The sequence below is a fragment of the Aquimarina celericrescens genome (genome assembly GCF_042682765.1).
GTDB lineage: Bacteria > Bacteroidota > Bacteroidia > Flavobacteriales > Flavobacteriaceae > Aquimarina > Aquimarina celericrescens.
Genome location: NZ_JBHUHY010000017.1, coordinates 115,343 through 173,013, shown reverse-complemented (window position 1 = coordinate 173,013; position 57,671 = coordinate 115,343). Strand labels below are relative to the sequence as shown.

Here is a 57,671-nt window from a genome sequence, read left to right as displayed (position 1 = left end):
CTTGACAAGCATGAGATAAGGTATGGTTTCGCGAATACTACAAAAGTTTCCGGATTTAATTTTAGAGAAAATAAATCGGGTAGCATTAATGCAAATGGTGCTTTGGTAGTAAGTACAAATCAACCTAAAGGCAAGATGGTTAAAGTCCTTTTCGAACCCGATGCCAAATTAAGTAATCCATTAACCTATGATATTACCGCATGGAGCATCCCCCATGCCTATGGTTTGGAAGCTATAGCCTCTACTTCGTTAGTACCTGCAAATGGAAGCAAAGCACAAAATACTTTAAGTAATAGCGCCAACGCTACGGGAGCTGGATATATCACCAAATGGAATAGTCTTGATGATGCAGCCTTTATGGCAGAGTTGCTTAAAAATAATATCAGAGTACGTTTTACTGAAAAAGATTTTTCTAACAACGGTGACAACTTCAAAAAAGGAAGTTTGATTATTACCAAAAGTGATAATGTCAAAAATAAGAAGTATGATTCCCTTGTGATTGATATTGCAAACAAACATAAACGTAAACTCTATGCTGCGCCTTCCAGTTTTGCTTCAAAAGGTGTTGATTTTGGTTCGCCCGATGTAAAATTGATCAATAATCAACGTATCGCTGTACTCAAAGGAGATTATGTATCTTCTCTAAGCTATGGTGAAATTTGGCATTTTTTTGAACAACAACTTCACTATCCTATCACCTCTATAGATACCGATTACTTTAAAGGAGTTGATCTTAGTAAATATGACGTGCTTATTATGCCAAATGGCTATTATAATGGTTTAATCGACGAAAATATTCTTAAAAAGCTAAAAAAGTGGGTTCGTGATGGTGGTAAACTAATAGCAGTAGCCAGGGCTGTAGGCGTTTTTGCCGATAAGGAAGGTTTTGATCTTAAAAAGAATACACCCGATGAAAAGAAAAAAGATACTATTGGTAATTTAATACCGTATGATCAAAGAGAACGCGAAAGTGTTAAAGATTTTATTACCGGCAGTATTTTCAAAACCAAAGTAGATGCCTCGCATCCTATGGCATTTGGATACGAAGACACCTATTTTAGTTTAAAATTAGGAAGCAGCTCCTATCAATTATTAAAAGACGGTTACAACATCGCCTATATGCAGAGTCCCACAAACGTATCTGGATTTTCGGGTACTGAAGCTTTAGAAAACCTGAATAACTCTTTGGTGTTTGGAGAGGCACGAATGGGTAGCGGAAGTATACTATATATGGTAGATAACCCTATGTTTAGATCCTTCTGGGAAAACGGAAAGCTTTTCTTTGTGAATGCCATATTTTTTGCAAACAATAACAAATTTAGACTATAAAAATTGAATTGTCATGACTAATACTCACATCTCTACAACCTTAACAGCTATCGCTTTGTCTGGCGTAGTATTTTTAAGTAGTTGTAACCAAAAGAAAGAAACTGTGGAAACATCAACAGAAACAGAAAGTACAGAAAACGTGCTATTAGCAGAATGGACGGGCCCTTACGGAGGCACTCCGGCATTCGACAAAATGAATCTGGAAGACCTGAAACCTGCCCTCGAAAAAGGAATGGAATTAAGCCTTAAAGAGATCGATGACATTGCAAATAGTACAGAAGCTCCTACTTTTGAAAATACCATTGTTCCGTTAGAAAAATCAGGATCAGCATTGGATAGAGTATTTACCTACTACGGCATTTTAAGTAGCAATATGTCATCCCCAGAATTCAGAGAAATTCAACAAGAAATGGCTCCAAAACTGTCTGAGTTTCGTTCTAAAATTTCACAAAATGAAAAATTATTCCAAAGAGTTAAAACCGTTTATGAAAACTCTTTAAAAAATCCGCTCGAAGATGATCAACAACGCGTGGTTCAATTAACATACGAAGGTTTTGCCATGAACGGGGCAGAATTAGATGAAGAGAAAAAGAAACGTTATGCCGAAATTAACAAAGAACTTTCAGAGCTATACACTAATTTTTCTAATAATATTCTTGAAGACGAAGAAGGGTATGTGACCTATCTCACCAAAGATCAATTAAGCGGTTTATCAGAACCTTTAATCAAAGCCTATGCAAAAGCTGCTGCCGATCGCGGACAAGAAGGTAAATATGCCGTGACCAATACAAGATCTTCTATGGATCCTTTTCTTACCTACTCTGATGAAAGAGAACTACGCAAAAAAGTATGGGAGAATTACTACTCCAGAGGAGATAATGGTGATGACAAGGATAATAATGAGAACATCGCCAAAATCTTAAAACTAAGGAAAGAACGTGTAGGATTATTAGGATATGATAATTATGCAGAATGGAGGTTACAAAACCGAATGGCAAAAACTCCAGAAAATGCCATGAAATTGATGAATGCCGTATGGCCGGCTGCCATTGCGCGGGTAAAAGAAGAAGTAGCCGATATGCAGGCAGTAGCCAATGCCAACGGAGATAACATCACGATCGAACCCTGGGACTATCGCTATTATGCAGAAAAAGTTAGAAAAAAGAAATACGACCTGGACTCAGACGAAGTAAAACAATATTTACAACTAGACAAACTACGAGAAGCTATGTTTTTTGTAGCGGGTGAGTTATTCAATTATAAATTTACTCCGGTATCAGAGGGCAAAGTTCCTGTGTTTCATGAGGATGTAAAGGTGTGGGAAGTAACCGATAAAACCTCTGGAGAACATATCGGTTTATGGTATCTCGATCCCTTTGCACGACCAGGTAAACGATCAGGAGCCTGGGCAACCACCTATAGAAGTCATACCACTTTTGACGGAAAAGAGAACGTTTTGGGATCGAACAACTCTAATTTTGTAAAGCCTGCACCGGGAGAGCCCGTATTGGTATCCTGGGACGATGCCACTACGTTTTTCCACGAATTTGGTCATGCGCTGCATTTCTTTTCTTCAGAAGTTCGATATCCAACGTTGAATGGAGGGGTACGTGATTATACCGAGTTTCAGTCACAATTGTTAGAGCGCTGGCTGTCTACAGACGAGGTGATCAACAATTATCTGGTACATTATGAAACAGGAGAACCCATGCCCAAAGCATTGGTCGACAAGATTAAAAAAGCATCTACTTTTAATCAGGGGTTTGCTACCACAGAATATTTGGCATCTGCTTTAATGGATATGAAATTTCATTTGGCCGATCCCGAAAATATAGATCCAGACAAATTTGAAAAAGTGACCCTAGCAGAATTAAACATGCCAAAAGAAGTAGTGATGCGTCATCGCACACCGCATTTTGGTCATGTATTCTCTGGTGAAGGGTATGCAACCGCCTATTATGGGTATATGTGGGCCGATGTATTAACCTCTGATGCTGCCGAGGCCTTTGCCGAGGCTCCGGGTGGTTTCTATGATAAAGAGGTAGCCGCCAAATTGGTAAAATACCTATTTGCACCACGTAACGCAATGGATCCCGCAGAAGCCTATAAAAAATTTAGAGGACGCGAAGCCAAGATTGAAGCCTTGATGAAAGACAGAGGGTTTCCGGTAACTAAATCATAACTGACTTTTTGATCCAATTAAAACATTGTAAAAGGAACAAACGCTTATAGTTTGTTCCTTTTTTCGTTTCAAATAGTAGTTCTTTGCATAAGGCGAATCACAATGACCAACACCCCGTCACTACGAGGAGGTACGACGAAGTAGTCTGCCCACTATGAAACTACACTCCTAATCATAACAAAAAGATTACTTCTTCGCATAAGGCGAAACGCAATGACAAACCCCGTCACTACGAGGAGGAACGACGAAGTAAGACAAATACACCGTCACTACGAGGACGACAGGACGAAGTAGTCTGCCTACGTGAAACTACACTCCTACTCCTAGTAAAAAGATTGCTTCGTCCCTCGCAATGACCAAAACACGCGAATAGGCACGACAAACCCCTTCACTACGAAGAGGTACGATGAAGTAGTCTTTCTCTACACGCCTTAAACACTCATAATACCAAAAAATATAAACCCTATGTGGATATCCACAAAGAACTATAAAAGTTATTGTCGAATTTTATAGAAAGAGGTATTTGTAAGTATTTATAAACATTTTTACAACGGAAATAATAGCAATTGCTATAATTAAAATATGTTTACTTTTATGCATATACAATTGTTATAGGATATTCATGAACTATAATACTCACATTCAAAATTTAAAAACTAACTTTTCTAATTTAGATTTACTTAAAGAACTAGATTTTGAATATTTTTTTAACAATGAAGACTTTGCAAAATCCTGTATAAATATATGTGTCGATTTATGTAATAAGGCATCCGAGAAACTAAAAATCAACTTGAATTTCGGCGTTTTATTAAACTATAAATTTAATGCCTCAGTAGGTGTCAAAGAAAAAAAATCGTACATAATATTCAATTTAGGCTTTATTAACAGATGGGAAACAATCATCTCAGATTCTGTCGAACTGTTCTGTAGGGAAAATATTGCCAAATTAACGATATCGGACAACGAAAAAAACAAATTAAAGAGCATATTAAACGAATGCTGCATTTCATATCTTTTCTATCATGAATTAGCTCACATTCTGCAATTGTCAGATACAAAGACAAACAATACATATGATTTTCAAGAACAAAGTTCAACCAATAATTTATTTGATATTAAGAAACATATCTATGAGATTGATGCTGATCATTTTGGTTCGATCATGAGTACAGTTAGATTGTTGGAAAAATTAATGGATAGTAATAATCAATTAAATCCAATTTCTTTGTTTAATTATTTAACAGCCTTATTGTTCACTACTTCTAACATGATAATCGAATTTTCTCAAAAATCATTTCAAGAAATCTATTACAAAAAAAATAGTCATCCACATCCATTAATTCGGATTATGGGGTGTAAGGAACAGATTTTGGAGATTGTTTCAAAAAACCTTCAAATTCAACATCCATTACTTTTATCAATTTTAGAAAGAACTGGAACAATGTTAAGCCAAATTCAATATAGCAATGGTCGAATTGTAGATTATCCAAAACTTCACCAAGAACACTTTAAAGAAATTGAAACTTATAATGATGAAATAGAAGAAGAAAATAAACTTTATAAAGAACTTGTAAGGTTTAAATCCCAAGATTTTTTTAATAATTTATACAAATAAAAACATCCTATAACAATTTGTATATTGCATATGACGCCTTCGGGATGCAAACGCACCATACAAGAGAAGTTATATACTATGTATCTTAACGAACAGCTGAAAATTAACCTGAATGCAACAAAAGTTTAAAGATTACCTCACATCCTATTTTAATTTATTCCCTGACTTGAACACAGAGGAATTAATCTTTCTTAAATCATACGTAACTATAGAAAATTATGCCAGAAAGGATTTTTTGTTTGAAAGTGGGAAAGTCCAAAAAGAAGTAGGGTTTGTATGCAAGGGCTTATTAAGACGATATTACATTAATGACAAGGGAAACAAAATTACAACTGGTTTTATTCCCGAAAATAATTATGCCACTGACTACCCTGCTTTTATAAGCCAAAAAGCATCCAAATATTATATTGAATGCCTTGAACCATCCGTAATTATTAAATTGCCATATGATAAAATTCAAGAGGGGTATCGCAAATTCAAAACAAGTGAAAAGTATGGTAGATTGATAGCCGAATATGTTTTAACCGTGCAAACCGACAGAGTAGAGAGCTTTTTGTTCGAGACTGCTGAAGAGCGTTATTTGAAATTTATAGACCAGAACCCAGGTCTCTTAAATAGAATAAGTTTGACGCAATTAGCATCATATTTGGGAATTGAAAGACAATCATTGAGTAGAATACGGAGTAAAATCGTCAAAAGATGATTTTGTCACAAATGTGTCAGGTAAATCATTCCATACTACCCCATTTTTGCAATAAGAAATCAAAAAAATGTAAAAATGACTTCAAAGTATATTATATTAAAATTCGTTTTATCCATCCAATTTCTTTTTTTCGATATCGTTTTATATGGCCAAAGTCTGAATAATACGACTTCCATTCATACAAAAGTTCAAGAGCGCACTGACATAATTTTCGATAGTCTAGTAAAAATTCGAAGAGACTTCCACATCAATCCCGAAGTGTCAGGCAGCGAAAAGAGGACTTCTACAAAGATTGCGGACTATTTATTATCATTAGGTTTGGAAGTTAAGACCAATATTGGTGGTTACGGTGTTGTGGGAATCCTAAACACTGGAAAAAAAGGTAAACGAATAGCTTGGAGAGCCGATATAGACGCTATGCCTTCAGATAATCCAGATGTTGTGGATTTTCCGTCAATAAATGAAGGTGTCAGGCATGTTTGTGGACACGATGTTAATACTACGATTGCACTTGGAATAGCAAACGTACTTTCAAGCCAAAAAGAAGAATTGACCGGAACTGTCTACTTTATTTTCCAACCTGCCGAAGAACCTTATACAGGCGCAAAAGCAATGATAAACGATGGCTTATTTGAGATGATTAGTCCTAGCGAAATCTATGGTTCACATATTATCCCAAGCCAAGAAGGATTGGTCTCTACTAAAGCCAATTGGTTATTTGCAGACCAAAAGGTAGTAGAAGTTTCTTACAAGTCTTCCAATAAGGATGAAGAAATAATCCGTTTCACAAAAGAAATCATTTCAAATCTGCAGAATATAGAGCCAGACAGCAAGTTTTGGGATATGAGCACCTTAGCAGACCCTGAAGTTGGTCTAGACCAACCAAATACCATATTTAAAGATTATATTACAATCTATAAAAATTTTAAAGTGGAGAATCAAAATGGGAATATAAGCATAAGCACTTATGTATATCCAAGTAACGAAATTAAGGCAGTATCTATTATACCTTCACTAAAAAAAGCTATTGCATTATCACCTTACGCTAAAGAATTAGCCCACGTAGAATTTTCATTTGAAAGGGCAATTCTTAATAATGATGAATTACTTACTGAAAGTGCTGCAAAAAGTATTTCTTCCATTTATGGAAAAGAAAATGTAGTTATCCTTTATGGTGAAATACCTTTTGGGCGAGGAGATGACTTTGCTTATTTTCAAGAACAGGTATCTGGAGTTTATTTCTTACTTGGGGGTTCAAACCTTGAAAAAGGAATCATATCAATGCCACACTCACCTAATTTCCAAGTTGATGAAAATTGTATCAGAACAGGAGTAAATTATTTTTCTTCATTGATAATTGAAAGACTATTCAATTAAAGCCAGTTGCCAACAAAGACGGGTATAGTACATTCCTTACGAGATACGCACCATACCCAAACCGTTACACACTATCAACACAAACCCCAAACTTAAATCCAAGTAATCACCCCCCCCCTCCCACCAGGAGCTAATCTCCTACACTCAAAAGAAATCTCCTCCTACCGGGAGCTAATGTCTTACATCTAAAAGAAACCTCCTCCCACCAGGAGCTAACCTCTTTCACCCAAAAAAAACCTCCTCCCACCGGGAGCTAACCTCTTGAATTCAAAAAAGAGCTCCTCCCGGTGAGAACTGATTGTTTTTTATGCGATGTATGGATTTCCGTAAAAAAACGATAGAAAAACCATCTACTTTTGGCTGCGATAAAAAATAAAATAATACTTATTAAAAATCATAATTTATGGTAACACCTAGCACATTAGGGAAATTATTTAAAGAAGAATTTACAGAACTACTACGTAGCACTACAGACATCTGTTTGAATAATCATCCAGAAAAACTTAATATCCAGCCACAAGTAGGAGCGCTCGCTACCATTGTAGAAAAACTGGATGACACCTTGTTATACGAGCGCGAAAGTGATTTTACCAAAATGTTGGAGCAACTGGATCTGGATCGTGATCATGCCATTACCGGGATCAAGTACGGTTTCTTAATGAATAGCTATCACCACGACCCTGCAAGAAAATCAGCGAGTCAAGTATTACTAGATCATCTCGAGGGATACGGCCCTAGAATCATCAAACTCAATTATGAAGCGCAAAGTACCGTGTTGATTAATCTGATCGAGGATTATGAAATCAAAAACAATCTAAAAGAGGCGCTAGAACTCTTAGAGCTTACCAATTGGGTTGCTAGTATTAAAGAAACCAATCAAAAATTTAGAACTAAATATCAAGAACGTATAACTGCAACAAGCGCTACAGAAAGGATATCTTTTTCGGCTATTAAACCTGCAGCCATCAAAGCCTACGAAAAATTGGTAAACAGACTTAATGCTTATATCGAGCTTGATGATACAGGTACGTACAATACCTTAAAAAGCGAGTTATATACACTGGGAGAGCGTTACCAGCAAATCGTGAAGAGACGTAAAAGTACTACTAATGAAGGAGTTGAATTAGAAAATATTGAGACCACTGTTTAAGGTGCAGTGCATTCATACACCGTCACTACGAGGAGGTACAATAAACATACCGTCACTACGAGGACGACAGGACGAAGTAGTCTGCTCACTATGAAACGATACTCCTACTCATAGTGAAAAGATTGCTTCTTCGCTTAGGCGAATCGCAATGACAAACACTCCCGTCACTACGAGGAGGTACGACGAAGTAATCTGCCTACTATGAAACTGTATTTCTGCTTATAGTGAAAAGATTGCTTCGTCCCTCGCAATGACCAAAACACGCGAACAGGCAAGACGAACACCCCGTCACTACTAGGAGGTACGACGAAGTAGTCTCTCTATATGTCCTAAGAAATTTATTTTATATTTGAAACCGAAATAGTGATAGTTCGTCGATGAAAAAATCATATGTTTACTTTATGACCAATAAAAATAATACGGTTATTTATATCGGAGTAACTAGTGATTTATTAAAACGTGTTTGTCAACACAAAACGAAAACTTATAAGGGATTTACCAGTAAGTATAATTGTAATAAACTCGTATACTTCGAAGAGTTTAGTGATATTAATGAAGCCATCATAAGAGAAAAACAATTAAAATCAGGTAATAGGAAAAGGAAAGAGAATTTAATCAATTCAGAAAATAGTGAATGGAAAGACCTTTCTGATGGTTGGTTGTTTAATTTTTCATAGCGAAAAGATTGCTTCGTCCCTCGCAATGACGAAAACACCGTCACTACGAGGAGGTACGACGAAGTAGTCTGCCCACTATAAAACCATATTTCTGCTCATAACAAAAAGATTGCTTCTTCGCTTGAGACGCATCACAATACGATGTAATACGATCATAATCAACACACAAAATGAGTACATCAACTACTCGTGAATACCAGAAAGGCAGAAATATATGTATTTTTACATTCATTTAATGGATTCACGTTTGATCACAGAAACAACATTTAGCATAATACCATGAAATTAAACACGTATTTGGTTAATCGTCTCAAAGAAGTCTTTACAGAAGGTAAATGGGTTACAGGGACTAACTTTAAAGAACAAATATTTGATTTGAATTGGAGTGATGCGGCAAAAAAAGTAGATGATTTGAATAGTATTGCTGACATAACGTTTCATATCAATTATTATGTTGCCGGAGTAATAAAAGTTTTTGAAGGAGGGCCTCTTGAGATTCGCGATAAATTTAGTTTTGATGCGCCTCCAATGAAGTCGGAGAAAGCATGGAGAAATTTGGTAGAGAAGTTTATCTCTGATTCAGAAAAATTCATACACTTCGTTGAACGGATGACCGAAGAAGAACTATTGAGCAATTTTGTAGATGAAAAGTATGGGAATTATTATAGAAATATTGATCTCATGATCGAACATGCGTACTATCATCTCGGACAAATATTACTTATCAAAAAACTCATTAGAAACGGAAATTAGGATAAAAAATAGTTTATATAGATCAAAAAAGGCATTAGTAATGGAGTTTTATATCCAGAAAATACGACCACCTTTTTTTGGGAAAAATCCTTAGAGGAATCAATCAAATTTATTGAAGAAGTTTCCGGAGGATACCATATTTTAATGAATTTTAAAGGCGCACATGAAAGTGGGTAAAATTAAAGAATAGTTTTATTCACTTGATTTTTTACAAAATTGATAATGATAAGACTCTATTGCTATGAAGAAATACAACAAAGCCCACCTACCGATTTTGTTAGGTAGCCTTTTTCTTAATAAATATGATTCTGCTCTTGGTAAAAAGATTGCTTCGTCCCCCGTAATAACGATTAGTGACGATCGTACTTAGCAAATTTTCTTTAATTCAATTACTTAAAAATATTTGCAAACTAAAAATATACGTATCTTAATATTTAACTGTTTTCAAAAAGTAAAAAAAACATCCACATGAGCAATAAAGCAATAACCTTTTTCTTTTTCACTACATTACTTTGTATGATTAGCTGTAATGACATAACAAAAGAAAAAATAAAAATCGAAGCTGATCAAAGTATTAACTTAGAGGTAGAAAAAAAAGCTATCCTGGAAACATTGAATAATGAAACCAAAGCCGCTTTTCAACGAGATTATGAAAGCTGGAAAGATAAATGGGTGCACCGTTCAACCATTACCAAAACATATATAAACTTTGTAGACAACAGTTTTTCGGAGTCTGTTGGATGGGAGGAGATCAATAATTTTGTAAAAACATTTTTTGAAGAACACCCCGAGCCAGAGCCGGTACCAGCATTACTCAAAGATATTAATGTTCGCCTTTATGAGAATGGAGCTTGGGTGAGTTATGAACAACAAGATTCGTTACGCGGACTGAAGCGGGAAACGAGGCTTATGGAGAAACTAAACGGCCAATGGAAAATCGCGGGTATGCACACTACTATTTATGGATTTCAGAAAGATGAATAAAAGATGCAGAGACAAGACAGCCTTTTCTTTTTATAATCACTATTAAAAACCTTCTTTTTTAATATCTTTAATGTATCAATCTGTACATTGTGAGTATAACTGAGTATCTAGACAATATAAAAGATCCACAACGCAAACAAGACTGCTTACTCCTGGTCGATATGATGAAACGTATTTCTAACTCGTCACCGGTGATCTGGAGAAATAGTATTGTAGGCTTTGGCAGTTATCATTATACATATGAAAGTGGTACAGAAGGCGATTGGTTAATCACTGGATTTTCGTCCAGAGCACAAAATATATCAATTTATATCATTGCAGGTTTTGATCAATACGAAGCACTATTATCAAAATTAGGCAAGCACAAAACAGGAAAATCCTGTTTGTATATAAAAAGCCTTGCTGATGTAGACATAGATATTTTGGAAACCTTGATTACAAAATCCTATCAATATGTCTTAGAAAAATATGTATAGTAAGATGTGGTAGTAAACTACCTCAGGGCAAGCCCATGAGGCATTGGATTGAAAAAAAACAATTTAGATTTCGAGGCAAGCATCGGAGCATTTAAATCTCGATTATCGAGTAAAATCAAACTTAAATCTCTACATTACGCAACTGTTTTTATTATTGATCATCTTCTTATGAAAGACAAAATAACAGTATCATGAAAAAACTACTATTAGGACTATTTTCAATTTGCATTTTATTTTCATGTTCAAAAGATAAAGAATCCTCAACCCAAGCAGAAACTCCATTTAAAACAGATCAATACCCCCAGAAATGGCAGTTGGTAAAAATGACAGGAATGGTTGCTGGTGTACCCCCATCAACAGGAGCAGACATGGCTTGGCAAGAGTATTACCTCTTGCAATCCAACGGAAAGTTTATTAAATCCCGAGAACAAGAAAATACTACCACAACTGTAAAAGGAAGCTTTAAGGTTGTTGAACTTTCTGATGGAACGTATTTGGAGCTTGTTCATGAATCTGAGAATACCCTTATTTGCAATTGTTCTGCAGATCTTAAAGAATATCTTAAAATTAATTCTGAAAAAGAGTTGATAGCAACTTGCTGGGCTTGCGACGGACCGGGTCAGTTCTACGAAAGAATAGAATAAAAAAATTCAAAAAATTCATATTCTTGATAAAGATCAAAAGACTTTTTTTAAACTAAATACCTTTCATAATAGCTTTTTTACTAAGCACTCTTCTGCATTATTTCTCTACTATACCTTCGGTAAAACTGTCAAGGGAAACACATAATCGCTTCGATTAATTTGCGCTAAAAAATAATCAAATATCAAATGAGCATGGGTTGAATTTTAAACCCTGTTTTCTTGAATTAATTCGACAAGAAAAACTCAAATTCAATCTTGGTTAAGCTATTAAATTATTAGATCAATTTTATAAAGTGAATATTGTTGATAAGGCAACACCTACAGTAGGGGTAAAATTGCAAAATTACGAGCTAAAATTATTTTTTAATGAAAGAATCATAAAAATACATCATTAAATACTTCTAATGTTATCAAATCGTTAACTATTTGCCTTTTTTTAACAAAAATTAGATTATCAATTTCACAACAAATTATTCTAAAAATTGAATAAACTCATTTACATTCTTTAATCTACTATCTAATTCAAAATAGTTCTCTTGATTACATTGTTGACTCTTCAAGTAACCTTTTTTTAAACTCCTAATCCATCTACTTTTTGTTAAAGAAACTTTATGATTTCACATGATTTTTTTAGATACATTTGCCGCCGTTAAACAAACAATAAACTAACAAATCTAAACTTTATTACAATGAAAAAATTAACTTTCCTACTTATTATGTCTACAGTGCTTTTCTCTTGCGAAGCAGAATCTTTTGACGAAAAAAGCTTTACTCCAGAAAATGATCCTATTGAAAATCCATCAACAGAGGAGCCCGTTGAAATAATAGACGAATTAGTTGAGACAGATAGTAACAGAATTGTTACCAGCAAATAATAATAACACTTTTTATTCGAGTTAGCCCAAAAAATAAAAAAATCTGTTATCATAAAAGAAGCCTATGAGGCTTCTTTTTATATTTGGTACATTACCATGTAGGTGTTGTATTTTTATCAAAAAGGTTGTTCAGGCCTAAACGGGCTCACCATACAAATCAAAATCTTCGGCTTCATATATTTTTACAGAAGTAAATTCTCCGGTTTTTAGATAGAATTTTGAGGCATCAATTAATACCTCATTATCGACATCAGGTGAATCAAACTCTGTGCGACCTACAAAATAATTCCCTTCTTTACGATCGATCACAACTTTAAATTCCTGTCCTATTTTTTCCTGGTTCAATTCCCATGAAATTTGAGATTGAATTTCCATAATATCGTTTGCACGTTGCATTTTTACTTCCTCTGGTAAATCATCTTCCAAATTAAAGGCATGCGTATTCTCTTCATGCGAGTAGGTAAAACACCCTAAACGTTCGAAACGCATTTCTTTTACCCAATCCCTTAAAGTTTCAAAGTCTTCTTGTGTTTCTCCGGGATATCCAACGATCAACGTAGTACGAATTGCCATTTCAGGAACAGCTTCTCTAAACGCTTCTAAAAGTTTGGTGGTTTTAGCCTTGGTGGTACCACGACGCATTGATTTCAATATTGAATCAGATATATGCTGCAATGGAATATCAATGTAATTGCAAATCTTTGGTTCTTGTTTCATAACTTCTAGCACATCCATAGGAAATCCGGTAGGGAATGCATAATGCAGTCGTATCCATTCAATTCCATCAACCTTTACTAAAGCCTTTAATAAATCTGCAAGTTTTCTTTCTTTATACAGATCTAATCCATAATAGGTAAGATCCTGAGCTATTAAAATAAGTTCTTTAACGCCATCTGCGGCGAGTTTCTCTGCTTCGATCACCAATTCTTCAATAGGTGTAGATTTATGTTTTCCTCGCATTAATGGTATTGCGCAAAAAGAACAAGGGCGATCACACCCTTCGGCAATTTTTAGGTATGCATAATTTTTGGGTGTTGTTGTAAGACGTTCACCAATTAACTCATGCTTATAATCTGCTCCCAGGGCTTTTAGTAAACCGGGCAGCTCTGTGGTACCAAAATATTGATCCACATCAGGGATTTCTTCTTCTAAATCCGGTTTATAACGCTCTGATAAACAACCTGTAACAAAAACTTTATCTACAGCACCTTCCTCCTTTTTTTGAACATACTCTAGAATAGTATTTACAGATTCTTCTTTGGCATTGGCAATAAAACCACAAGTATTAATGACAACAATATTCCCTTCTTCTTCATGAACAACTTCATTATTATTCGCACGTAGCTGTCCCATTAATACCTCACTGTCATATACATTCTTACTGCAGCCAAGGGTTACCACATTAATTTTATTCTTTTTTAGGGTCTTTGTTCTCATATCTTTTGAATAAAGGTGTGCAAAGATACAATGATTAAATAAAGTGAGGTGTAAATAATCCTTATTTGTACTACGACATTATCAAAACGACACCCTGAAAGTAGCATTAGGAGTTATCCCCAGAGAAAATTCTACCTCTTCTTGGGGTATATTTTCTGGATTATTTCTGTAATAATTATTAATGATATTTTCGTTATTAGTAAGATTCCATATTGATACTCCGGTGTGTGCGACAATTTCATTACTAATTTTAAAATTATAGGTGGCAGATAGATCTAATCTAAAATATTCATCGAGTCTGCTGCTATTTGCAGCTTCATAGTTAATTCTATTGTCGATTACAGGATTAGATAAATTTGGCCTGGTGGTAGGTAGTCCAGAATTCCAGTTTACTCCTGCAGAAACTTGTAGATCTTTAAAAGAATATGATGAACCTAAGGTAACAGAATGTATGATCTCAACGTTATTTGGAAATTTTTGTTCTTCGAAAGTATCAAATGTATATTGATTATCAACAAAAGAATAACTTAACCAGCTACTTAAATTTTTAGATCTTTTATTCAACAAAAACTCTATTCCTGTGACATCATAATCTCCAGTTGCCCTATCAAATTCATATTGGTTCTGAAAACCTTGACTTCTGGCTGTGATTCCCTTTACCTTTTTAAAATATCCCTCGGCATTTATTAACCAACCCAATCGATTATATTGGATTCCTGCAGAAACCTGTCTACCTTTTATTACTGGAATATCCTCTTCATTGGCCAAAATCCATCTACGTTTTTCTATGCCTAAAAAATCATTTTGAAAATTAATTATTTGTGAAGTATTTTGGTGTTTAAACTCTGCAAGTATTTCTAAATTAAAATATTTAAGGAACTTTTGATTATAAGTAAATCTTGGTTCGATAATGTGAGAATTGAATTTATCATTGTAATTATACCGCAAACCAATATCTATTGCGGTTGATTTCCCGGATTTGTAATGTAACTGGGAAAATAAACCGTGAGTTCGAATTACCCTTTCGGTTTTTTCTCTAAAAACCGGAAAATCAACATCATTTAAATTAGATACACCAGTCTCTATAAATTGATAGCCATTAAGTAATGTAATATTTTCATTTAAATCGTAATATCCTTTTAATTTAATTCCTGTTTCTGAAACTTTGTTTTCTTGTAAAAAACGCTGTTGCTCCTCTAGGTTAGAATTAATAGATTTTAATCGATAGTCTGTATTATATGCCTGTAAAATTGACCTTAGTTTACTATTCCAGTTTCTTTGATACCAAACTCCACCTGCAATACTATTTTGCATAAGACTACTTTGTCGTGATTGTTGCGCCGTATTTATAGTTGCATTTTCAGTGAAGACTAATTCATTACTTATTCCTAAAAAATTTACTCTTAATTTATCTTTATCAGAAATATCATAATTCCATCGTAGATTAAGATCGTAGAAATCAAACTCGATATCAGAGGTCAGTTCTCTTTGATCGTCTATCTCACTATCTTGAGAAATTCTATCAAAATACGCTGAATATGTTGGTGTTTTTACAATATCACTTATTGATTTTCTAGCGGTGACTTGCAGTGACGAATTTCCAAAAGGAATATCTAAAAAAGCATCTGTATTAATCATATTGACACCGGCACTAATCTCAAGTTCTTCATTTACTTTGGTATCGGTATTCATAATGATGGTACCCGAAATACCATCTGTATACTCAGGATTGGTTCCATTCTTGGTTAATATTGCTTTTCTTGTAATTAAGGGATTAATGGCAGATATCAGGCCAAAAAAATGACCGGATTGATACATTCTTATTCCGTCCCAGAGAATTAAATTCTGATCATGCGTTCCTCCTCTTATATTAATATTTGATACTGTTTCATCTGCACTTTGAATTCCAGGAAAAGCTTGTATAGTCTGTAATACATCCGTTTCTATAAGCCCCGGTAGAATACCAAAATTATTATAATCTATCTCGAAGCTTCCATCGGTAGCTTTGCCTATCCCCTTTGTTATATAATTGCTTAATATAACTTCGGCAAGCGTTTCTGTTTTAAGATCCATATTAATTTCAGAACACTCTCCTGATGTAAAAGAATCAGCTAATCGATATATGGTTTTATATCCCAAATGCCCAATAAGAATAGTTTCACTTTTATGATATACCTCTAACTCAAAAGTACCATCCTGATTGGTTATTGACGAAGAATTCTTTCCCTGAATCGTGGCTCCTTCTAAAGGAAATTGAGTATTTCTATCTTTAAGATTTCCACAGATAACAAAAAAAGTCTCTTTTTTATTGATAGAAACAAACTTGTTAGCAAGCTTACTAAAAACTAAATCTGTCTCCTGTTCTAAAAACTTCAGAATTTGTTCAAAAGTCATGTTTTTCTCAGGGAGAAGAACAAAAATATTCTCAATAGTATCGTCTGCATAAGTGAATGTATACTGAAAACGATTTTCGATATCAGAAATAACTTCTAGTAAAGGTATTTTATCCTTGGTAGTCTGACTATAACAAAGAAATGTAGAGAACACAAATAACAGCCATAACAATTTAACTTTACGCCAATTATGGTCTGTCCTTAGAAAGTGTAATACGGTTCTCTGAATCAATTTTATATTTAAGATCTAGAGGTAAAGTTATTGATTTTAATCCATCTTCCAGATTAGTATGAACAAAACCTCCAGTAAATATACGTGAAGTATCTATATTTTCTAATGAAAAAACAACGTCATATTGTCTTTCAAACTCTTCAACAACTTGATAGAACGGTACACTTTTAAAACTGCTAATATTGTTTATCCAATTGGGGGCTTTGTCAGAAACAGAATCAAATGTTGTAACTAACTCATTTACAACTTTAAAAGTACTGCCAGCCGGCAAATTCTTTACATATCCTTTATATCGCACATTTACCAGCCCATCAAAACACACTACTTCAAAATATCCCTTACGACTTTTGATATTGAATTGTGTTCCCAAAACACTTACCCTACCGTTATCTGTTAGTACATTAAATGTTGATCCGTTAGTCACTTTGAAAAATGCTTCTCCTTTTAGGGTAACTTCTCTTTTCTTGTTCCAAGTGCTTTTGTTAAAGGCTAATTCTGACATTGAATTTACAGTAACCGTAGAAGCATCTGGCAATTCCAAAGAAATTTTTTCACCAATTCGTGTTTCTACATTTTCTAAAGTACCAAGAAAAAAAAGTGATCCCACTCCCAGCAAGACAACAACCAGCGCTGCCAGCCTTAGAAAAGGTTTGTACCAAGCTTTTTTTTGATGCCTGGATTTATTTTTATTATTTACTCTAGAATAAAAAGTATCAAAATCTGCTATCTCATAAACTTCAGAAGATGTAAAGTTCTTGGCTCCCTCTAATATCTTGATATGCATATCATAATCATCTAACTGTTGAAAAGCTTTTAACTCTTCTTCAGTTAAATCACCGATTAACCACTTTTTTATTAAATCTTCTTTATTCATTTTTTATCCTTACTATAAATAAAACAACTAAGTTTCCTTTTTTCCTTTAAATTATTTAAAATCTTCTATTTCTTCTTTAAGTTTTTTGTAAGCGGTATAAATTCTATTTTCTACGGCTTTCCTTGTTACCCCAAGCATATCAGCAATTTCGGTATGTTTTTTTCCCTCAGCTTTATTTAATAAAAAAGCTACTCTCTGGTCTTCTGTTAATCTGCTTAAAGCTTCTTGATATTTTTGAAAAAATTGTTTTTCTTCCAAAATAAACTCTGGTGATTCGTTGGTATAGTCTTTAGGTTTAATTTCTTTATAGCGCAACACTACTTTTTGGTGCTTAATCTCATTTAGCATCATATTTTTAGCTACGCTAAATAAAAAACCTTTAGCCTTGGAGGGGGTTACTTTTTTACAGTTATCTAACAATTTGATAAATGCTTCTTGCATTTTATCGTTTGGCCCATAAGATTCCCCATATTTATAATAGAGATAGTTGTATAAATCCTTTGAGTACTTATTGTAGATATTAGAAAACATCTCCTCCTTACAGACATTTTCTTCTAGCTCTTTTGGCATTTTGACGAAATTTCTTGACCCTAAATTTAGAAAAAACAAAAATAAAAAAGGAGTTTTTATGGGTTAGTTGTTATATTATTGCTAGTCAACCGTAATAAATAATCTCAAATGCGTTTAAGAATTAATTTGTTTGTAATTCTTTTTTCTCTGCTAACAGCCATTGTTACTACGTCGTGTAGAAGCGAGTCTGATGAATTAATTGTAGCTCCAGAAAATGAATCACTCAAAAAAGATTCGAAAGTAGCGAATCTGATGCTTCGTACGTCTATGAATGATGGATCTACAGATGATAGCATAGACAATAACAGCTGCTTTACTCTAAAATTGCCATTTACAATTACTGCTAACGGGATAGAAATAACTTTTAGCTCTCAAGAAGATATAGATGTATATGACGATGTTTTTGATGATTCTGATGAAATCATTTTTAGCTTCCCCATTACTTTAATTTTTGATGATTTTTCTGAAGTTATTGTTAACACCATGAGTGAATTTAATGAAATTTTGGAAAACTGTGATGAAGACAATAACGAAGATGATAATGAAAGTATTGAGTGTATTGATTTTCAGTACCCTTTTTCAGCCTCTGTATTTAACTCACAAAGTGAATTAATCGAAACCGCTTCTTTTGAAAATGATAGAGACCTATATCAGTTCATAGATGATCTTGAGGATACAGATATTGCAACTATCAATTTTCCAATAGTAATTGTTCTTTTTGAAGGTACAGAAATTGAAATTGACGATCTAGATAATTTAGAAGATGCGATCGAAGATGTCATTGATGATGGTTGCTATAATGATAACAACGACGATGATGATGATGATAATGACGATAATAACGATGATGATGATAATGACGATGATGACGATGATGTTAGCTCAGAAGCATTTTCTGAAATTATAACAGAAGAAACTTGGGAGGTTCTTAAGTTTAAGGACAATCAAAGTAACGAGACTAAAAATTATACTGATTTTGAATTTGATTTTAAAAGTGATGGAACTGTTATCATAGAAAATGAAGAAACGATCGACGGAACCTGGTCGGCATCGCTTAACTCTGATGGAAAATTAGAAGCGAATTTTGATTTTGGTACAGAAGCTCCTCTAAATAAACTTAATGGAAATTGGAGCGTAAAAAAAGCTACAGAAGAGCAAATTAAATTAGAAAAAGATGATGATGGCGTAAGTAAAGATGAGCTATTTTTTAAAGAAGAATAGATCGATTGACCCTTAGATCAAATTAAAAACTATGAGATATATCCTAAAAACCATAGTAAGCTTAATATTTATAGCTATTGTTATATGCTTTGTTTATATTATGATACATATAGAAAATGGATCTTTTTCAAAAAAAACAGAGACTGTAGAAAAAACGATCATTAACACAGAAACGTATCCTCAAATCAAGGATAGTGTTAGTTTGCTTATTCCTACCATTATTATTCATTCAAAAACCGAAAAACATGCTTTTACAAGCTATCTAACCAACATCCAAAGTGAATTTCGCTTAATACACCTTTATAAAGTCAAATGCATGACAGCAATAACGTAATACAAAGTATTGCTATTACCCTAACAAACACAAAACTCATGTCAAAATTAACACAAAAACTATCAAAGTATAGAATCCTAATTAGCGGAGCTTTCTTGGTGATCTATTGTATTTTCATGACCTACTTAATATTTCGATTACATTATTGAGTAACAACCTAACCAGTACCCCTATTTCCAAAAACCTTTCATTATAAACAAGGGAATTATTTTATCAAGGTTACAAGATCTAGGGATAAAAACCTTCAAATATTTGAAGGTTTTTTTGTTTTCATCAAATCTATTGAGTATATGCAGTGGGTATTTTACGTTCTTTAGTTTTTTGTTCATAAGCATAGCCCAATTGTAATAACGTTGCTTCAGAGAAAGGTTTAGCTATAAATGTAAGCCCTTTAGGTTCTCCTTTATCTGTATAGCCCATAGGAACCGTAAAGGCAGGATATTTGGCCACAGCTGCGTATCCTGCATGATAATTATTTATGGACAGAATAGCATCAAGTTGATATGTTTTGATGTGGATATCAAAATAATCTCGTGCAATTGTCTTTAAATTTTCTTTTATTTTATTTAACTCTTGTGTAGTTGTACTATCTTTTACAATTCCCTCGAATAATTGCTGTCCATAAGGGATTCTTATTAACGAATCCTTAAGATTAAATGAGATCACATCTTTTATACTTTCAACAGTAACATTGCTACTTGAATGAGTTTTAAGATATCTTGGGAGATCGTTTTTCATATCAATATTAAGAATAGTTAAAAAGCCAGGCAATACAGTTTGTTTTGGTTCAACTTCAATAATTTCGGCTCCGGCTTTCCTAATATTCTCAATAGCCTTGTAGTAAACAGAATCCTCTAAAAACTCTTTTATGACACCTAGTCGTTTTCCTTTAAGAGTGCCTCCTTTAGCTTCTTCTACAAAATCAATCGTTATGTTTACAGAAACATTATCATTTTTATCTTCTCCAATAAGAGCATTTAATAAAATTGCATTGTCGATTACATTTTTAGTCATTGGTCCCGGAGTATCTAAGGTGCTAGAAATAGGTACTATTCCTGTTCTACTCAATACCCCTATGGTAGGTTTCAGGCCAACTACAGAGTTTTGACTAGACGGTGATAAAATAGACCCACTGGTTTCTGTTCCAACGGCAGCAACACAAAAATTAGCTGCAACTGCAACTCCACTGCCAGAACTAGAGCCTCCTGGTTCAAAAATCATTCTCCCATATGGATTTAGAGTTTGCCCCCCTATAGCGCTATATCCCACAGGGCATCCAGAACAAAGAAAATAGGCCCATTCACTTAAATTTGCCTTACCCAGAATCAAGGCATTTTTTTCTAACAACCTTTCTGTAATAAATGAATCACCTGTAGTATTATGCTGTAAAGCTATAGCTCCTGCAGTGGTAGGCATATCCTTTGTATTGATATTATCTTTGAGCAAAATTGGCATTCCAAACACTGAATAACTATTAATACTCGATTTATCGACTTTATCTAAGGCACGAGCTTGTTCCACAACATTTGGGTTTAGTGATATCACTGAATTTAATGATAACCTATTGTCACTTTCATACTTTCTTATCCTGTAAATATAGAACAGTGTCAACTCCTCATAAGTTAGCTTACCCTCCTTAATATTTTGTTGAATAGTAGGAATATTTTTCTCCAGTATAAATCCTTTCAGAGTCTCATACTTTTCTTTTGAAAAATAATCAAGCTCATGCTCTAAAGCTTTCCAAATATTATTTTTATCTAATACTTTAGAGTTCACTAACTTTAGATGCATTCTGGTTTTTTCTAGCTTTTGTGTTGCCGCAAGATCATTGGTCTCATCATAAGACTGCCAAACCACCCGAGGTTGTTTTTGTGATTGTGATTCGGTTTCTTTTTGTTTTTTACAAGAAATAAAGACAAGAATCGAAAACAGAATAAAAAATGATTTTCTCATGATTGTGAGTGTGAAAATTAATGTTAAGTAAGAGCTTTTTACTAGTGTAGTCTTTCAAAATAAAAAAACTTTGAGAATACTCGTAAGCCTTTTTTATCTATTTGGACAACAATTTATATTATTTAAAAAACGAATCTACAAATTCGTACTTGTTAAATACCTGAAGATCTTCGATACCTTCACCAACTCCAATATACTTTACCGGTATTTGAAACTGATCACTTATGCCTATAACAACACCGCCTTTGGCTGTTCCATCGAGTTTTGTAACGGCCAGAGAAGTTACCTCTGTGGCTGCCGTGAATTGTTTAGCTTGCTCAAAAGCATTCTGTCCCGTAGAACCATCGAGAACCAATAATACATCATGAGGAGCATCTCCTATCACCTTTTGCATTACACGCTTTACTTTGGTCAATTCATTCATTAAATTGACTTTATTATGTAGTCTCCCTGCTGTGTCTATAATGATAACATCTGCCTCATGTTTTACACCAGATTCTAAAGTATCAAATGCAACAGAAGCGGGATCACTACCCATAGATTGTTTTATAATTGGAACATCTACCCTATCTGCCCATACTTGTAATTGATCAATTGCAGCAGCTCTAAACGTATCTGCAGCACCTAAAACAACCTTTAAACCTTTATTTTTGAACTGGTATGCCAGTTTCCCAATTGTAGTTGTTTTTCCCACTCCGTTCACTCCCACAACCATCAATACGTAAGGTTTTTTATTCTTTGGTATTTCAAAATCTGTGGCTTCACCAATATTCGTTTCAGAAAGCAAACCAGCTATTTCTTCGCGTAAAATTTGATTTAACTCCTCAATCCCTAGGTATTTATCTTTTGCTACACGATTTTCTATTCTTTCTATGATCTTGATAGTGGTTTTAACACCAACATCACTAGTGACCAACACTTCCTCAAGATTATCCAACACATCATCGTCTACCGTAGATTTGCCGGCAACTGCTTTGCTTAATTTCGAGAAAAAAGTTGTTTTTGATTTTTCTAACCCCTTGTCTAGAGTTTCTTTTTTTTCTGAAGAAAATATATTCTTAAAAAGTCCCATCTGCGCTATTAAATATATACTAAAACCCGAAGGATATTATTAAACATCTAAATATAAAAAGAAAGAGCCATTTCAATACAATTGAAACGGCTTCTTTTAAAAATATTTTTTTGCGAGTTTACTTTTTCTTCAAGAAATCATTTACAGCTTCTGGAGCCATAATTGATTCAACAAAAGTATACGCTCCTGTCTTCGGAGATTTCACCATTTTTATGGCCTTAGTTAATCTCTTTGATCCTGTTTGTAACGATGCTACTGATTTCTTTGCCATTTCTTATTATTTTATTTCTTTATGAACGGTCATCTTCTTAAGAATAGGATTAAATTTCTTTAATTCTATTCTATCAGGAGTATTCTTTTTGTTCTTTGTAGTTATATACCTTGATGTACCCGGTTTACCTGTAGCCTTGTGCTCTGTACATTCTAAGATTACTTGTACTCTGTTACCTTTCTTTGCCATTTGTCGTATTTTTAAAAAAGGAGATTATTTAGTTAAAAAACCTTTAGCTCTTGCTTCTTTTAAAACAGCAGAGATTCCATTTTTATTTATATTTTTTAACGCCGAAGTTGACACTTTAAGTGTAATCCAACGATCTTCTTCTGGAATATAAAAACGCTTTTTAATCAAATTCGCATTGAATTTACGTTTTGTTTTATTCATTGCGTGAGAAACATTGTTTCCCACCATTGCTTTTTTACCTGTAAGCTCGCAAACTCTTGACATCTCTTCTTAATTTTGGTATTATTTCAAAACAGGGTGCAAATTAACGAATTATTTACCGAACCACCAATAATAGTTCGGTAATTTTTTCCTGCTTTTTAAAGTTTTTTTCTCCCCTTAATACTAAAACAAAAAACTACGTTTTCATCTCGTTATCCAAGAACAGTATGTGATTTAGAACACCAACTGACCCAATTTAACATTTATTATGTATTTTTGTAGTCCAATTCTCCTTGTCGTGGTTAATAGCGTTAATAAATCCTTCATTAAGAAATATGAAATTGAAATAGGGACATTCTATTTTTATAAAAACTTCGTTGTGGGTGAGGTCGACTCTGGGGCGGATCTCAATTTTGAAAGTGGAAAAAAATTATATAACTTACTGGAAATTCATTTCAAAAATACAATACCTTATGTTTATATCTCGAATAGAATAAATTCTTATTCGTTCAAACCTACCCGCCTTTATAATGTTGACAAAAATTTCCCCAATCTTAAAGGATATGGTATAGTAATCTACGACCCTACTAACAAGACGATCGCTCAACTTGAAGAAACCTTTACCGACATGCCCACCCAAATTTTTGATAATCTTGAAGACGCTATTTGCTGGGCAAAGAGAATAACATCTTCAAGTTAACATGTTCTTTAATATTTTACATATTCTTATATCATAAACACTTTCTATACCTTCAAACTTTTTCTTTTGTATTAAAAAACAAAGGCTTTCATTGATTTTTAGAAATCATTGTTTTATCTTAGATACACCAACTTTTATGCATTATGTCGGCCAAGATAAACAGAAAGCTTATCCAAAAGCACCAGATTGACATTGGTATGTTTTATTTTTATGAAAATTTTATTGTGGCCGAAATAAAAGAAAATGTCATTCTAAATTTTGAAAGTGGAAGAGAATTATTTCAACTTGCCAGTGAGTATTATAAAGGTATTTTGCCCTACATTTATATTTCGAATAGGATTAATTCATACTCTATAAACCCCACAGAGCATTATAAACTAGAAAATATTTTTTCCATACTTTAGAGGATATGCTATCGTAGCTTATGATGATATTAATCATAAAGTTCCAGAATTAGAACAATTATTCACTAATAGACCAACTCGTATTTTTGATAATCTGGATGCTGCAATGAATTGGGCAGATGATTTTATCAACTTAGATTAAAAATATAAATTTTAAAATATATTGTTAAAATTTTTCTTTAACAGAATCGAGGCGACTCTTGGACTATGGTTCATTATTCTATCTTCACCTTTCAACGTTAACGTATTATGACTTCAAAAATCAATAAAAAACTTATCAAGAAGTATATTCTTGATATTGGTACAATATATTTCTATGAAAATTTTGTAGTCACAGAAATAAAAGAAGAAATAACCCTTACTTTTGAAAAAGCAGCACCGATATTTAAACTTGGAAAGGAATATTACGGAAATAAAACTCCATTTGTATATATCTCAAACAGAATCCATCAGTATTCATTTGAGCCCACAGCCCATTATAAATCCACTAAACTATTTCCTAATCTCAAAGGATACGCCGTAGTCACATATGGCAAAATTAGTAGTGAAATTGCCAATTTAGAACAATCATTTTTAAACGTTCCAACACAGATTTTTCATAATTTGAAAGAAGCTATAGAGTGGGTCGACCAATTAATTAAATCAGATTAAGTCAGCATTCTATAATAATTCATTAAGAAGAAGTTCAAAGGCTTTACTCACTGCTTTTCCAATAGTTCTTTCTCTTAAATTACTGAATACATATTTTTTAGAGAAAACAGTCTTGGGTGTAGCTATAGCAATAAAAACTGTACCCACCTCAACATCGCCATCTCCCTTTGTAGGGCCTGCATTTCCTGTTGTACCAATAGCATAATCTGATTTAAACTTTTCTTTAGACTTCACAGCCATTGCTTCTGCTACTTCTGCGCTGGTTACTGTATGTTTTTTAATAGTTTCTGGATCCACTCCCAAAACATCTATCTTAGATTTTGTAGCATAAGTAACCACTCCACCTATAAAATATGCAGAAGCCCCTGCATTTGCCGTAAAGGATTGCGCTATTCTACCTCCTGTACAACTCTCTGCAACTGATAGTGTTTTACCAGCGTTCACTAACAAATTGCCTATTCTCGATTCAATAGTTTCATCTTCTTCAAAACCGACTATAATTTCTCCAATGATTTTTTGTAGTTCTTCTATTTTATTGTTTAATGTGTCTTCGAGAAGTGTTTTATGATTCCCCCGTGCAGAAAGGCGTAGTCTTACTCGACCCAAATTAGGTAAATAGGCTAATTTCACAAAAGGCGGGAGACTATTCTCCCAGTCTTCTATTCTTTCAGCAATAGCACTTTCGCCTAAACCATATGTAAGCACTGTTTTATGAATTATAAAAGGCCTATCAAACCTTTTTTGTAATCGAGGTAGTACTTCATTTTTCATCAATCCTTTCATTTCATAAGGAACACCAGGCATAGAGATGAAAACCTGGTTCTTATCTTCAATCCACATTCCAGGTGCAGTACCATATTGATTCATTAAGACTGTAGATTTACTTGGTACTAACGCCTGTTGTCTGTTTACATTAGAAATTGGAGTAGAAATATACTTTGCAAACAACTCTTCAATATGTTTGAGAACCTTCTTATCCTGAACTAGAGTGTCGTTAAAATATTCACAAATGGTATGCTTGGTAATATCATCCTTGGTTGGACCAAGCCCTCCTGTAATAATAACAATATCTGCTCGTTGCCTTGCTTCTTTCAGTGCATCAAGAATATGCTGTTTATCATCGCTTATAGAAGTAATTTGATAAACGTCGACACCAATTTTATTAAGTTCTTTACCAATAAAAGCAGAATTCGAATCTATAATTTGTCCAATGAGAATTTCATCACCAATAGTAATTATCTCTGCTAGCATGATTGTGATTTAATTAAAATCTGCTTTCAGATTTTCAATAGCATTATTGACAACAGTAACGATATCATTTAAAACAGGTTTTATCTGCTCTTTGGCTTTGTTCGTTTTTGACCAGGCCTCTATTTGTTTAATCTGTGGTAAAAGATCAATATCAAATAACTGAAGATTTGGCTTCATCTTATGAGCATATTGATAGGCCATCTGTGGATTATCAGAATCTACAGCCTGAACCATACTGTCAAGATCAGGTGGTATTTCTTCTAAAAAGGTCTGTACTAGTACAGCAATAAATTCGTCATCGCCTCCTGACAGTTCATTCACATTTTTTAAACTATATCCTTTGCTCATTTATTTAACTTTTATTGAAAAAAATTGTTTGTTGCCAATATAACCTGTTAAAATATCGTCTGGTTTAACAGAGCCAACCCCTGCTGGTGTTCCTGTAAATATAATATCTCCTATCTTTAAAGTAAAATATTTAGACACATATTCTATTAATTCATTGATCTTCCATAACATAAATTTGGTATTCCCTTGTTGGACTATCTGGTCATTTTTCTTTAATTGAAACTCAATATTATCAACATCGGTAAACTCTTTTTTTGAAACCCATTTCCCAACAACAGCTGCCCCATCAAAGGCTTTCGCTTTTTCCCAGGGTAATCCTTTTTCCTTTAATTCTCTTTGCAGATCTCTTGCCGTAAAATCTATACCTAATCCAATTTCGTCATAGTATTTATGGGCAAATTTTTTATCAATATACTTACCTACTTTTTTGATCTTTATTAATATCTCTACCTCATGGTGAATATCTTCAGAAAAATCAGGAATAAAAAAGGGTTGTTTTTTCAATAAAATTGCTGTATCAGGCTTCATAAAAATTACCGGATCTGTTGGCTTTTCATTTTCCAACTCTTCAATATGGTCTGTATAATTACGACCTATACAAATAAGTTTCATGGTTGTATAATAAAGGGAATGACTATAAATTTAAGCTATTATTCAATTTTCTGAGTCTTACCGCAGTAAGTACTTTCTTTGTATACAAGGGAAAATCAGCATTTTGTATCCACCCAAAATAACCAGGTTCCTCTTCCAGCACTTGTTCAACCAGTTTGTTCTTATGTTTACCAAAAGAGAAAATTTCTTTGCCATTCTCATCATATGCTATAAAACCGGCGAAATCTGCAAATTGTTTTCTCGAACTGAACTCTGCTAGAAATTTAGTGTCATTTTCTAATTCAGAATACTTATCTAATTGTGCTTTGAGCACTTCATAGGTTGCCATAGTATCTGCCTCTGCAGAGTGTGCATTATCTAAATCTTTATCGCAATAGAACTTATACGCTGCAGATAATGTTCTTTTTTCCATTTTATGATAAATAGTTTGAACATCTATTGCCACAGTATTTTTCATGTCAAAATCTAGCCCGACTCTCAATAACTCTTCGGCTAATAAAGGTATATCAAATCTATTAGAATTAAATCCACCCAGATCACACCCCTTGATCATGTCACTAACCTTACTTGCTAGTTGCTTAAAGGTGGGTTCGTTAGCCACTTTGGCATCATCAATGCCATGAACTGCAGTTGTTTCAGGAGGAATAGGCATCTCTGGGTTAACCAGCCAAGTTTTGCTTTCCTGGGTGCCATTAGGATATATTTTAAGGATAGAGATCTCAACAATTCGATCTTTAGAAATATTTACACCGGTAGTTTCAAGATCAAAAAAGCATATCGGTTTTTTTAAATTAAGCTCCATAAATTGATTGTGTGATACTCAAAGATAACAGCTATTATTTAACATTCTTGTAGCTAAACAATATTTTAACATTTACAAAAACTATACAACCTTCTTAACGAATACGTTATCAGCAAACTTTCGCGTTACCGTTTCTTCTGTGTTGTTAAATTGTATACGAATAGATTTATCAAATTCCCGAATTTCCAGAATTTTTATCTCACTACTTAGTGCCAAACCTATCTCTGATACATATTTTAAAAAATTAACAGAACCATCATTAACCGCAATTAATTTACAAACATCTCCTTCTAATAAAGAAGACAAAGTTACTTTGGGTAAGATCGAATATTCGCCATTTGCGTTAGGAATTAGCTCGCCATGCGGATCTTTTTTGGGAAAATCCATAAAACGATCTAATTCATCAATCAACTTACGAGATTTTATGTGTTCTAACTGCTCTGCCACATCATGTACTTCGTCCCATGTAAAATTGAGGTAATTGCATAGAAAAGTTTCCCATAGCCTATGCTTTCTAATTAATCGAACAGCAATAGATTTTCCTTCGTCGGTCAAATCAAGTTTTCCATATTTCTCATTTATTACATAATTCTTAGTTTTTAACTTCTTAACCATATTGTTGGTAGAAGCAGGTGAAACTTTCAAATAATCCGCTAATTGGTTATTTCCAACTTTCACAGAATCATTTTCTATAAGCAACTGAAAAAGAGCTTTCAAATAATCTTCTTCACTTTTAGTTAAATTATTCAAATAAGATTTGTTAGTCATAACTAACTTTTTTAGTTTTGCCACAATAATGTAACAAAATTACTAAACCCAATGAAATTAAAAAGAACTATCTTATTTACTTTCTGTACATCTATCAGTTTTTATAGTGTTTTTTCACAAGAAAAAACAGAACCAGGTGCATTGGTAACCGATAGACCTGACCAAACTGAATCCCCAACGGTAGTTCCAAAAGGATTTTTGCAAATTGAAACCGGAGCCTTTTATGAGGATTCGGGAGAAAAAGCTTTCAAACAAAAGACAACAACATTTAATACTACCCTTTTAAGATATGGTTTATTAGATAACTTAGAATTAAGAGTTGGATGGGATTTTACCGAGACTAAAACTGAAATTAATGGGACTGAACTAGATGACGTTGCCAGTGGACTCTCTCCATTATTGTTAGGAGCAAAAATTGGCGTCATAGAAGAAAAAGGATGGCTACCAGAAATCGGTCTAATCGGTCATTTATTTTTACCGTTTAGTGCAGGAAATGACTTCAGACCAGAAACAACGGGAGTTGATTTTAGATTTTCTTTTGCACATACATTAAGTGAAAAATCAAGTTTATCATACAACCTGGGAGCAGAGTGGGGTAACGATTCGCCAGAAGCTGCTTATATTTATACAATATCCTACGGATATAGTGTAACTGATACTTTTGGAATTTTCGCAGAGCTTTATGGGGATTTACCTGAAGACAGTAGTCCAAACCATCTTTGGGACGCGGGCCTAACCTATCTAATTAGTGATTCTATTCAGTTAGATGCTACCGTGGGATCTGGTATTACCAAAGGACAGAATCTATTACTTAGCGCAGGAGTAAGTATTCGATTACCAAATTAACGATTAAAAATATTCAAAAATCTTGTAGATAAAATGAAAAAAATAATTATAATCATTACAGCCTCTTTATTTCTATGTTCATGTAAGAAAGAAGTAAAAGATAAAAATCAAAAACTTAATGTCGTCACTACCACATCAATGATAACCGATCTGGTAAAAAACATTGGCGGTGATGCAATTGAAGTCAAAGGGCTTATGGGAAGTGGTGTCGATCCTCACCTTTACAAAGCTAGTGAGGGCGATGTAAGTAAGCTCGTAAATGCAGATATCATTTTCTACAATGGATTACATTTGGAAGGTAAGCTAGTAGAAGTCTTTGAAAAAATGGAAAGTCAAGATATTAAAACTATAGCAATTGGTGAAAGTTTAAAAAAAAATACGCTGATCGGGTCTGATTATTTTGCTTCTAACTATGACCCACATATTTGGTTTAGTGTCGATAACTGGAAAATAATTACCTCTTTTGTTATTAAAACTCTTCAAGAAATTGATCCAAAAAATGCTGAAATTTTTAAAACTAACGGAGAAGTCTATTTATCAAAACTAACAGAGTTAGAACGTAAATTAGAAGCGAAAATAGAAACCTTACCTAAGGAAAAACGTATTCTGGTTACAGCACATGACGCATTTAGTTACTTCGGAAAAGCATATGACTTCAATGTTGTAGGATTACAAGGTTTATCAACAGCTACTGAAGCTGGTGTCCAAGATGTGCAAAAATTAGCTAATTTTATCATCGAAAAGCAAGTAAAAGCCATTTTTGTAGAGAGTTCGGTTCCTAAAAGAACCATTGAGGCCTTGCAAGCAGCTGTGAAATCAAAAAATCATGAAGTTGCGATAGGCGGGACATTGTTCTCTGACGCTCTCGGAAACACAGGAACTAAAGAAGGAACCTATATTGGCATGTTTGAGTACAATGTAAATACTATTATTAATGCCTTAAAATAATGAGTGAAAAAATCGCCGTTCAAATAGATGACCTAACTGTAGCCTATAACTACAAACCTGTGTTATGGGATATAGACCTAGCTATTCCTGAGGGTGTACTTATGGCAATTGTAGGTCCTAACGGAGCAGGAAAATCTACCTTAATCAAAGCGATTCTGGATATTATCAAACCTATTGCCGGTAGTATTCAAATCTATAATAAGCCTTATAAAAAACAACGATCACTAGTTGCCTATGTTCCCCAGAAGGGAAGTGTCGACTGGGATTTCCCAACTACGGCATTGGATGTAGTGATGATGGGAACATACGGAAGCCTTGGCTGGATCAAAAGGCCTGGTCAAAAACAAAAAAAAGCTGCGTTAGAAGCTTTAGAAAAAGTTGGGATGCTTTCTTTTAAACATAGACAAATAAGTCAACTATCTGGTGGACAACAACAACGTATTTTTCTAGCAAGAGCCCTAGTACAAAATGCTTCCATTTACTTTATGGATGAACCTTTTCAGGGAGTTGACGCTACTACCGAAAAAGCGATTATCAACATTTTAAAAGAACTTCGTAAAGCAGGAAAAACAGTTGTTGTGGTACATCACGATCTACAAACTGTTCCTGAATATTTCGATTGGGTCACCTTTTTAAACGTGAAAAAGATTGCCACAGGGCCGGTTAAAGATATTTTCAATGACGATAACCTTACCAAAACATACGGAATTAATTATAAAGTAAGTATACAGCAATAGAAACAATGGATTTACAAGAATATATAGAACTTGTTTTTACTGACTACACCTTACGCACCATTACTTTGGGTACATCCATATTAGGAGCTATCTGTGGTATGCTAGGTAGTTTTGCAGTGTTACGAAAGCAAAGCCTTTTGGGAGATGCTATTTCGCATGCGGCATTACCAGGTATTGCTATTGCTTTTCTTATTATTGGCACTAAAAATAGTTCTATATTTCTACTGGGAGCGTTAATTAGCGGACTAATAGGTACTTTTTGGATTCGCGGGATCACCAATAAAACCCATCTTAAATCTGACACTGCTTTGGGACTGATACTTTCTTTATTTTTTGGATTCGGAATGTTACTACTCACCTATATTCAAAAATTACCTAACGCCAATCAAGCAGGTTTAGAAAGTTATCTCTTCGGGCAAGCCGCTACGCTTTTAGAAAGTGACGTTTGGTTAATGGCTATTGTCACAGGGATAAGTTTGATTATTTTATTGCTTTTTTGGAAAGAATTGAAAATATTACTTTTCGATGCTGATTTCACGAAAACCTTGGGTTTCAACACTAAATTCTTAGACATTTTAATTACTTCGTTTATTGTAGTTGCCATCGTTTTAGGACTACAAACCGTTGGTGTGGTGTTAATGAGCGCGATGCTTCTGGCCCCCGCTGCTGCTGCAAGGCAATGGACAAATAATCTAGCTATAATGGTTATTTTGGCTGCTATTTTTGGTGCCCTTTCAGGGGTTATAGGCACTGCTATTAGTGCCAGTCACAACAACCTCTCTACAGGACCCGTAATCGTGCTTGTAGCTGGAGCATTTGTATTATTTTCTTTCATTTTTTCACCAGGAAGAGGTTTACTATTTAGAGAAATACGGTTTAGAAAAAACAGAAATGACCTTCAACTACATAAAACCTTATCTTTTATGTATAATATAGCGAGTACACATGAGGATATTTCTCATCCACATGCGATTAAAATCTTGAATAATTTTCAAGGATTTACCCGAAAATCTTTACAGAAACTTGAAGATAAAAATTATGTAAAGATACAAGGAAATATGTGGTCAATGACTAAATCAGGCTATAATACCGCTGCTAATTTGTATGATCAATTAATAAAAGAGGAAAATGAGTAATGCACAGATCGAAATACAATTAATTGCAAGCTTAGTAGCAATTTCCTGTGCTATTCCCGGGACTTTTTTGGTGCTAAGAAAAATGGCATTAATCACTGATGCAATTAGCCACTCTATATTACCTGGTATTGTTATTGGTTTTTTTATTACTCATGATTTATCTTCTCCTTTATTAATTATCATGGCAGCTGCCAGCGGAGTTCTTACAGTTGTGCTGGTAGAGTTTATTCAGAAAACAGGTTTGGTAAAAGAAGACACTGCTATTGGACTAGTTTTTCCTGCTCTATTTAGTATCGGTATCATCCTAATTGCTCAAAACGCAAATGATGTGCACTTAGATATTGATGCAGTTTTACTGGGTGAACTTGCTTTTGCTCCTTTCGATAGACTTATGTTTGATGGAACCGATTTAGGACCAAAATCATTATGGATTATTGGGACTATTTTATTAATAACCCTAGGACTACTCTTTGCTTTCTTTAAAGAATTGAAAGTAAGCACATTCGATGCTGGCCTTGCCTCTGCTTTAGGACTCTCCCCTGTTGTAATGCATTATGGACTTATGACAGTTTCTTCAATCACGACTGTTGGCGCATTTGATGCTGTAGGTGCTATATTAGTCATTGCATTAATGATTGCTCCTGCTGCCACAGCATATCTATTGACCAATAACCTCAAAAAAATGTTGATATTGGCAGTTATTTTTGGAGTAGGAAGTGCTATTATTGGATATTGGGTTGCTCATGTTTTAGATTCTTCTATTTCAGGATCTATGACTACTGTATTAGGGTTACTGTTCTTGATGGTTTACTTGTTCGCTCCAAACAAGGGATTATTCTCGGTACTCTATCGACAAAAACAACAACGAATTGAGGTTTCTTTGCTAACCTTTCTTCTTCATTTAGCTAATCATGAGGAAAAGGAAGAACGTCATGTAAAACATCTTAATGAACATATAAATTGGCAAAAGGTACGATCTAAATCTGTTTTGAACCTAGCTCTAAAAAATAATATGATCACTATTCATAATGATATTGTCTCCTTGACCGATAAAGGACAACACTTTACAACAGAAGCGATAGATTACATTGTAACTAACAAAAATTCTGAAATTGAAAATATGAAAGATCGTTTTTTTCTTTTTAGAGGATAAGATTATTGTTTTTTCATGTATCTATATCATTGCTTTTCGCTCATATTGAATATTACTAGGACTGTTTTTTAAAATCTGCATTAAAAAAACCACAGCTACTAAACTGTGGTTTGATGTTCGATTTTATATATCTGACGTCTAAAATTCTCGATTTGCATCAAAAGCTTCAAGGTAATCTTTTACACGTTGAACAAATTGTCCGCCAAGGGCTCCGTTTACTACTCTATGATCGTAGGAATGTGATAAAAACATTTTGTATCGAATTCCAATAAAATCTCCTTCTGGCGTTTCGATTACTGCAGGTACTTTTCTGATGGCTCCCAAAGCCAGAATTGCTACCTGGGGTTGATTTATAATGGGAGTCCCCATAATACTACCAAAAGTACCTACATTGGTCACCGTGTAGGTGCCATCCTGAATATCATCAGGTTTTAAAGCATTATTTCGTGCTCGATTAGCCAGATCATTAACCGCTTTGGTCATACCCACCAGATTTAACTGATCTGCATTTTTAATCACCGGTACTATAAGATTACCATCGGGTAAAGCGGCAGCCATACCCAGATTAATATTTTTCTTTTTGATTATTGTATCTCCAGATACAGAGATATTGATCATTGGGAAGTCTTTAATTGCTTTTGCGACCGCTTCCATAAAAATTGGAGTAAATGTGAGATTCTCTCCTTCTCTCTTCATAAAATCTGCTTTCACTTTCTTTCTCCAATTCCAGATATTAGTTACATCTGCTTCGATAAAAGATTGTACATGCGCCGAAGTTTGTACAGATTCCACCATATGATGTGCAATGAGTTTCCCCATTCTTGTCATCTCAATAATCTCATCGTTACCAGAGGCAACAACTGGAGTCGCCTTTGGAGTTTCTTGCTTTTTCTGTGAAGCAGTCTGAGTCTCTTTAGCCTCTACTTTTACAGGCTGAGTAGTAACTTCTACGTTGCCATTTTTACGATCTTCTACAAATTTGAGGATATCATTCTTAGTAACACGCCCCTCTTTACCTGTTCCAGGGATTGACTCTAGTTCTGCTAATGAAACCCCCTCAGTTGCTGCTATATTTTTAACTAATGGCGAATAAAAGGTACTGCTTTCAGAGAAATCTACTGCCCCGGCAGTACTCACTACCGCTTCTGTTGTTTCTGCTATCTGTGTTTCAAGAACGGCAACTTCTTTTGGAGCTTCCTCAACTTGTGTCTTTGCTGCTGAAGGACTTGAGTCAACAACACCTTCTCCTTCGGTCTCGATTATGGCGATAGTTTGCCCTACTTCTACTACATCGTCAACAGCAAAAAGTTTTTCTAATAAAATGCCTTCTACTTCACTAGGCACTTCACTATCTACCTTGTCGGTTGCAATCTCAACAACAGCATCATCCAACTCAATAGTATCCCCAACTTCTTTTAACCAAGTGGTTATTGTTGCTTCTGCCACACTCTCTCCCATTTTTGGAAGTTTAAGCTCAAATTTTGCCATATTCTTAATTAAACGTGTTTGTTCGTTAATTTTTTTGCGAATTTACTTAAAATTAAGCTTAAAAATTAACTTTCCTTTATTAAAGTTTTTTTAAAATACTATTATTTATACTTTCCCGACTCCAAAATTACTACCAAGTATACCTGTGATTCTTGGGTCTAATTTTAAAAGTCAGATTGTCTCTTCTCAAAATCTGCATTTGTTCAATAGTCGCACCGAAACTCATAAAATTGTTATCAAAGATAATCTCGATATTTTTATATCCCAAATCTTCTTTGTTTATAGCGCTAAGAATTTCGGCATTCTCATCCAGTTTTAATGAAGTTTTATCATAAAAAACCTTGTCTTTAGCTACTAAATAACTCGTGTTAATCATTAGTTTTTATAGTTCCTTAGATGTATAGCCAATTCTAAAAAGATTTAAATGAAATACGCAATATGTTGGATATCCTTATCAAATAATCTAATTTTTCTAAAACTAAGAATGTATGATTTTTGAATTAGATCAATTAAGGGCTCTTTAAAGCATTTTCAAATGGGATTCTATTGACAATACTTCTACCCAAGGTAACTTCATCTGCATATTCAAGTTCGTCATTAACACTAATTCCTCTAGCTATAGTAGATATTTTGACCTTTAACCCTTCTATTTGTTTATAAATGTAAAAATTAGTGGTATCTCCCTCCATAGTAGCACTTAATGCAAATATCAATTCCTTTACCTGCCCTTCATTAACTTTTTCAATCAAAGAACTAATATTTAAATCTTGAGGACCAACACCATCAAGAGGGCTTATTTTACCTCCTAGTACATGATACAATCCTCGATACTGCCCTGTACTCTCTATCGCCATTACGTCTCTTATATCCTCAACCACACAAATAGTATCTTGTGATCGATTGAGATTACTACAAATATCACAAATATCTTCATCACTTATACTATGACATTTCTTACAAAACTTGATCGTGCTACGAAGTGTTCCCAATGCTGTGACCAAATGATCCGTCTGTGCCTTGGGTTGCCTCAATAAATGCAACACTAACCGCAATGCAGTACGCTTTCCTATGCCAGGCAACTGTGACATTTCGTATACTGCGTTTTCCAATAATTTTGAAGAAAATTCCATAGCGCAACAAATTTAGCATTTTTAGCGAAGATCACTTTAAAATACTCTAGTTATATTATGAAACAATTGAAAGCATTTTTCTACTTTTACTTTAAAAGTAGAAGTAATGTTTGACTCCCTTTCTGAAGAAACCCAGCTTATTTTAATGATCATAGGAATAGCAGTTCTATTTGTTGCTGTTTCCTGGAATACAAAACGAAACAAGAATAGATTATACAACCGTGGCAAACGTAACTTCAAAAAAAATTATATGGAAAAGAAAAAAAAGAATAACTAGCATAAAAGCACAAAGAACTAATGAAAATATATACAAAAACAGGTGATAAAGGCACTACGGCGCTATTTGGTGGTACCAGAGTCCCTAAACATCATATACGAATTGAAAGTTACGGAACTGTTGACGAACTGAATTCACATATCGGTTTAATAAGGGATCAGGAAATTGAAGAACAAAGCAAAAAAATACTGATCAATATACAGGATAAGCTTTTTACTGTAGGAGCAGTATTGGCTACTGATCCAGAAAAAGCGATTTTAAAAAGTGGTCAAAAACGATTAAATATAGCTACAATTTCTGTGGAAGATGTTGAATTGCTCGAAAACGAAATGGATAGAATGAATGAATCATTGGCTCCCATGACACACTTCGTATTGCCCGGCGGACATCAAACTGTGTCATTCTGTCACATAGCACGTTGTGTATGCAGAAGAGCCGAACGGCTAGCCACAGCCCTTTACGAAATAGCTCCTTTTGAAGAGACTACATTACAATATTTAAATAGACTATCTGACTATCTTTTTGTGCTGGCACGAAAGTTGTCATTCGATTTAAAGGCAGATGAAATAAAATGGATTCCAACAAAGAATTCATAAAAATTTATTCGCTTTAAAATTAGTAAGTGAACACCAGAAAAAATCACGTTCTTATAATTATTGTTTAAATAATTAATTTTTTACTTGACTTTTTAAACTAAAAAATTATTTTTGCAAAAAATAAACCAGTAAGCATATGTATTGGACTTTAGAATTAGCATCGTATTTGAGTGATGCGCCTTGGCCAGCTACAAAAGACGAATTAATAGATTACGCAATTCGTACTGGAGCACCCCTAGAGGTTGTAGAAAACCTGCAAGCGATTGAAGATGAAGGAGATTCATATGACTCTATAGAAGAAATATGGCCCGACTATCCTACAGACGAAGATTATCTTTGGAACGAGGATGAATATTAAAATATTGAAATAGTATTAAAAGTCTCGCAAGAGGCTTTTTTTTTGCGTAAATTACGCCACTTTTACGGCTGTTTATAAACGCAGAAGTATTGTATAATAATGACCACTTAGGTCATGAGAAAATCACAGATCCTATAATTGGGATTTGGCCTGAATGTTACCCAAAGAGGGATTTAACCGGTTGGTTTCAATTTGAAACTATGATCTCATTAAACACACAACCATAAATCATGGGAATTTTAGATTCTGTATTAAAAGCATTTGTTGGAGATAAATCCAAAAAAGACATAAAAGAGATTCAACCCAAGGTTGAATTAATCAAAGAAGCAGGAAAGGCCATAGAGGCACTTTCTAATGATGAGTTGCGAGCTAAAACTATCGAGTTTAAAAACGAAATAAACAAGGCACGTGCAGACATTCACAACAAAATAGAAAAACTTCAGGAAGAAGCCAATGCCGTAGAGGATATCAACAGAAAAGAAGATATCTACGGGGAAATCGACAAATTGAAAGAAGAAGCATATGAAGCTACAGAAAAAGCTTTAGATGATATTCTCCCAGAAGCATTTGCCGTTGTAAAAGAAACTGCTACGCGATTTGCTAATAATGACGAGATAGAAGTTACAGCTTCTACTTATGATCGTGAACTTTCAGGCTCCAAAGACTATATCTCACTAGATGGTGATAAAGCTATTTGGGCCACCAGCTGGGACGCAGCTGGTAAAGAAGTGAAATGGGATATGATCCATTATGACGTTCAGTTAATTGGTGGGGTTGCGATGCATGAGGGTAAAATTGCCGAAATGCAAACAGGAGAAGGTAAAACATTGGTAGCTACGCTTCCCGTATATCTAAACGCCTTATCTGGAAACGGGGTGCATTTAGTAACAGTAAACGACTATCTGGCTCGTCGTGATAGTGAGTGGATGGCTCCTATATTTCAATTTCATGGCCTTACTGTAGACTGTATAGATAATCATCGTCCAAACTCTGCAGAGCGCAGAGCAGCTTATAACGCAGATATTACATATGGAACTAACAACGAATTTGGTTTTGATTACCTGCGGGATAACATGTCTCATGCTCCAGAAGACCTAGTACAGCGTCCACATAATTATGCCATTATAGATGAGGTAGACTCGGTATTAATCGATGATGCTCGTACTCCTTTAATTATCTCTGGTCCTATTCCAAAAGGAGATGTTCATGAATTTGACGAATTAAAACCAAAAATTGCTGATATCGTTTCTGTACAGCAAAAATACCTTACCACTGTTCTGGCAGAAGCTAAAAAATTAATTAAAGAAGGAAACACCAAAGAAGGAGGTTTTAAATTGCTGCAGGTATACCGCGGAATCCCTAAAAATAAAGCACTAATCAAATTTTTAAGTGAAGAAGGCGTAAAACAGTTGCTTCAAAAAACAGAAAACTTCTATATGCAGGATAATAATCGGGAGATGCACAAGATTGATGCAGATCTGTATTATGTAATAGAAGAAAAAAATAACCAAATTGATCTCACCGATAAAGGTGTAGATTATCTTTCTGGAAAAGATGACCCGGATTTCTTCGTTTTACCACAAATTGGTATGGAAATCGCCAAAATTGAAGGACAAGAACTTTCTAAAGAAGAGGAAGCAGAGAAAAAGGAAGAACTTTTTAGAGAGTATAGTGTAAAAAGTGAGCGAATTCATACCTTAAGACAATTGCTAAAAGCCTACTCGTTGTTTGAAAAAGATGTAGAGTACGTGGTCATGGACAACAAGGTGAAGATCGTTGATGAGCAAACGGGTCGTATTATGGATGGCCGTCGATATAGCGATGGACTTCATCAAGCAATTGAAGCTAAAGAAAATGTAAAGATTGAAGACGCTACACAAACCTTTGCGACAGTAACGCTTCAGAATTACTTTAGAATGTATGGTAAACTCTCTGGTATGACTGGTACTGCTGTTACAGAAGCTGGAGAACTATGGGAAATTTACAAATTAGATGTTGTAGAAATCCCTACAAACAGACCGATTGCAAGACACGATAAGGAAGACTTGGTATACAAAACCAAACGCGAAAAATATAATGCGGTTATCGAGGAGGTAACTGAATTATCCAATGCTGGCAGACCTGTATTAATTGGAACAACTTCTGTAGAAATTTCTGAATTATTAAGTAGAATGCTTACTATTCGTAAAGTCCCTCATAATGTACTGAATGCCAAACTTCACAAAAAAGAAGCAGATATTGTTGCTGAAGCTGGTAACACTGGAATGGTAACTATTGCGACGAATATGGCGGGTCGTGGTACAGATATCAAATTATCAGACGAAGTAAAAGCAGCAGGCGGTCTTGCCATTGTAGGTACAGAACGTCATGATTCTCGTCGTGTAGACAGACAGCTACGTGGTCGTGCCGGTCGTCAAGGAGACCCTGGAAGTTCGCAGTTCTATGTGTCGCTTGAGGATAATTTAATGCGCCTTTTTGGATCGGAACGTATTGCCAAAATGATGGACAGAATGGGACTTAAAGAAGGTGAGGTAATTCAACATTCTATGATCTCGAAATCTATCGAGCGTGCTCAGAAAAAAGTAGAAGAAAACAACTTTGGAGTGCGTAAACGACTATTAGAATACGACGATGTGATGAATGCACAGCGTGAAGTAGTATACAAACGACGTTATCATGCTTTATTTGGAGAGCGTTTGCGTGTAGACATTGCCAATATGATCTACGATACCTCTGAAGTTATTGTAGAAGGGAATAAGTTGACTCAAGACTTTAAAAATTTCGAGTTTGAATTGATACGCTATTTTTCTATGAGCAGTCCTGTTACTGCGGCAGAGTTTGAAAAAATGGATGCACAGAAAATTACCAGCGAAGTTTACAAAGCGGCTTATGAGCATTATCAGGATAAAATGAAACGTAATGCAGAGACTGCTTACCCTGTGATAAAGCAAGTCTATGAAGATCCATCCAGCAAATATGAAAGAATTCTGGTTCCCTTTACAGATGGCGTGAAAAGCATCAATGTTGCCACTAATCTTGAAAAAGCGTATGAATCTGAAGGAAAACAGCTAATCACTGATTTCGAAAAAAATATAACGCTGGCCATTATTGATGATGCATGGAAAACTCATTTACGTAAAATGGATGAGTTAAAGCAGAGTGTACAGCTAGCCGTTCACGAACAAAAGGATCCTTTATTAATCTATAAATTTGAAGCTTTTGAACTATTCAAGGCTATGATTGAAGATGTGAATAAGGACGTAATCTCCTTTTTGTTTAAAGGAGAGTTACCCACTGGTAATACCCAGGACATTTCTGAAGCGCGCCAAGTACGCAGAAAAGAAAAACTAGAGACATCTAAAGAAGAAATTCCAAATATGGATGAACGTGCCGCTCAAAGTAGGGCCGTAGGACAAAGCCAGGGAAGACCTCAGGTTACTGAAACTATTGTACGTGAGCAACCCAAAATTGGTCGTAATGACAGAGTCACTATCAAGCATATAATGAGTGGAGAAAATAAAACCTTGAAATACAAACAAGCGATCCCACTAATCGAAAAAGGAGAATGGGTACTTGTGAATGAATAGATTCTTTTTTGCAAAGAGTTTTAAAACCTGAAATAAAATTAATTTCAGGTTTTTTTAATTTATTAACTTTCAAAGTTAAAATTTGATAAGGTATTTTAAGTTTTACAAGAAATATTTTAATTTAATGTAAAACTTAAGAATTATGCACAAAAAAGATAACATCAAACAGGAACAGGATAGCATAAAAGAAAATGCCATCAATATTAAACAAAAAGAAGCAGATGGAAGAGAAATTAACCATCAAGAAAAAAACAGAAGAGAAATACACCAACCAAGGGATAACGCATAAATTTTTGCTTTATCATTTAGTAATTCCCAATTTTCAACAGTAAGTTAGGATCTGGGCAGTTTAGTAAATAATATTTTAACTCTTTTTTATTAGAAACACCTGGATAATCACCTATGTTTCCTTGCATATCTTTAATAATTTGAAAATGCAAATGAGGTGCATAATCCCCATTTACAGATGCATCTCCCAAAGTAGCTATTACTTGACTTGCTTTTATTTCCTGACCTACTTCCAGATGAGAAAGTGACTTCACGCTTAAATGCCCGTATAAAGTATAAAAAGTAATATCCTTTATTGTATGCTCTAGAATAATCGTCGGACCATAATCCCCAAAATTATTATTATTTTTAAAACTATGCACTTTACCGTCTAACGGAGCCAGTATTTTGGTCTCAGCGTCGCACCAGATATCTAATCCTAAGTGAATATTTCTTTCAGTTTCAGGATTTTGTTGATTGAAATGAGTACTTCTTCTATAAATACCTCTCGTTTCATTATAACCGCCATAGGCGACTTTAGCATTATTTCTGAGTAAATATTCTGATATATATATTTCAAATGCTTTTGAAGAAGAAACATCAATAGTAGTAAGAGCTTTATTGTTTTCTGACAAATCTATGGCTACATAATCCTTTTCAGAAAAGTTTTTAGTTATAACAGGAATAAATCCTTTGGACAAACTGTTTATAAATCGAGAAAAATCAGTATTCTTCATTAGGCACTTTTTGAAAAATTTTGAGGTTTTTTTGACTTCCAGTTTTTAGGTAGCTGCTTTAATAGCGCCTTTCTGAATTTATGATAATCTACTGTAATTGTATGTCTTGGTGTGTCTATCTGTTTGTAATGTGGATCTGTTACTTCTTTTTCGCAGAGAGTTTTGATATTTGATGGCATTTTCCAATTCCCAACCAAATAATTAGCTAAAATTTTACTTTGCAACTCTGATCCCGGCCATATACATCCCAAAGGTTGAAACATGCCCACAAAGAATACATCGTGATAATTGGGATGAAACATTTTTAAATATAAAGGAACGGGGCCATCACTATAATCAATGAATTCTTTATCAAAAAAAGAATGTTTCAAGATATAACCTGTACAAGCAATAATAACATCTAAATCTTCACTGGTTCCATCTTTGAAATATACCGTATTCCCGTCTAGTTTTTCTATATCCACCTTGGGATGTACTTTACCATGTCGAATTTTATATAATAGTTCATCATTAATGGTAGGATGTGTTTCGCCAAACTTTGTTTTCACCTCTTGTAATCCATATAATTTGTTCTTTCCGAGTAAAATATTGAGTAATCGATCATTGAACCAACTCCTTATCTTTATCGGCAACCAGGATGACCGTGCACCTACTGTATCAGAGGGTAACCCAAAAAAGAATTTTGGAATAATACGATATCCTCTCCTCCAACTTATACTTGTCTTTTTACTAACTCTACTGGTTTCTACAGCGACATCACAAGCAGAATTCCCTCCGCCGATAACCAAAACTCTTTTGTCTTTAAAAGGAGTTGCCTTTTTATAACTATGAGAATGGATAAATTGACCTGTAAATTTGCCTGGATATTTAGGCATTCTGGGAACCGAGTGATGACCATTACAAACCACTAAATCTGTAAAAATCTCTATTTGCTCTTTTCTGTTTTGAATAATCGTAACCTGCCATTCGTTATTGGCTATTCTTTTACAATGTTTTACAATAGTTTTAAATTCTATATATGAATATAGATCAAAGCGTTTTGCATACGCCTGAAAATATCTTCTAAGCTCGTCATGAGACGGATAATCGGCTACGGTTTTATCAAAATCGTCAAAAGTGAAATCTTCATACTGTGATAAGGTTTTTGAACTTATGATATGCGTAGTTTCAAAAACACTAGAATGACTTTCATCATCAGAATAAATCCAGTTCCCTCCTACTTCTGTATTGCGATCATAACATACGACATCAATATCTTTATCCTTCAGGTTTTTAAGCGCCGTAATACCGCTAGGACCTGCTCCTATAATACACACTCTTTTTTGCATAAAAACTTTCCCAAAAATTATTTGTAAGGTAAAATAGAGAAAGTAAAGCAGTTTAAAAAATATTATTTCATTTGTTATATTGAAAAACTTCTGTCAATTCTTCTTTTAAGTATAGGTATTTGAATGAAAAACAAAGCCGAAAGAAACAAAATACCATATATCGCTGTTTTATGGAGAGTATATCCAGAAAATAGATTTTTGATAAAAATGCCATTCAGAAAAGAATAGTCGATAGCGTTGAAAATGGACTCTTTGGGGTCTGATAATAATAAAATACCACACATCGATAAAACTAGGGTTAAGATCATAATCAGCCAGGTTTTCTTAGAGATTAAAGGTTGATACACCCGTGATTTTTGAGTTTCGGAAAGCTCAATTTGACTCATTATATTTTTCAAAAATCCTGAAGAAGGTTGATCGGTGCCAGCTTCTTTTAGTAATTGTTCTATGTCTTTAAATTGCTCTTCCATTTTTATTACTTATTTCGGGTGAAATCTGGTGATGAAGTATTGAATATAGTTTTTTCCTGCTACGATACAATTTTATCTTTACATTATCTGCTGTCAAACCCACAATTTCAGCGATTTCTTTTATACTTTTCTCATCAAAATAATATAACGTTACTATAGCCGCTTCATCCTCTGAAAGTTTCATTATACTATCTGATATAATTTCTTTTCGTTCTTTAGCTTCTAAATAACTCAATGCATCTGTTACAAGCTCAATTTCTCCTTCATTGATCTCTTCTATAAGTTCTGATGTCATTATTCTTCTACTTGCTTTGATGGTATCTAAGCTTTTTCTATAAGCAATGGTATATAACCATGTAGAAAACTTAGCTTCTCCTCTGTATTTATTTAATGATTGGTATGCTTTGATAAAACAATCCTGGGCAACTTCTTCAGCTTGCTCTTTATTCTTCATCATTCTGTATACTACTGTATATACCAATGACTGATAGCGTTCTACAAGTACCGAGAAAGCATTTACCCGCCCTTCAAGAACTTGATTTATATAATATTGATCTGATTGATGGTTCATTTATTCATAAGACGAGACTACCAAACTTATGGTTACATAAATTCTACTAAAAATTACAAAATATATTTTTCCATAGTTTTTGTAACCGGTTTTAAAAATACCTCGTCTTAGATAGAAAACGAATAGTTATTAATCTTTTAAATCAAAAAACATCATGGGATCAGAAGTAATTATCATGCCTGCAATTTTGGGAGTAATTTTTGGGGCATATTATTTATTCATTTCTGCAAGAAATAAAGAAAGAATGGCTCTTATAGAAAAGGGAGCAGATGCATCTATCTTTTACAGTAATAAAGATAGAAGAGTGACTCCCTTTTGGAAAGTCCTTATTCTTAATGCTTCACTTTTATTAATGGGAGTAGGTATCGGAATTTTTATTGCAGGTATTTTACACCTATCCATTGGAGTCGAAGAAGATATTGCCTACCCAGGAACTATTTTCTTAATGGCAGGCGTTGGTTTATTTGTTGGTTTTAATATGACTAAAAATCTGGATAAATAATACTCCTAAAAAAGGTTGTAAAAGCAAAAACCATCTAAAAGTTTTAGATGGTTTTTTCGATTCCTTATACTTACATTCTTACATATCAGCCATAAGACTGTCATCTGATTCTGAATATTTTTCTACAACAACTGATTCTCCTTTGTTGTTCTCTAGGACATACATACCAGCAGGTAGTTGACTCAAATCAACAAAATTTGACGTTTTAGATAATATATGTACAGTGTTTTTAACTTCAAACAGCTTGATTTTATCTCCCTCTTCAAAATTTACCACAGTAATCATATCTCCTTCTCTTTCTATTGCCAGAAGATTAGTTTCAGAATTTTCGTAATAACGAATAAATTCTTGCTCAACGTTTATATCTGCAGGCACTAAAGACTTTTTACTATCTCGTTCTAAAAGAAAATCGTTATGAATAGCACTAATAGCTCCATCGACCCTAAGATCTTCTTCTAATCGATCAATTACGATCGATTTACCTTCGTTATTTTCTAACAAATAAGATCCAACAGGTAATTGACTAAGATCTATCTGAGCATGAGTCTTAGATAAAATATGATCTCCAGTCTCTATTTCAAACAATTTGATCTTATCTCCATCCTGAAAATCTAAAACCTCGACAACAAGACCATCTTTTTCTACAGTAAGAATTCCATCATTATTATTTGCATAACAATTAAAGAACAAAAACAAACTAAAAAAACATGTTATCAATTTCATCATTTTAAACTTTACTTGTAGAGGTTTATTATTCCTTTCTTACGGTTTTACCATACAATGATATCACTAAATTATAGTTATACAAACTCTAAATCAGATTTTTAGATCAAGTGTTTTTGATTTTCGATGAAAAACACAATAAATGTTAAAATTTAATCAAAAAATATTTAATCAATTGATTTTCAATGTTTTAATAATATTATTATATTAAAAAATAGATGAAAGGAAGGATTATACAGATGAAAGAACTGAAGATAGAATTATTCTTACTTTTTTGTACTAAAAATATACTAATCAAGATGTTAATAAAAGTAACTAAAAAAGCCCTGTTGTTTGACCAACAAAGCTCTTTTATAATTAACACTACATTATTACTATGAAAACTACTGTTTATTTACTTTTGAGTACAACTTCACTATACTTTGCATTAATCGTAATCATTTTATCTGTACTACGTGTATTTTGAAAACCATTAATAAACACATTTCCAAAATTCTTCCTCGAACTTATCTCCATGGTTCTAGGCAAAGAAATTATACTTTGAGCCCCGCTATATGATAGATTAAAAGCTGTCTTGGGTAATTTTAAATTAAAATCACTGTTTTGAACTGCTAAATCTAATGTAGAAAATGATTCTCCCAGGTTTTCTATTGTTATGACACCAAAACTTCCCGAAATAGCTCCGTTTTCGTTAAGTTCCTGAATGTAAATATTACTAGAATCTGCGTTAACAAGAAGGTTTTTTGCTGTTTGTATTCTACAATTCTTTACATAATTTAAAACAAGTTTCCCTTGGTTCCATTGGCGCACAAAAACAGGAGAATAAGAGGCTTTGATAAATGTTTGATCTCCATCTATTATGTTGGCAGAAAGTTTGGTGTGAGACAATGATGCTCTTACATTGTTAGACTTTTCTGCTAACTGCACGTCGCCATGACGAATATTAAGTCTTAATTTAGCCTCTCTCGGCATATGTACTTTAATAATTTTGCTTGTATTATTCGTATTAACTCTCTTTGCGCGATACTGATAAAAAGTGACATTAGCAACTCCATTTTGTTGACTTTCTACATCCTTTAATAACTGAGAAGCCCAAGCATTCATTTGTTTTCCATATTGCTCTCCCCATGAAGTCTCTAGACGGACTTCTGCCTGACCAGAGGCATTTTTTGAGTTACCATCCTTAAGCTGTGTAGCCCATTTTTGTTTTTTTTTCTCTATATCATCACTAAACTTCTCACGTATCTGATTTTCCCATTGCTGAATATACTTTTCTTCACTTTCATTATACTTATTATTACCATAATTAACCTCAGATTGATTTTCAGAAAGTGTGTTTGGCATTGGGTTTTTGGCCATGTTCTCCATAAGAGGACCAAGCATATCGGCAATCATAGGACTTAATCTTCTCAACTCCTGAAGATTTTTTTTATTTATTTCAATATTTGAAGCTGTTACGTTTTCACTCCATAAATTTCCAGCAGCAGAATTAATAGTTACTTCTTTAGTATTACCTGATACATTTATTTGCCAGCTATCAAGTATACGCTTACTATTATCATTAGTAAGGTCACCTTCTAGATAAGCTTCTACTTCGATTGTATTCTTGTTCCAGGTTTCAAAAATAATATTAGTATGACTTGTATTAAGGTTAACAGTAACATCATTATTAACCACAAGCTTTTCGCTTAGCTTATTTTGTTTATCCTGCGCCAACAAACCTGCACAACATAATACGCTTAGCGCAACAACATTAATATTAAGCTTGTACTTCATTGTAATTATCATTTTCAATTCTCTCTAATTCTTTTAGTTTATCTTTTAGCCTGCTTAAAAGTGAAAGTCTAATTGTTAGATTTTCCATCATTGCCTCAACACTTTGTACGTTTGGACCTACTTCGATAAGTTCTTTATTAAGTCTTTGATATTCTTTATCAAGATTATTTAATCTGGCTTTAAAACTTTCTACTAATTCTCTATTACTATCATCTACTTTTATACTTGACAATTGAAATTTTATACTGGTTAATATGTTATTCTCTACCTCTTCATACTCTGGAGATATTTCTGCCAAAGTCGAAGATTGTTTATTCATTAACACAGTAGAATTTTTTACCTTGGTATTATCTACAATTTGATCTGTGTTAGAATTGTTACTTTCTAATTTATTATAAGTGAACATAGAAATAGAGAAAACAACCACCACACTTGCTGCGATCTTAAGCCAATTATAGTCAAAACTATTAGTCTTTTTAGGAAGTTCTTTTTCTAATTTTGACATAAATCTTTGTTCATGTCCACTTCGTATTCTCTCGGCAGGAATCTGCTTATCCTGCTTTAAAAGCTCTCTAATATCCTGTGCCATCTCTTAAATGTTTTAATTGTTCTTGTAGCTGTTTTTTCCCTCTATGCACTAGTGTTCTCGAAGCAACCGGTGTTATATCTAGTATCTCGCTTATCTCATTATGATCATACCCCTCTATCAAAAATAACATCACGGCATATTTATATTTTTCAGGTAATCTTTCAATTGCCTTTTTAACTTCTTCTACCGTAACAGAGTCAGATACCGACCAATCGTCTTGTTCTTCAACCGTGGTCATAACCTGTTCATTAATCGCTACCATATTCATTTTCTTGGCTTTCAACATGTCGATACTTTTATTAATAACAATTCGTTTAAGCCATGCACCAAAAGTCACATCTCCTGTAAACTGATGAAGTCTAGTAAATGCTTTGATAAAAGATTCCTGCATTGCCTCTTCTGCCTCAAATGAATCTTTAAGAAATCGTAACGCTACATAATACATACCATCACAGTACTTATTATAAAGCTTCATTTGGGCTCTACGATCACCCTGCCTACATTTTTCTATTAGCTCGCTTTGTAACAAACTTCTTTAACTTTTGGTTAGTGATTAACACTTTAAAACTGTTTTAAATCTTATTCATCTATAGAGACGAAATTATGTCTTCCTTGTTGCAAAATTATACATAAAAAGCTTTCAAAAACAACAAATAACTGAATATCAAATATTTAATATAAAATTAACGATTATAAAAGCAAGAAGCTTCATAAAAAACGTATTACTCTGATCAATTTTATGAATAATACCATTTTTATACTCATGTAAAAAATAAAAAATGATTACGATTATCGTAACAATTAAAGACGTAGAAGACGTTTCGAGTCTTGTAGAAAAAAATATGTGGATGGTACCGACAAATTAATTCAACGTATTGATACGTTAATCTAGAATAACTATTTTTTAGAATCACTTCTTAAAATTTTAATCACCGTCAGAAATACTTGTGTAGTAAATGTGATGAATATCAATCGCCTTACTACATAATTTTTGATCGTTTTAAAATTTAAATGAAGTATATTTAATTCATAAAATCGAATTATGCCTAAGCTTTTAAAAAGATCAGTATTAATTCTATTAAGTTTGATATTAATAGGATTTACTGGTATGTATTTTCTAAAACAAAATACTAAGAAACACAGTCCTGAAGAAACTATCACACATAATGCAAAAGACGCTACGATTACAGTTTTTTACAATAGGCCTTATAAAAAAGATAGGGAGATTTTTGGAAACCTTGTACCATTTGGACAAGTTTGGAGAACTGGTGCAAATGAAGCTACTATGCTTACTACCAACAAAGATCTTATGATAGATGGGACTTCTCTTAAAGCAGGAATTTATACTTTATGGACTATCCCTAATCCTGAGTCCTGGAAGATTATTTTTAATAGCAAAGAATATAGTTGGGGAGTAAACATGGATGGTACCGTAAAACGTGATCCATCATATGATGCTCTCACTATTGAGGTGCCTACGATACCCTTGCTAAATACCAAAGAGCAATTTTCTATCTATTTTGAAAATGCTAATGACTTTACCATAATGTATTTAGCATGGGACAGAACAGCAGTAGCCATTCCTATAAGAGTATAAACAAAAAACTAGATTGCTTCAGTAATAATGTCTTTTCCAAAAAAGTAATTTATAACTTTGCTATAAAGCAATTTTGTGTCTAAAGATAACACCAAAAACACTAATCTGAATTCAAAAGTGTCTGTCAGTACCAGAGATCAAGCAATTGATCGATTCAAAAAATTACAACAAAAAGAAATTTCTGTTGATACTCTTTGTAATGCTATCGTTTCTAAAGATACCACTGCCCTGAGTAAAGGAATTACACTAATCGAGAGCACCCAACAGAATCATATTAGCAAAGCACAGGAACTTATTGAAAAATGCCTCCCTCATGCTAATAATTCTGTTAGAATAGGAATTACCGGGGTTCCAGGAGTAGGGAAAAGTACATTCATTGAAGCTTTAGGAAATATTTTAATACAAAAAGATAAAAAAATTGCAGTTCTAGCAGTAGATCCGAGCAGTACTGTATCACATGGAAGTATATTAGGTGATAAAACTAGGATGGAATCTCTCGTTCGCGCCGATAATGCCTTTATCAGACCCTCTCCTTCTGGCAATTCTTTGGGAGGAGTAGCACAAAAAACTCGTGAATCTATCATCTTATGTGAAGCTGCTGGATACGATGTCATCATTATTGAAACTGTTGGTGTTGGTCAAAGCGAAACTGCAGTACACAGCATGGTGGATTTCTTTTTGCTGCTTAAACTTGCAGGAGCTGGCGATGAACTGCAGGGTATTAAACGAGGAATCATTGAAATGGCTGATGCTATCGTAATCAATAAAGCAGATGGAGATAACCTTAAACGTGCCCGAGAGGCTAAAAATCAATTCAGAAAAGCATTACACTTGTATCCACTTGCAGAAAGCAGTTGGTCTCCAGAAGTACTCACTTGTAGTGCAATAGAAAATAAAGGGATCGAAGAGGTATGGAAACTTATTCAAAATTATTTCGAAATCACTTCAAAAAATGGATTCTTTGAGGAAAACAGAAGAAAACAAAACAAATTTTGGTTATTACAAACTATTGAGGAGCACCTAAAATCCTCTTTTTACAATCATCCTGAAATTAAAGCAAAGTTATGTTCACAAATAGAAGCAGTACAACAACATAAGCTTACGCCGTTTGCCGCTGCTCGATATTTATTCGAATTGTATAAAGAATAATTTCAAACTTATTTATCTTCCAGATCTCCTACTTCATCTTTGCTTACTCCCTCGGGAACATCAATACTAGAGCTATCGTCATCAAAACTTTCCATGGTATCTGCCAGACGTTTGCTTATTTTTACCAAATAGATTGTGTCTTCTGTCTTCACCTCAACAGCTTCAATCGCCTCATTATGGTGATTTTTGAAAGAAATAATATCTCTATCGGCATAGCCATCAGGAAATTTCTCGACAAGAAGGTTTAAAATATCTTTATTTAATTTTTTGTAGTCAACAATTACTCTTCTCATGGGTTTGCAGGTTTAGTTAGTTATATATTACTTATAGTAGAAAATTCAAGTCTTCATTCTATAATACAAACCTTGGGGTATACCTTTCAAATGAACCCCAAGTAATGTTCAATCCGAGTATAGAGCATAACACATAAATTATGTTATTACAAGTTTATTAAAAAAAATGAAACTTTCGATACATCAGCTTCAAAAAATAATTTATTTTTTGAAGTTTTTACTTGTTAAAAAATGAAAACTTTTCTATTGATTCTGAACAATTCTCATAACTTTTTATGACATTTATGATCAATCAAGCATAAGTTTAAAGAAAAACATCGCATTTGGAACTATTTCGGTATGAAGCTCAACCTTAAAAAAAATGGATTACTCTATGTTTCGCTGGGCATTCTACTATTTTTTTCATTTTTTTTATACGTATTTACATTAGAAACCTATAATGGAATCGAATCTTTCTCGGTATACATACGCCAACGTTTTGGAAGATTTTATTTATGGTTAGGGCTAATCTGTGTTTTGTTATTGGTTGTTTTGGCGTTTTCTAATTGGGGAAAGCGACGACTAGGAAAACCTGAAGACCGCCCACAGTTTTCTAGATTAGCATGGATATCGATGTTATATAGTGCCGGAATGGGAGCAGGTATATTGTTACGAGCTGTACAAGAGCCGGTATATATGATGAATAATCCACCTATAAATAATAAAACCGATTCAGGAACAATCGCATTAGAATACACCTTTTATCAGTGGGGATTCACAGCCTGGGCATTTTATGCCGTATTTGCCATAGCAGTAGGGTACTATCTTTTTGTGCAGTCAAAAAAAGTATTATCCAGTAGTGCTTTTTCGTCGATAGAGCGTATGGTCATTTCAGAGAAGCCGCGAACTATTATTTTTGCCAGCATAGATATCCTGGCAATTCTTACTACTGTTTTTGGACTTGTTGCTGCGATTGGCCTCGGTACCACACAAATCGAAGGTGGACTTACGCATTTATTAAAAGAAGATTTCGGACTTAAAGGAACTATCCTAGTTTTATTTGTGATTTCAATACTGGCATTTATTTCTGTTTTTAGAGGTGTCAACAAGGGTATAAAAATAATTTCTACGTGGAATATTTATATTACCATTGGTCTTTTATTTTTTGTTTTTTTGCAAGGAGATATTCTGTCTGTGACCTATCAGTTCACTACCTCATTGTTTTATTATGTAATCGACTTTATCCCTCTAAGTCTGGCGTATGGCCAATACAATCCCGGAGAAGCATTTCTAACCGATTGGACTTACTATTATTGGGCCTTTTGGCTTGCCTGGGCGCCTTTTACCGGTATTTTTATCGCTAGAATCTCAAAAGGAAGAACACTTAGAGAGGTTATTTTGGGAGTACTGCTGGTACCTTCACTAGGTACCTTTTTCTGGTTTACCACCTTTGGTCAATCAGCCTTTACCATAATTGAAAATTTTGGAGCATATCAGGGACAATTTGATAATGTGTTTAGTTCTATTTTTATATTCTTCGAAAATTATCCCTTTCAAGGATTCATAAACACATTAACTATTCTTCTTTTGATAAGTTTTTTGGTTACTTCATTAGATTCGGCAATATTTGTATTGAGTATGTTTACAGACGATGGAAAACAAGAACCTTCAAAAAAGCATCGCCTTTTATGGAGTATCATTTTATTAATCTTTTCGATAGGTATTCTTTTACTAGGAAATGCGAAAGCAGATATCAATGTCTTGGTCGCCATGCAAAAACTATTGATTATTACTTCACTTCCCTTTTCTTTATTAATGGTGGTCATGATTGTACTCTTCATAAGAGATTTTAGAAAAAAACATGAAGATAAAACAAACTAATAATTTGAAGATTTAGACGTTATCAAGTCGATATTATGAATATGATAAAGAATTTATTACAAAAAAAATGGATGAAATGGGGTGTATTTTCATTACTAGGAATTATACTTCTGTTTTTCTGTTTTTACATGAGCATATATTTGGGTTTTTATGGAAAACTACCCGGTAAAGAAGAGCTGAGTACTCTTAAGCAGTCTGAAGCTACTCAAATACTTGATAAAGATGGCCATCTCATAGGAAAATACTATATCTATGACAGACAACCTATCACCTACCAAGATTTACCTCAACATTTAATTGATGCTCTTATAGCTACCGAAGATGTTCGATTTTATGAACATGACGGGGTAGACAACACAAGTCTTCTAAGAGTATTCTTTAAAACTATTCTATTGCGTGACAAATCCTCGGGTGGCGGTAGTACCATTACGCTACAATTAGCCAAAAATCTATTCGGAAGAAAAAAATACAGCATATTTAGTACGGTGATCAATAAGTTGAAAGAATCCTTTATTGCCAAAAGGATGGAAGATATCTACTCTAAAAAGGAAATCTTAACGCTTTATTTTAACACCGTTCCGTTTCCCGACAATACGTACGGAATTGAAAGTGCTGCACAAAAATTCTTTAACAAATCTACTCATAAATTAACGCTATCTGAAGCAACAACCCTTATCGGAACACTTAAAGCGAATCATAGTTATAATCCCAGATTGTTTCCCGAAAGAAGTCAACTTCGCAGAGATGTGGTGCTCAAACAAATGGTGAAATATGGATACATAAGTACCGCTAGAGCAGACCAAACGATGAATAAACCTATCGAATTGGATTATCAATATTTTAATCATGACCTAGGGTTGGCACCTTATTTTAGAGAAGAAGTTAAAAAAGAACTGGTTAAGATTCTTGAACACTATAAAAAACCGGATGGTAGTGACTATGACGTCTATAATGATGGTTTGATTGTACACACAACGTTAGATCATAAAATGCAGTCTTTGGCTGAAGAAGCTATGAAAGAACATATGCAAACATTACAGAAAGAATATGAATCATCATATGGTAGCACCGCACCATGGAAAAACAATAAAGCACTACTCAATAATGCAGTTACAAATCTTGATAGTTATAAAAAATTAAAAGAACAAGGATTAACTGAAAATCAAATTAAAGATTCTCTTTCAATAAAAAAGAATATTGAATTATTCGAATGGGACGGGAATGAAACAAAAAAGATCTCCTCATTAGACAGCCTGCAACACTATCTCAAGTTTCTTAATGCTGGTATGATCGCTATAGAGCCTACAACTGGTGCTGTTATGGCATATCTTGGCGGGATTGATTATCGTTACTTCAAGTATGACCATGTTTCGCAGAGTAGAAGACAAGTAGGATCCACCTTCAAGCCATTTGTTTATACAACTGCCATCGAAAACGGAATGAAACCTTGTTCCTATTTTTCGACAACAGAGATTACGTACACTAACCTGGATAATTGGACCCCGAAAAATTCTGATGATGAAGAGGATCCTTATTTAAATTATACCTTAGAAAAAGCCTTAAGTAACTCTGTAAATACCATTGCAGTGAAGGTGCTTAATAAAGTAGGTATTCCTAAGGTAGCAGAACAAGTTAAAAAATTAGGCATCATTGATTCCCTTTCTCAAGAACCTGCTATGGCATTAGGTACCGATGGGATCAGAATTAAAGACTTAGCAGGAGCTTATGCCAGTTATGTTAATGAAGGTAAAGCTGTAAAACCATACTATATTTTAAGAATTGAAGATAAAAATGGTAATCGTATTGCAACTTTTGAACCTGAAGTTAAAGAAACTCCGGCCTACAGCCCATATACCAGGCAAGTAGTGTTAGAAATGCTGAAATCTACTGTTGAAAAAGGAACGGCCACAAGGCTAAGAACAACATACAAATTAAAAAATGATATCGCCGGAAAAACAGGAACCACCCAAGACAATAAAGATGGTTGGTTTGTAGGTATCACTCCCAATCTGGTCACTGTAGCCTGGGTAGGAAATGATAATTATGGTATTGGGTTTAAAACTACTACCTTGGGCCAGGGAGCAAATACTGCCCTTCCAATTTTTGCTAAGTTATATCAAAAAATGAATCAAGATCCTATTTTTGATCCCATTACAAAAAGCACGTTTGATCAACCTAGTGAAGAAGTAAAAAACGATCTTGATTGTAAACCTGAAAAGCGTGACAATTTATTAAAACGGATTTTTGGTAAAAAGAAGAAAAATAAGAAGTTTGGAAAAGAGTAGAGGTATTTTTTGATAAATTTAAAAACCTGCTTTAACAGTATTTTATTCGCTTTATAACATAATATTAAGGTGAGCAGAATGAATTTTAGGTATATTGTTTATTATTAACTAAAACAATATATTATGCTTAAAAAACTTGAAACCTTAGGCTCAAAATTGAACAGATCCGAGCAACAGTGTATCAATGGTGGGTCGTATAACCAAATAAATTGCGCTCCCACATGCTACTCTGCACGAGATTGCATAAGTGATTTTCCAGGAGAGCCACAAGGAGAGTGGTCATGCATTAATGGGTGCTGTCAACAATTCTAACAAAATTAGCGGGTTATACACCCGCTTTTTTATTTTATTAAAATCCAGATCATCTCGTAAATTCACATGTGAAAATTTCAATATATCATATTAATCTACAAAACATATTCAACTACTAACCTCACCGTATTTCTTAATCAAAAAAGAGTGTAGCACATAAGCCCCTACACCTAGTAAAATTCCTGCTGCCATTCCTGTCACTACATCCCCGGGATAATGTACTCCCACATAAATCCTACTGTAGCTCACTATAACTGCCCAAATGATCATAAAAGGAAAAATATACTTCAGATATTTTTGAAGCGCCAATCCTGTAAAAAATGCTAACGCCATCGAATTAGTAGCATGACCAGAAAAATAGCCATATCGACCACATCGTTCAGCAATAAAACGAGTAAACTCTGCCACACCTTCTGCGCGGCAAGGCCTTGGTCTCTTAAAAAGTACATATTTAAACAAATTTGCCAATTGATCTGATGCCGTTATTAAGACTGCTACCAGAACCAGAGTTATGATCGTTCCACGTATACCAAAATACTTATAGAAAAAGATAAGTAGTAGTAAATACAACGGTATTTGATAGAATTTCTCGGTCATAAATAACCAAAATCCATCCCAAGTAGAAGTACCAAGATTATTAAGGTATAAAAAAAGCTCTTTGTCTAATTGTATAAGTTCTTCCATTAGGCACTATATATTTATTCGTCGTAACGTTCAATTTCACGATCGTAAAAATCATTGGCAGCCTGAAAAAGATTTTCTGCTTCCTCCAGCAATTCTTTCTCATCATTCTTATCAAATTCTTCTAACCATTCTACTTCATCATTCTCCAGATTAACAATAAACCTTGGAAACTCGGTATGGATCACAAAGATTGCATCTGGATAATCTGTATTATCTCCTAGCAAGAATTTTGGAAAGTTCATAAACGTATTGCTTAAGTTTAAACCTTCCAAAGGTAGTATCTTTTATAACAAACTTGAAAAAAAATATGAGGTTAGTCGATTTTAATTTCTACTCTATTATTAGAATCTGGATCCAAATCAGAACCGGTAGTAACTACAGGAGATGTATCCCCGGCAGCAACGATCTCTATTAGAGATTCATCTACACCCTTTTCGATCATATATTGCTTTACGTTACTAGCTCTCATAGCAGACATGATTTCATTTTCAAAGGTAGAACCTGCATCGTCAGCATGACCAATTATTTTTACCGAATTTACTTTAAATATGGTTACATACTGGATGTAAGAATCCAATGCTTTTTGAATCTCTGTATATGCCTCACTCTCTCCTACCAAAAACTCAATTGGCGAAAAATCAAGTGCCATATTGCACACCTGACCGGCTACCAGATTTTTAGGATCTCTCATTTCCATAAGCAATACATCATCTACAAAATAATATCCTGTATCGTATTTACCACCTTTAACAGATTTCCCTCTGGGGCTATCAGAAAAATATCCTAATGAAATATATTTTTCGGTTCCTTTGGCACGATATACTCCACAAACTTTAACCCATCCTTTGGTATCACACACCATCTTAGAAGAGGCTATATTTAATTGGAGCTTTGAGGTTAGGGTTATTTTAGGGTCTCTGGCACTGAAATACGATCCTATCGAAGAAGTACAGGAATTAGAAATCCCTTCACCAAGTGAAACATACATGTGAAAATAATAATATTTCCCTGCTCCCAAAGGACGTTTCAATTTTACAGTCACTCCTTCTTTATAAGCTCCTCCTGCGATATACATTCCTACTTTTCCTTCTCCTGTTCGAGGTTCTTGTGTTCCAAATTGTTTTAAAAAGTTTGGTGATCTATGGGTAAATTTAACTAGTTCTAATTGAGGATGATAGGCATCAGGGGTATTAATAGAAGCTTTCCAATCCTTCATAATCCCAA

At 34.0% G+C, this 57,671-nt stretch carries 61 protein-coding genes (2 of these 61 running past the window's edge); 32 read left to right on the top strand and 29 right to left on the bottom strand.

The genetic code is table 11. The annotated features are described in order from the left end of the window. From ACFSJT_RS17470 to ACFSJT_RS17415, 12 genes are all read left to right on the top strand, one after another. Positions 1-1,329, top strand: partial view of a M14 family metallopeptidase gene (locus tag ACFSJT_RS17470; protein WP_378321626.1) — the 3' portion only. Its footprint begins 1,152 nt before the window's first position; only the last 1,329 of its 2,481 coding nucleotides appear in the window; its start codon lies off the left edge, out of view; its stop codon occupies positions 1,327-1,329. Positions 1,330-1,342: 13 nt separating this feature from the next. After that, on the top strand, positions 1,343-3,511 hold the full coding sequence (locus ACFSJT_RS17465; RefSeq protein ID WP_378321625.1) for a M3 family metallopeptidase: 2,169 nt from the start codon (positions 1,343-1,345) through the stop codon (positions 3,509-3,511). A 622-nt stretch (positions 3,512-4,133) separates the two neighbouring features. Next, positions 4,134-5,126, top strand: coding sequence for a hypothetical protein (locus tag ACFSJT_RS17460; RefSeq protein WP_378321624.1), 993 nt, complete (start codon positions 4,134-4,136; stop codon positions 5,124-5,126). Between the two features lie 112 nt (positions 5,127-5,238). Then, positions 5,239-5,829: a Crp/Fnr family transcriptional regulator gene (locus tag ACFSJT_RS17455; protein WP_378321623.1), complete on the top strand. Its 591-nt coding sequence runs from the start codon at positions 5,239-5,241 to the stop codon at positions 5,827-5,829. Between the two features lie 75 nt (positions 5,830-5,904). Beyond that, positions 5,905-7,206 carry a M20 metallopeptidase family protein gene (locus tag ACFSJT_RS17450; RefSeq protein WP_378321622.1) on the top strand — a complete coding sequence of 434 codons (1,302 nt, stop codon included), beginning with the start codon at positions 5,905-5,907 and terminating at the stop codon, positions 7,204-7,206. 403 nt (positions 7,207-7,609) lie between these two features. Continuing rightward, entirely contained in the window at positions 7,610-8,356 is a 747-nt protein-coding gene (locus ACFSJT_RS17445) for a DUF6261 family protein (protein WP_378321621.1), read from the top strand. A gap of 377 nt (positions 8,357-8,733) precedes the next feature. Then, positions 8,734-9,033, top strand: coding sequence for a GIY-YIG nuclease family protein (locus ACFSJT_RS17440; RefSeq protein WP_378321620.1), 300 nt, complete (start codon positions 8,734-8,736; stop codon positions 9,031-9,033). Positions 9,034-9,312: 279 nt separating this feature from the next. Continuing rightward, positions 9,313-9,786 (top strand): DinB family protein, encoded by a 474-nt coding sequence (locus ACFSJT_RS17435; protein ID WP_378321619.1) that lies wholly within the window; start codon positions 9,313-9,315, stop codon positions 9,784-9,786. A 468-nt stretch (positions 9,787-10,254) separates the two neighbouring features. Beyond that, positions 10,255-10,770: a hypothetical protein gene (locus tag ACFSJT_RS17430; protein WP_378321618.1), complete on the top strand. Its 516-nt coding sequence runs from the start codon at positions 10,255-10,257 to the stop codon at positions 10,768-10,770. An 89-nt stretch (positions 10,771-10,859) separates the two neighbouring features. After that, positions 10,860-11,246, top strand: coding sequence for a DUF1801 domain-containing protein (locus tag ACFSJT_RS17425; protein WP_378321617.1), 387 nt, complete (start codon positions 10,860-10,862; stop codon positions 11,244-11,246). Positions 11,247-11,437: 191 nt separating this feature from the next. After that, positions 11,438-11,890 (top strand): hypothetical protein, encoded by a 453-nt coding sequence (locus tag ACFSJT_RS17420; RefSeq protein WP_378321616.1) that lies wholly within the window; start codon positions 11,438-11,440, stop codon positions 11,888-11,890. 689 nt (positions 11,891-12,579) lie between these two features. Further along, a complete protein-coding gene (locus ACFSJT_RS17415) occupies positions 12,580-12,765 on the top strand; it encodes a hypothetical protein (protein WP_378321615.1) in 186 nt (61 codons plus the stop codon). Between the two features lie 135 nt (positions 12,766-12,900). Here the strand turns inward: ACFSJT_RS17415 and rimO are convergent, their stop codons facing one another. The 4 genes from rimO to ACFSJT_RS17395 form a co-directional block, all read right to left on the bottom strand. Beyond that, a complete protein-coding gene (gene rimO, locus ACFSJT_RS17410) occupies positions 12,901-14,202 on the bottom strand; it encodes a 30S ribosomal protein S12 methylthiotransferase RimO (RefSeq protein ID WP_378321614.1) in 1,302 nt (433 codons plus the stop codon). Between the two features lie 81 nt (positions 14,203-14,283). Beyond that, a complete protein-coding gene (locus ACFSJT_RS17405) occupies positions 14,284-16,827 on the bottom strand; it encodes a TonB-dependent receptor (protein WP_378321613.1) in 2,544 nt (847 codons plus the stop codon). Beyond that, complete coding sequence (locus tag ACFSJT_RS17400) at positions 16,784-17,701, bottom strand: FecR family protein (RefSeq protein WP_378321612.1); 918 nt, start codon at positions 17,699-17,701, stop codon at positions 16,784-16,786. Before ACFSJT_RS17400 ends, ACFSJT_RS17405 begins: the two co-directional genes overlap by 44 nt. A gap of 51 nt (positions 17,702-17,752) precedes the next feature. Further along, positions 17,753-18,232: an RNA polymerase sigma factor gene (locus tag ACFSJT_RS17395; RefSeq protein WP_378321698.1), complete on the bottom strand. Its 480-nt coding sequence runs from the start codon at positions 18,230-18,232 to the stop codon at positions 17,753-17,755. A 147-nt stretch (positions 18,233-18,379) separates the two neighbouring features. On the opposite strand from ACFSJT_RS17395, the gene ACFSJT_RS17390 reads away from it, so the two are divergent. After that, on the top strand, positions 18,380-19,492 hold the full coding sequence (locus ACFSJT_RS17390; protein ID WP_378321611.1) for a hypothetical protein: 1,113 nt from the start codon (positions 18,380-18,382) through the stop codon (positions 19,490-19,492). Positions 19,493-19,592: 100 nt separating this feature from the next. After that, positions 19,593-19,826, top strand: coding sequence for a hypothetical protein (locus ACFSJT_RS17385; RefSeq protein WP_378321610.1), 234 nt, complete (start codon positions 19,593-19,595; stop codon positions 19,824-19,826). Positions 19,827-20,105: 279 nt separating this feature from the next. Here the strand turns inward: ACFSJT_RS17385 and ACFSJT_RS17380 are convergent, their stop codons facing one another. The 5 genes from ACFSJT_RS17380 to rpmB form a co-directional block, all read right to left on the bottom strand. Continuing rightward, complete coding sequence (locus ACFSJT_RS17380; RefSeq protein WP_378321609.1) at positions 20,106-21,779, bottom strand: amidase family protein; 1,674 nt, start codon at positions 21,777-21,779, stop codon at positions 20,106-20,108. A 118-nt stretch (positions 21,780-21,897) separates the two neighbouring features. Beyond that, positions 21,898-22,851: a signal recognition particle-docking protein FtsY gene (ftsY, locus tag ACFSJT_RS17375; protein ID WP_378321608.1), complete on the bottom strand. Its 954-nt coding sequence runs from the start codon at positions 22,849-22,851 to the stop codon at positions 21,898-21,900. 118 nt (positions 22,852-22,969) lie between these two features. Further along, complete coding sequence (locus tag ACFSJT_RS17370; protein WP_101449883.1) at positions 22,970-23,122, bottom strand: DUF4295 domain-containing protein; 153 nt, start codon at positions 23,120-23,122, stop codon at positions 22,970-22,972. 6 nt (positions 23,123-23,128) lie between these two features. After that, entirely contained in the window at positions 23,129-23,311 is a 183-nt protein-coding gene (rpmG, locus tag ACFSJT_RS17365) for a 50S ribosomal protein L33 (RefSeq protein WP_103070742.1), read from the bottom strand. A gap of 24 nt (positions 23,312-23,335) precedes the next feature. Then, positions 23,336-23,575 (bottom strand): 50S ribosomal protein L28, encoded by a 240-nt coding sequence (gene rpmB, locus ACFSJT_RS17360; RefSeq protein WP_210195611.1) that lies wholly within the window; start codon positions 23,573-23,575, stop codon positions 23,336-23,338. A gap of 205 nt (positions 23,576-23,780) precedes the next feature. Here rpmB and ACFSJT_RS17355 point away from each other — a divergent pair, with 205 nt between their 5' ends. From ACFSJT_RS17355 to ACFSJT_RS17345, 3 genes are all read left to right on the top strand, one after another. After that, on the top strand, positions 23,781-24,212 hold the full coding sequence (locus tag ACFSJT_RS17355) for a hypothetical protein (protein ID WP_378321607.1): 432 nt from the start codon (positions 23,781-23,783) through the stop codon (positions 24,210-24,212). A gap of 143 nt (positions 24,213-24,355) precedes the next feature. Next, on the top strand, positions 24,356-24,616 hold the full coding sequence (locus ACFSJT_RS17350; protein ID WP_378321606.1) for a hypothetical protein: 261 nt from the start codon (positions 24,356-24,358) through the stop codon (positions 24,614-24,616). Between the two features lie 249 nt (positions 24,617-24,865). Then, complete coding sequence (locus ACFSJT_RS17345; protein WP_378321605.1) at positions 24,866-25,267, top strand: hypothetical protein; 402 nt, start codon at positions 24,866-24,868, stop codon at positions 25,265-25,267. Between the two features lie 9 nt (positions 25,268-25,276). Here ACFSJT_RS17345 and ACFSJT_RS17340 read toward each other — a convergent pair whose 3' ends face one another. The 5 genes from ACFSJT_RS17340 to ACFSJT_RS17320 all read right to left on the bottom strand — a co-directional run bounded on the left by ACFSJT_RS17340 (position 25,277) and on the right by ACFSJT_RS17320 (position 29,048). Continuing rightward, positions 25,277-26,518, bottom strand: coding sequence for a competence/damage-inducible protein A (locus ACFSJT_RS17340; RefSeq protein WP_378321604.1), 1,242 nt, complete (start codon positions 26,516-26,518; stop codon positions 25,277-25,279). A gap of 9 nt (positions 26,519-26,527) precedes the next feature. Continuing rightward, positions 26,528-26,866 carry an Hpt domain-containing protein gene (locus ACFSJT_RS17335; protein ID WP_378321603.1) on the bottom strand — a complete coding sequence of 113 codons (339 nt, stop codon included), beginning with the start codon at positions 26,864-26,866 and terminating at the stop codon, positions 26,528-26,530. Then, the gene (locus ACFSJT_RS17330; protein ID WP_378321602.1) at positions 26,867-27,478 is read right to left on the bottom strand and encodes a fumarylacetoacetate hydrolase family protein; all 612 of its coding nucleotides are present in this window, start codon (positions 27,476-27,478) and stop codon (positions 26,867-26,869) included. A 22-nt stretch (positions 27,479-27,500) separates the two neighbouring features. Beyond that, positions 27,501-28,280 carry an exonuclease domain-containing protein gene (locus ACFSJT_RS17325; RefSeq protein ID WP_378321601.1) on the bottom strand — a complete coding sequence of 260 codons (780 nt, stop codon included), beginning with the start codon at positions 28,278-28,280 and terminating at the stop codon, positions 27,501-27,503. 81 nt (positions 28,281-28,361) lie between these two features. Continuing rightward, on the bottom strand, positions 28,362-29,048 hold the full coding sequence (locus ACFSJT_RS17320) for a metal-dependent transcriptional regulator (protein ID WP_378321600.1): 687 nt from the start codon (positions 29,046-29,048) through the stop codon (positions 28,362-28,364). 51 nt (positions 29,049-29,099) lie between these two features. Between ACFSJT_RS17320 and ACFSJT_RS17315 the strand changes: the two genes are divergently transcribed. From ACFSJT_RS17315 to ACFSJT_RS17295, 5 genes are read left to right on the top strand one after another with little or no spacing between them, the layout of a single operon-like run. After that, positions 29,100-29,894: a transporter gene (locus tag ACFSJT_RS17315; RefSeq protein ID WP_378321599.1), complete on the top strand. Its 795-nt coding sequence runs from the start codon at positions 29,100-29,102 to the stop codon at positions 29,892-29,894. A 33-nt stretch (positions 29,895-29,927) separates the two neighbouring features. Next, positions 29,928-30,842 carry a metal ABC transporter solute-binding protein, Zn/Mn family gene (locus ACFSJT_RS17310; RefSeq protein ID WP_378321598.1) on the top strand — a complete coding sequence of 305 codons (915 nt, stop codon included), beginning with the start codon at positions 29,928-29,930 and terminating at the stop codon, positions 30,840-30,842. Next, positions 30,842-31,579, top strand: coding sequence for a metal ABC transporter ATP-binding protein (locus ACFSJT_RS17305; protein ID WP_378321597.1), 738 nt, complete (start codon positions 30,842-30,844; stop codon positions 31,577-31,579). Before ACFSJT_RS17310 ends, ACFSJT_RS17305 begins: the two co-directional genes overlap by 1 nt. A 5-nt stretch (positions 31,580-31,584) precedes the next feature. Next, positions 31,585-32,715 (top strand): metal ABC transporter permease, encoded by a 1,131-nt coding sequence (locus ACFSJT_RS17300; protein WP_378321596.1) that lies wholly within the window; start codon positions 31,585-31,587, stop codon positions 32,713-32,715. Then, the gene (locus ACFSJT_RS17295; RefSeq protein ID WP_378321595.1) at positions 32,708-33,868 is read left to right on the top strand and encodes a metal ABC transporter permease; all 1,161 of its coding nucleotides are present in this window, start codon (positions 32,708-32,710) and stop codon (positions 33,866-33,868) included. The genes ACFSJT_RS17300 and ACFSJT_RS17295 overlap by 8 nt, the downstream gene beginning before the upstream one ends. Before the next feature lie 138 nt (positions 33,869-34,006). Here ACFSJT_RS17295 and ACFSJT_RS17290 read toward each other — a convergent pair whose 3' ends face one another. The 3 genes from ACFSJT_RS17290 to recR all read right to left on the bottom strand — a co-directional run bounded on the left by ACFSJT_RS17290 (position 34,007) and on the right by recR (position 36,486). Then, a complete protein-coding gene (locus ACFSJT_RS17290) occupies positions 34,007-35,356 on the bottom strand; it encodes a dihydrolipoamide acetyltransferase family protein (RefSeq protein ID WP_378321594.1) in 1,350 nt (449 codons plus the stop codon). A gap of 130 nt (positions 35,357-35,486) precedes the next feature. Then, positions 35,487-35,732, bottom strand: coding sequence for a hypothetical protein (locus ACFSJT_RS17285; protein ID WP_378321593.1), 246 nt, complete (start codon positions 35,730-35,732; stop codon positions 35,487-35,489). A gap of 133 nt (positions 35,733-35,865) precedes the next feature. Continuing rightward, positions 35,866-36,486 carry a recombination mediator RecR gene (recR, locus tag ACFSJT_RS17280; RefSeq protein WP_378321592.1) on the bottom strand — a complete coding sequence of 207 codons (621 nt, stop codon included), beginning with the start codon at positions 36,484-36,486 and terminating at the stop codon, positions 35,866-35,868. A 106-nt stretch (positions 36,487-36,592) separates the two neighbouring features. Between recR and ACFSJT_RS17275 the strand changes: the two genes are divergently transcribed. The 5 genes from ACFSJT_RS17275 (at position 36,593) to ACFSJT_RS17255 (ending at position 41,593) form a co-directional block, all read left to right on the top strand. Continuing rightward, on the top strand, positions 36,593-36,763 hold the full coding sequence (locus ACFSJT_RS17275; protein WP_378321591.1) for a hypothetical protein: 171 nt from the start codon (positions 36,593-36,595) through the stop codon (positions 36,761-36,763). A 20-nt stretch (positions 36,764-36,783) separates the two neighbouring features. Beyond that, positions 36,784-37,359: a cob(I)yrinic acid a,c-diamide adenosyltransferase gene (locus ACFSJT_RS17270; RefSeq protein ID WP_378321590.1), complete on the top strand. Its 576-nt coding sequence runs from the start codon at positions 36,784-36,786 to the stop codon at positions 37,357-37,359. A 136-nt stretch (positions 37,360-37,495) separates the two neighbouring features. After that, on the top strand, positions 37,496-37,717 hold the full coding sequence (locus ACFSJT_RS17265; RefSeq protein ID WP_008272287.1) for a DUF2795 domain-containing protein: 222 nt from the start codon (positions 37,496-37,498) through the stop codon (positions 37,715-37,717). A 230-nt stretch (positions 37,718-37,947) separates the two neighbouring features. Then, on the top strand, positions 37,948-41,304 hold the full coding sequence (gene secA / locus ACFSJT_RS17260; RefSeq protein WP_378321589.1) for a preprotein translocase subunit SecA: 3,357 nt from the start codon (positions 37,948-37,950) through the stop codon (positions 41,302-41,304). A 142-nt stretch (positions 41,305-41,446) separates the two neighbouring features. Then, a complete protein-coding gene (locus tag ACFSJT_RS17255; protein ID WP_378321588.1) occupies positions 41,447-41,593 on the top strand; it encodes a hypothetical protein in 147 nt (48 codons plus the stop codon). Between the two features lie 16 nt (positions 41,594-41,609). Here ACFSJT_RS17255 and ACFSJT_RS17250 read toward each other — a convergent pair whose 3' ends face one another. From ACFSJT_RS17250 to ACFSJT_RS17235, 4 genes are all read right to left on the bottom strand, one after another. Further along, the gene (locus tag ACFSJT_RS17250; protein ID WP_378321587.1) at positions 41,610-42,308 is read right to left on the bottom strand and encodes a peptidoglycan DD-metalloendopeptidase family protein; all 699 of its coding nucleotides are present in this window, start codon (positions 42,306-42,308) and stop codon (positions 41,610-41,612) included. Next, positions 42,308-43,636, bottom strand: coding sequence for a flavin-containing monooxygenase (locus ACFSJT_RS17245; RefSeq protein ID WP_378321586.1), 1,329 nt, complete (start codon positions 43,634-43,636; stop codon positions 42,308-42,310). Before ACFSJT_RS17245 ends, ACFSJT_RS17250 begins: the two co-directional genes overlap by 1 nt. Positions 43,637-43,710: 74 nt before the next feature. Next, positions 43,711-44,106, bottom strand: a complete 396-nt coding sequence (locus ACFSJT_RS17240) for a hypothetical protein (RefSeq protein ID WP_378321585.1) — start codon at positions 44,104-44,106, stop codon at positions 43,711-43,713. Beyond that, entirely contained in the window at positions 44,090-44,677 is a 588-nt protein-coding gene (locus tag ACFSJT_RS17235) for an RNA polymerase sigma factor (RefSeq protein ID WP_378321584.1), read from the bottom strand. The genes ACFSJT_RS17240 and ACFSJT_RS17235 overlap by 17 nt, the downstream gene beginning before the upstream one ends. A gap of 154 nt (positions 44,678-44,831) precedes the next feature. Here ACFSJT_RS17235 and ACFSJT_RS17230 point away from each other — a divergent pair, with 154 nt between their 5' ends. Further along, positions 44,832-45,179 (top strand): DUF6249 domain-containing protein, encoded by a 348-nt coding sequence (locus ACFSJT_RS17230; RefSeq protein ID WP_378321583.1) that lies wholly within the window; start codon positions 44,832-44,834, stop codon positions 45,177-45,179. A gap of 78 nt (positions 45,180-45,257) precedes the next feature. Here the strand turns inward: ACFSJT_RS17230 and ACFSJT_RS17225 are convergent, their stop codons facing one another. The 4 genes from ACFSJT_RS17225 to ACFSJT_RS17210 form a co-directional block, all read right to left on the bottom strand. Next, a complete protein-coding gene (locus tag ACFSJT_RS17225; protein ID WP_378321582.1) occupies positions 45,258-45,902 on the bottom strand; it encodes a hypothetical protein in 645 nt (214 codons plus the stop codon). Between the two features lie 390 nt (positions 45,903-46,292). After that, positions 46,293-47,678 carry a hypothetical protein gene (locus ACFSJT_RS17220; protein WP_378321581.1) on the bottom strand — a complete coding sequence of 462 codons (1,386 nt, stop codon included), beginning with the start codon at positions 47,676-47,678 and terminating at the stop codon, positions 46,293-46,295. After that, a complete protein-coding gene (locus tag ACFSJT_RS17215; RefSeq protein ID WP_378321580.1) occupies positions 47,662-48,267 on the bottom strand; it encodes a hypothetical protein in 606 nt (201 codons plus the stop codon). The genes ACFSJT_RS17220 and ACFSJT_RS17215 overlap by 17 nt, the downstream gene beginning before the upstream one ends. Then, positions 48,251-48,796 (bottom strand): RNA polymerase sigma factor, encoded by a 546-nt coding sequence (locus ACFSJT_RS17210; protein ID WP_378321579.1) that lies wholly within the window; start codon positions 48,794-48,796, stop codon positions 48,251-48,253. The genes ACFSJT_RS17215 and ACFSJT_RS17210 overlap by 17 nt, the downstream gene beginning before the upstream one ends. 513 nt (positions 48,797-49,309) lie before the next feature. Between ACFSJT_RS17210 and ACFSJT_RS17205 the strand changes: the two genes are divergently transcribed. Further along, positions 49,310-49,864, top strand: coding sequence for a DUF2911 domain-containing protein (locus ACFSJT_RS17205; RefSeq protein ID WP_378321578.1), 555 nt, complete (start codon positions 49,310-49,312; stop codon positions 49,862-49,864). A 75-nt stretch (positions 49,865-49,939) separates the two neighbouring features. Continuing rightward, entirely contained in the window at positions 49,940-51,013 is a 1,074-nt protein-coding gene (gene meaB, locus ACFSJT_RS17200) for a methylmalonyl Co-A mutase-associated GTPase MeaB (protein WP_378321577.1), read from the top strand. An 8-nt stretch (positions 51,014-51,021) separates the two neighbouring features. Here the strand turns inward: meaB and ACFSJT_RS17195 are convergent, their stop codons facing one another. Then, entirely contained in the window at positions 51,022-51,306 is a 285-nt protein-coding gene (locus ACFSJT_RS17195; RefSeq protein ID WP_378321576.1) for a hypothetical protein, read from the bottom strand. A gap of 339 nt (positions 51,307-51,645) precedes the next feature. On the opposite strand from ACFSJT_RS17195, the gene ACFSJT_RS17190 reads away from it, so the two are divergent. Both ACFSJT_RS17190 and ACFSJT_RS17185 read left to right on the top strand, forming a co-directional pair. Further along, a complete protein-coding gene (locus ACFSJT_RS17190) occupies positions 51,646-53,166 on the top strand; it encodes a BCCT family transporter (RefSeq protein ID WP_378321575.1) in 1,521 nt (506 codons plus the stop codon). Between the two features lie 128 nt (positions 53,167-53,294). Continuing rightward, on the top strand, positions 53,295-55,451 hold the full coding sequence (locus ACFSJT_RS17185; RefSeq protein ID WP_378321574.1) for a transglycosylase domain-containing protein: 2,157 nt from the start codon (positions 53,295-53,297) through the stop codon (positions 55,449-55,451). 420 nt (positions 55,452-55,871) lie between these two features. On the opposite strand, the gene ACFSJT_RS17180 is transcribed toward ACFSJT_RS17185, so the two are convergent. The 3 genes from ACFSJT_RS17180 to ACFSJT_RS17170 form a co-directional block, all read right to left on the bottom strand. Further along, positions 55,872-56,447: a phosphatase PAP2 family protein gene (locus tag ACFSJT_RS17180; protein ID WP_378321573.1), complete on the bottom strand. Its 576-nt coding sequence runs from the start codon at positions 56,445-56,447 to the stop codon at positions 55,872-55,874. A 14-nt stretch (positions 56,448-56,461) separates the two neighbouring features. Next, positions 56,462-56,689, bottom strand: coding sequence for a hypothetical protein (locus ACFSJT_RS17175; RefSeq protein ID WP_378321572.1), 228 nt, complete (start codon positions 56,687-56,689; stop codon positions 56,462-56,464). A gap of 71 nt (positions 56,690-56,760) precedes the next feature. Next, on the bottom strand, positions 56,761-57,671 hold the 3' portion of the coding sequence (locus ACFSJT_RS17170) for an OmpA family protein (RefSeq protein WP_378321571.1). The gene runs 175 nt beyond the window's last position; the window shows 911 of its 1,086 coding nt (coding positions 176-1,086); the start codon falls outside the window, past its right edge; the stop codon is at positions 56,761-56,763.

What these genes read in the sequence shown, in the direction of transcription:
- ACFSJT_RS17465 (WP_378321625.1), top strand. Translation starts at nt 1,343, where the DNA reads ATGACTAATACTCACATCTCTACAACCTTAACAGCTATCGCTTTGTCT.
- ACFSJT_RS17460 (WP_378321624.1), top strand. Translation starts at nt 4,134, where the DNA reads ATGAACTATAATACTCACATTCAAAATTTAAAAACTAACTTTTCTAAT.
- ACFSJT_RS17455 (WP_378321623.1), top strand. Translation starts at nt 5,239, where the DNA reads ATGCAACAAAAGTTTAAAGATTACCTCACATCCTATTTTAATTTATTC.
- ACFSJT_RS17450 (WP_378321622.1), top strand. Translation starts at nt 5,905, where the DNA reads ATGACTTCAAAGTATATTATATTAAAATTCGTTTTATCCATCCAATTT.
- ACFSJT_RS17445 (WP_378321621.1), top strand. Translation starts at nt 7,610, where the DNA reads ATGGTAACACCTAGCACATTAGGGAAATTATTTAAAGAAGAATTTACA.
- ACFSJT_RS17440 (WP_378321620.1), top strand. Translation starts at nt 8,734, where the DNA reads ATGAAAAAATCATATGTTTACTTTATGACCAATAAAAATAATACGGTT.
- ACFSJT_RS17435 (WP_378321619.1), top strand. Translation starts at nt 9,313, where the DNA reads ATGAAATTAAACACGTATTTGGTTAATCGTCTCAAAGAAGTCTTTACA.
- ACFSJT_RS17430 (WP_378321618.1), top strand. Translation starts at nt 10,255, where the DNA reads ATGAGCAATAAAGCAATAACCTTTTTCTTTTTCACTACATTACTTTGT.
- ACFSJT_RS17420 (WP_378321616.1), top strand. Translation starts at nt 11,438, where the DNA reads ATGAAAAAACTACTATTAGGACTATTTTCAATTTGCATTTTATTTTCA.
- ACFSJT_RS17415 (WP_378321615.1), top strand. Translation starts at nt 12,580, where the DNA reads ATGAAAAAATTAACTTTCCTACTTATTATGTCTACAGTGCTTTTCTCT.
- rimO (WP_378321614.1), bottom strand. Translation starts at nt 14,202, where the DNA reads ATGAGAACAAAGACCCTAAAAAAGAATAAAATTAATGTGGTAACCCTT.
- ACFSJT_RS17400 (WP_378321612.1), bottom strand. Translation starts at nt 17,701, where the DNA reads ATGAATAAAGAAGATTTAATAAAAAAGTGGTTAATCGGTGATTTAACT.
- ACFSJT_RS17395 (WP_378321698.1), bottom strand. Translation starts at nt 18,232, where the DNA reads ATGTTTTCTAATATCTACAATAAGTACTCAAAGGATTTATACAACTAT.
- ACFSJT_RS17390 (WP_378321611.1), top strand. Translation starts at nt 18,380, where the DNA reads ATGCGTTTAAGAATTAATTTGTTTGTAATTCTTTTTTCTCTGCTAACA.
- ACFSJT_RS17385 (WP_378321610.1), top strand. Translation starts at nt 19,593, where the DNA reads ATGATACATATAGAAAATGGATCTTTTTCAAAAAAAACAGAGACTGTA.
- ACFSJT_RS17380 (WP_378321609.1), bottom strand. Translation starts at nt 21,779, where the DNA reads ATGAGAAAATCATTTTTTATTCTGTTTTCGATTCTTGTCTTTATTTCT.
- ftsY (WP_378321608.1), bottom strand. Translation starts at nt 22,851, where the DNA reads ATGGGACTTTTTAAGAATATATTTTCTTCAGAAAAAAAAGAAACTCTA.
- ACFSJT_RS17370 (WP_101449883.1), bottom strand. Translation starts at nt 23,122, where the DNA reads ATGGCAAAGAAATCAGTAGCATCGTTACAAACAGGATCAAAGAGATTA.
- rpmG (WP_103070742.1), bottom strand. Translation starts at nt 23,311, where the DNA reads ATGGCAAAGAAAGGTAACAGAGTACAAGTAATCTTAGAATGTACAGAG.
- rpmB (WP_210195611.1), bottom strand. Translation starts at nt 23,575, where the DNA reads ATGTCAAGAGTTTGCGAGCTTACAGGTAAAAAAGCAATGGTGGGAAAC.
- ACFSJT_RS17355 (WP_378321607.1), top strand. Translation starts at nt 23,781, where the DNA reads ATGTATTTTTGTAGTCCAATTCTCCTTGTCGTGGTTAATAGCGTTAAT.
- ACFSJT_RS17350 (WP_378321606.1), top strand. Translation starts at nt 24,356, where the DNA reads ATGTCGGCCAAGATAAACAGAAAGCTTATCCAAAAGCACCAGATTGAC.
- ACFSJT_RS17345 (WP_378321605.1), top strand. Translation starts at nt 24,866, where the DNA reads ATGACTTCAAAAATCAATAAAAAACTTATCAAGAAGTATATTCTTGAT.
- ACFSJT_RS17340 (WP_378321604.1), bottom strand. Translation starts at nt 26,518, where the DNA reads ATGCTAGCAGAGATAATTACTATTGGTGATGAAATTCTCATTGGACAA.
- ACFSJT_RS17335 (WP_378321603.1), bottom strand. Translation starts at nt 26,866, where the DNA reads ATGAGCAAAGGATATAGTTTAAAAAATGTGAATGAACTGTCAGGAGGC.
- ACFSJT_RS17330 (WP_378321602.1), bottom strand. Translation starts at nt 27,478, where the DNA reads ATGAAACTTATTTGTATAGGTCGTAATTATACAGACCATATTGAAGAG.
- ACFSJT_RS17325 (WP_378321601.1), bottom strand. Translation starts at nt 28,280, where the DNA reads ATGGAGCTTAATTTAAAAAAACCGATATGCTTTTTTGATCTTGAAACT.
- ACFSJT_RS17320 (WP_378321600.1), bottom strand. Translation starts at nt 29,048, where the DNA reads ATGACTAACAAATCTTATTTGAATAATTTAACTAAAAGTGAAGAAGAT.
- ACFSJT_RS17315 (WP_378321599.1), top strand. Translation starts at nt 29,100, where the DNA reads ATGAAATTAAAAAGAACTATCTTATTTACTTTCTGTACATCTATCAGT.
- ACFSJT_RS17310 (WP_378321598.1), top strand. Translation starts at nt 29,928, where the DNA reads ATGAAAAAAATAATTATAATCATTACAGCCTCTTTATTTCTATGTTCA.
- ACFSJT_RS17305 (WP_378321597.1), top strand. Translation starts at nt 30,842, where the DNA reads ATGAGTGAAAAAATCGCCGTTCAAATAGATGACCTAACTGTAGCCTAT.
- ACFSJT_RS17300 (WP_378321596.1), top strand. Translation starts at nt 31,585, where the DNA reads ATGGATTTACAAGAATATATAGAACTTGTTTTTACTGACTACACCTTA.
- ACFSJT_RS17295 (WP_378321595.1), top strand. Translation starts at nt 32,708, where the DNA reads ATGAGTAATGCACAGATCGAAATACAATTAATTGCAAGCTTAGTAGCA.
- ACFSJT_RS17290 (WP_378321594.1), bottom strand. Translation starts at nt 35,356, where the DNA reads ATGGCAAAATTTGAGCTTAAACTTCCAAAAATGGGAGAGAGTGTGGCA.
- ACFSJT_RS17285 (WP_378321593.1), bottom strand. Translation starts at nt 35,732, where the DNA reads ATGATTAACACGAGTTATTTAGTAGCTAAAGACAAGGTTTTTTATGAT.
- recR (WP_378321592.1), bottom strand. Translation starts at nt 36,486, where the DNA reads ATGGAATTTTCTTCAAAATTATTGGAAAACGCAGTATACGAAATGTCA.
- ACFSJT_RS17275 (WP_378321591.1), top strand. Translation starts at nt 36,593, where the DNA reads ATGTTTGACTCCCTTTCTGAAGAAACCCAGCTTATTTTAATGATCATA.
- ACFSJT_RS17270 (WP_378321590.1), top strand. Translation starts at nt 36,784, where the DNA reads ATGAAAATATATACAAAAACAGGTGATAAAGGCACTACGGCGCTATTT.
- ACFSJT_RS17265 (WP_008272287.1), top strand. Translation starts at nt 37,496, where the DNA reads ATGTATTGGACTTTAGAATTAGCATCGTATTTGAGTGATGCGCCTTGG.
- secA (WP_378321589.1), top strand. Translation starts at nt 37,948, where the DNA reads ATGGGAATTTTAGATTCTGTATTAAAAGCATTTGTTGGAGATAAATCC.
- ACFSJT_RS17255 (WP_378321588.1), top strand. Translation starts at nt 41,447, where the DNA reads ATGCACAAAAAAGATAACATCAAACAGGAACAGGATAGCATAAAAGAA.
- ACFSJT_RS17250 (WP_378321587.1), bottom strand. Translation starts at nt 42,308, where the DNA reads ATGAAGAATACTGATTTTTCTCGATTTATAAACAGTTTGTCCAAAGGA.
- ACFSJT_RS17245 (WP_378321586.1), bottom strand. Translation starts at nt 43,636, where the DNA reads ATGCAAAAAAGAGTGTGTATTATAGGAGCAGGTCCTAGCGGTATTACG.
- ACFSJT_RS17240 (WP_378321585.1), bottom strand. Translation starts at nt 44,106, where the DNA reads ATGGAAGAGCAATTTAAAGACATAGAACAATTACTAAAAGAAGCTGGC.
- ACFSJT_RS17235 (WP_378321584.1), bottom strand. Translation starts at nt 44,677, where the DNA reads ATGAACCATCAATCAGATCAATATTATATAAATCAAGTTCTTGAAGGG.
- ACFSJT_RS17230 (WP_378321583.1), top strand. Translation starts at nt 44,832, where the DNA reads ATGGGATCAGAAGTAATTATCATGCCTGCAATTTTGGGAGTAATTTTT.
- ACFSJT_RS17225 (WP_378321582.1), bottom strand. Translation starts at nt 45,902, where the DNA reads ATGAAATTGATAACATGTTTTTTTAGTTTGTTTTTGTTCTTTAATTGT.
- ACFSJT_RS17220 (WP_378321581.1), bottom strand. Translation starts at nt 47,678, where the DNA reads ATGAAGTACAAGCTTAATATTAATGTTGTTGCGCTAAGCGTATTATGT.
- ACFSJT_RS17215 (WP_378321580.1), bottom strand. Translation starts at nt 48,267, where the DNA reads ATGGCACAGGATATTAGAGAGCTTTTAAAGCAGGATAAGCAGATTCCT.
- ACFSJT_RS17205 (WP_378321578.1), top strand. Translation starts at nt 49,310, where the DNA reads ATGCCTAAGCTTTTAAAAAGATCAGTATTAATTCTATTAAGTTTGATA.
- ACFSJT_RS17195 (WP_378321576.1), bottom strand. Translation starts at nt 51,306, where the DNA reads ATGAGAAGAGTAATTGTTGACTACAAAAAATTAAATAAAGATATTTTA.
- ACFSJT_RS17190 (WP_378321575.1), top strand. Translation starts at nt 51,646, where the DNA reads ATGAAGCTCAACCTTAAAAAAAATGGATTACTCTATGTTTCGCTGGGC.
- ACFSJT_RS17185 (WP_378321574.1), top strand. Translation starts at nt 53,295, where the DNA reads ATGAGCATATATTTGGGTTTTTATGGAAAACTACCCGGTAAAGAAGAG.
- ACFSJT_RS17180 (WP_378321573.1), bottom strand. Translation starts at nt 56,447, where the DNA reads ATGGAAGAACTTATACAATTAGACAAAGAGCTTTTTTTATACCTTAAT.
- ACFSJT_RS17175 (WP_378321572.1), bottom strand. Translation starts at nt 56,689, where the DNA reads ATGAACTTTCCAAAATTCTTGCTAGGAGATAATACAGATTATCCAGAT.